The sequence below is a fragment of the Microbacterium sp. TS-1 genome, from assembly GCF_000509385.1.
Taxonomy (GTDB): Bacteria; Actinomycetota; Actinomycetes; order Actinomycetales; family Microbacteriaceae; genus Microbacterium; species Microbacterium arborescens.
The window spans coordinates 736752-794422 of record NZ_BASQ01000001.1; the positions used below are offsets into that span (position 1 = coordinate 736752).

Here is a 57671-nt window from a genome sequence, read left to right on the forward strand (position 1 = left end):
GGGCGAGGGCCGCAGCGTACGCGTCGATGAACTCGCGCGCATTATCGTGCGAGAGCACCTCCTCGCGCACCGCGTCGTCCTCGCCGGTGAGTGCCTTGAGCTCGGGGTTCCAGAAGGGGTTCGGGAGGAAGCGCATGTCGGCCACGAGGTCCGCGTCCGGCGGCAGCCCGTACTTGAACCCGAAGCTCATGACGGTGACCGTGTGCCGCGCCGCGCCGTCGTCGGCGAAGAGATCGGCGATGTAGGTGGCGAGCTGGTGGATGTTGTCGCGAGAGGTGTCGACGATCACGTCCGCACTCTCGCGAATGGGGGCGAGTCGCTCGCGCTCGCGGCGGATGCCGTCGACGAGTGTGCCGTCGCCCTGCAGCGGGTGCGGCCGCCGCACGGACTCGAACCGGCGCACGAGCACCTCGTCGGCGGCATCCAGGAACAGGATCCGCAGAGCGCGGCCGTGTCGCAGCGCGCGGGTGATGTCGGGCAGCGCCGCGAACAGCTCGCCACCGCGCACGTCGACGACCGCCGCGACTCGCGGCAGCGCGTTGCCCGCGAGCTCACTGAGCTCCAGCAGCGGGCGCAGCATCTGCGGCGGAAGGTTGTCGACGACGTACCAGCCGAGGTCTTCGAGGGCGTTGGCGGCCGTCGTGCGTCCGGCCCCGGACATACCCGTGACGATGAGAATCTCGCCCGCCGGAACCTCGTCGGTCACCGTCACCACCCCTGTCTTTTCGCCGGTGTCCAGCCTATCCGTCCGCGAGGTGCCGGTGGATCGCCTCCGCGAGGCGGGGACCGATTCCCGGCAGCTCCTGGATCTCCTCGGGGGTGGCCTGCTTGAGCTTCGACACGGACCCGAAATGGCGCAGCAGCGCCTTGATGCGGGCCGCTCCCAGGCCGGGGACTTCGGAGAGCACCGAGGTGATGTCGCGTTTGCGCCGCTTGCGCTGGTGGACGATCGCGAAGCGATGCGCCTCGTCACGCAGTCGCTGCAGCAGATAGAGCGATTCCGAGGTACGAGGCAGGATGACCGGGTACTCCTCCCCCGGCAGCCAGATCTCCTCGAGCCGCTTGGCGATGCCGCAGAGCGCGATCTCCGTGTGCCCGGCGTCTGCGAGCGCCCGGGCTGCGGCCTCGACCTGAGGCTTGCCGCCGTCGACCACGAGCAGCTGCGGACGGTAGGCGAACCGCGGACGCTTGCGTGCCGTGACGACCTCACCGTCGGCCGTCGCGTCGGGAACCGGCTCGTCCTCCTCGTCGGGCCGGTCGAGGTAGGCGAGACGTCGCGTGAGCACCTGATACATCGAGTCGGTGTCGTCGGTGGTCTCGTTGACGCCGAAGATCCGGTACTGATCCTTGCGCGGCAGGCCGTCCTCGAACACCACCAGCGAAGCGACCACGTTCGTGCCCGACAGATGAGACACGTCGTAGCACTCGATCCGCAGCGGAGCCTCGTCCAGGCCCAGCGCTTCCTGCAGATCCGTCAGCGCTTGACTGCGGGCGACGTAGTCGCTCGTGCGACGCGTCTTGTGGAGCATCAACGCCTGCTGGGCATTGATGCTGGCGGTCTTCATGAGGTCGGCCTTCCGCCCGCGCTGTGCGACCTGGATCGTCACGCGCCTCCCGCGGCGCGTCTGGAGCCACTGCTCCAGCTCCCCGGCGTCGCCCGGGAGGGTCGGGACGAACACATGGCGCGGGATGTCGGCGGCAGCGGCATCCCCGTACGTCCGCTGCAGCACCTGATCGACCAGATCGGCACCCGAGATGTCGATCTCCTTCTCGATGGTCGTCGCCCGGACACCGCGGATGCGGCCGCCACGCACGACGAAGTGCTGGACGGCGGCGGCGAGCTCGTCCTCGGCGATGCCGAAGAGGTCGGCATCCATGTCGTCCTCGAGCACGAGCGCGCTCTTGTTCAGGACGGCATCGATCGCCTGCAGCTTGTCGCGGTAGACGGCGGCCGACTCGTAGTCCATCGCGGCGGCCGACTCGCGCATGCGCGTCGTGAGCTCGCGGGCGAACCGCTGATCGCCGCCCGACATGAAGGCGACGAAATCGTCGACCATCGCGCGGTGCTCTTCGATCGTGACCTTCATCGAGCAGGGACCGCCGCACCGGCCGATCTGACCGGGGAAGCACGGACGCCCCGACGCCATGGCCTTCTTGTACGACGAATCGCTGCAGGTGCGGATCGGGAAGACCTTGATCATCAGGTCGATGGTCTCGTGCACCGCCCAGACCTTGGGGTACGGGCCGAAGTACTTCGCACCGGGGATCCGGCGGTTGCGCGTCACGATCACGCGGGGCGCTTCATCGGCGAGGGTGATCGCCATGAACGGATAGGACTTGTCGTCGCGGTAGCGGACGTTGAACGGCGGATCGAACTCCTTGATCCACATGTACTCCAGCTGGAGCGAGTCGACGTCGGTCGCCACCACCGTCCACTCGACGGATGCCGCTGTCGTGACCATGCGCCGCGTGCGCTCGTGGAGCGTGTGCAGCGGCGCGAAGTAGTTCGACAGGCGCGCCCGCAGGTTCTTCGCCTTGCCGACGTACAGCACCCGCCCCTCCGCGTCGCGGAAGCGGTAGACGCCGGGATCGGTCGGGATCTCGCCCGCTTTGGGCCGGTAGGGAAGGACGTTCGCCACGTCAGCCCGCCTTGCGCGCCGCCGGGGCCCCCAGGATCTCGGCGAGGAACTGGCCGGTGTGACTCTCGGCAACACCCGCGACCTGCTCGGGCGTGCCGGTCGCCACGATCGTGCCGCCGCCGGCTCCACCTTCGGGACCGAGGTCGATGATCCAGTCGGACGCCTTGATCACGTCGAGGTTGTGCTCGATCGTGATGACGGTGTTGCCCTTGTCGACGAGGCCGTTGAGGACCTCGAGGAGCTTGCGGACGTCTTCGAAATGCAGACCGGTCGTGGGCTCGTCGAGCACGTAGATGCTTCGGCCGTTCGAGCGGCGCTGGAGCTCCGTCGCGAGCTTGACACGCTGCGCCTCCCCGCCCGACAGCGTCGTGGCCGACTGACCGAGCCGGACGTAACCGAGCCCGACGTCGACGAGAGTCTTCAGGTAGCGGTGGATCGCCTGGATCGGCTCGAAGAACTCTGCCGCCTCCGAGATGGGCATCTCGAGGACCTCGGCGATGTTCTTGCCCTTGTAATGCACGGCCAGGGTGTCGCGGTTGTAGCGCTTGCCGTGGCACACCTCGCAGTCGACGTAGACGTCGGGCAGGAAGTTCATCTCGATCTTCAGCGTGCCGTCGCCCGAGCACGCCTCGCAGCGGCCCCCCTTGACGTTGAACGAGAAACGGCCGGGCAGGTACCCGCGCACCTTCGCCTCGGGCGTCTCGCTGAACAGGGTGCGGATGCGGTCGAAGACGCCCGTATAGGTGGCCGGGTTCGAGCGCGGTGTCCGGCCGATCGGCGCCTGGTCGACGTGGACGACCTTGTCGAGGTTGTCGAGTCCGGTGACACGCGTGTGCTTGCCCGCGACGCGGCGCGCGCCGTTCAGACGAGTCGCGAGCACTTCGTAGAGGATGCCGTTGACCAGCGTGGACTTGCCCGAGCCGCTCACACCCGTGACGGAGGTCAGCACGCCGAGCGGGAACTCGGCCGTGACGTTCTTCAGGTTGTTGGCACGAGCGCCGACGACGGTCAGCATCCGCTTCTTGTCGATCTTGCGACGCTTGGTCGGCGTCTCGAGCGAGCGCCGCCCCGACAGGTAGTCGCCGGTCATCGAGTTCTCGTCGGCGAGCAGAGCATCATAGGGGCCGGAGTGCACGACGTTGCCGCCCTCGACACCGGCGCGCGGGCCGATGTCGACCACCCAGTCGGCTGCGGCGATCGTCTCTTCGTCGTGCTCGACGACGATGAGCGTATTGCCGAGGTTCTTGAGCTTGACGAGGGTGTCGATCAATCGCCGGTTGTCGCGCTGGTGGAGTCCGATCGACGGCTCATCGAGGACGTAGAGCACCCCGGTGAGGCCCGAACCGATCTGCGTCGCGAGTCGGATGCGCTGCGCCTCGCCGCCCGAGAGCGACCCGGCTGCGCGGCCCAGGCTCAGGTAGTTCAGCCCGACCTCGATGAGGAAGTCGAGGCGAGCGCGGATCTCACGCAGCACCGCTGCGGCGATCTTGGCCTCGCGCTCCGTGAGCTCGAGCTGGTTGAAGTACGTCTGCGCCTCGGCGAGGCTCAGCCGAGCGACGTCGGCGATGGAGCGCTCGTGGACGAGGACGGCGAGCACCTCCGGCTTGAGCCGGTCGCCGTCGCATGCGGGGCACGGGACCTCGCGCAGGTACTCGGCCCAGCGCTGACGCTGCGTGTCGGTCTCGGCCTGAAGATACTGACGCTCGATGTACGGGATGACGCCCTCGAACCCGGAGGCGTAACGCATCTCGCGCCCGTAGCGGTTCTTCCACTTGACGGTGACCTTGTAGTTCTCTCCGCGGAGCACCGCATCCTGCACGTCGCCGGGGAGGTCGCGCCACGGAGTCTTGAGCGAGAACTTCAGGTCGGATGCGAGCCCCTCGAGGAGGCGCTCGTAGTACTGGAAGAGCCCCTTGCCCTGCGTCGTCCACGGCAGCAGGACGCCCTCGGCGATGGAGAGCTCCTCGTCGCCCAGCATGAGCTCCGGGTCGACCGACATCCGGGTGCCGAGACCGGAGCACGTGGGGCACGCACCGAAGGGTGCGTTGAACGAGAACGTGCGCGGCTCGATCTCGGTGAGCTGCAGGGCGTGCCCGTTGGGGCAGGCGAGCTTCTCACTGAAGCTCTGCCACGCGGCGTCGCCCTCTTCGTCGACGAAGTTGATCTTGATGACGCCGCCGGCCAGCGCGAGCGCGGTCTCGACGGAGTCGGTGACGCGTCCGAGCAGGTCGGGGCCGGCCACGAGCCGGTCGACCACCACCGCGATGTCGTGCTTGTAGCTCTTCTTCAGCGTCGGCGGCTCGGCGAGCGAGACGACGTCGCCGTCGACGACGGCGCGGGCGTAGCCCTTTGCGCTCAGCTCCTTGAAGAGGTCGACGAACTCGCCCTTCTTCTGCGTCACCACGGGCGCCACGACCTGGTAACGGGTGCGCTCGGGGAGCTCCATCAGCTGGTCGGCGATCTGCTGGACCGTCTGACGCTGGATCCGCTCACCGCACTCGGGGCAGTGCGGAACGCCGATGCGAGCCCAGAGCAGGCGCATGTAGTCGTGGATCTCGGTGATCGTGCCGACGGTCGACCGGGGGTTGCGGTTCGTCGACTTCTGATCGATCGAGACCGCCGGGCTGAGGCCCTCGATGAAGTCGACGTCGGGACGGTCGACCTGACCGAGGAACTGGCGTGCGTAAGCGCTCAGCGACTCGACGTAGCGGCGCTGACCCTCGGCGAAGATCGTGTCGAAGGCGAGGCTCGACTTTCCCGAGCCGGAGAGGCCGGTGAAGACGACGAGACTGTCGCGCGGAATGTCGAGATCGACGTCCTTGAGGTTGTGGACGCGGGCTCCGCGGACACTGAGTTTCGATGAGGAAGCGACGGGGACGATGGGCACCGCACAAGTCTAGGTGGGGCCTCCGACACTGGCTCCGAGGTTCGCCCTGGGCTCACTCGCGACGGAGAGAAGCGGGCTCTCGAGGGACCCGCCGCCCCGCGAAGGGCCGGAGACCGTCCCGCAGAGCGGTCACGTCGTCGACGGTCATCCCGACCGCCGCCATGACCTGTTCGGGTACGCGCACGGCATCCGCCCGCAGCGCGCGGCCGTCGGCGGTGAGGCCGATCTCGAGCACACGCTCGTCGCCTCTGCGTCGCTCACGCGTGACGAGCCCCTGGGCTTCGAGGCGTTTGACGAGCGGGGACAGCGTCGCCGGCTCCATCGCGAGGTCGGCCGCGAGCTCACCCAACGCCTGCGGAGACGCCTCCCAGAGGGCGAGCATGACGAGGTACTGCGGATGGGTCAGACCGAGGGGCTCGAGGATCGGGCGATAGATGGCCACGACGTTGCGGGCGGCGGTGACCAGCGCGAAGCAGAGCTGGTTGTCGAGCTTCAACATGTCGTCGGCGGAGTCCACACTCGCATCCTATACGTCCTAATCGTTAGTACACTGATGATCATGACCGACCACGACCACCGCCCTCCCCTCCGCACCCGCGTCCGCGAGGCGGGCGGCTGGTACGCCTACGTCAACTCGCGCCTCATCCGCGCGGCCGGCCCCGCGTCGGTCGGCCCCTACGACACCGAACCCGAACCGGAGCGCACCGGACGCGCGTGCCCGCTGTGCGGCCACCCCATGACCGAGCACGATGTCGATCGGACCGGCCCGAAGCCGCTTCTGCACTGCCCCCGCTGAGACCCAGACACGGCCGAGGCGTCAGGCGTGCCCGGCGCGCTCCATCGCGCGCAGTTCTTTCTTCAGATCCTGAACCTCGTCGCGGAGGCGCCCGGCCAGCTCGAACTTGAGTTCCGCTGCGGCGGCGAGCATCTGCTGCGACAGGTCTTCGATCGTCGCCTCGAGCTGCTGAGCCCCTTCTGCGGCGATTCCCTCACGTCGCAGCTGCGGTGTCGGGCTCTTGCCCTTGCCCGACTTGTTGCGAGCAGTCGCCTTGCCGTTCAGCAGATCGCGGGTATCGGACGCCTCGCGAGCGAGCGCATCGGTGATGTCGGCGATCTTCTTGCGCAGCGGCTGCGGATCGATGCCGTTCTCGAGGTTGTAGGCGATCTGCTTCTCACGTCGGCGCTCGGTCTCCTCGATGGCCGCGGCCATCGAGTCGGTGATCTTGTCGGCGTACATGTGCACCTGACCCGAGACGTTTCGTGCCGCACGTCCGATGGTCTGGATCAGCGAGGTTCCTGAGCGCAGGAACCCCTCCTTGTCGGCGTCGAGGATCGCGACGAGGGACACCTCCGGCAGGTCGAGTCCCTCGCGCAGCAGGTTGATGCCGACGAGGACGTCGTAGGCACCCTGGCGCAGCTCGGTCAGGAGCTCGACGCGCCGCAGCGTGTCGACGTCGGAGTGCAGGTAACGCACGCGCACGCCGTGCTCGCCGAGGAAGTCGGTCAGCTCCTCGGCCATCTTCTTCGTGAGCGTTGTGACGAGCACCCGCTCGTCGCGCTCCACCCGGAGTCGGATCTCCTCGAGCAGATCGTCGATCTGACCCTTCGACGGCTTGATGATGATCTCGGGGTCGACGAGGCCCGTCGGACGGATGATCTGCTCGACGACGCCGTCGGCGATGCCCATCTCGTAGCGCCCCGGCGTCGCGGAGAGGTAGACGGTCTGCCCGACGCGCTCCTTGAACTCGTCGAAGCGGAGCGGGCGGTTGTCCATCGCACTCGGCAGACGGAAACCGTGGTCGACGAGGGTGCGCTTACGGGAGGCATCCCCCTCGTACATCGCTCCGATCTGGGGAACGGTCACGTGCGACTCGTCGATCACGAGAAGGAAGTCGTCGGGGAAGAAGTCGAGCAGCGTGTGCGGTGGCTCTCCGGGGGAACGACCGTCGAGATGCCGCGAGTAGTTCTCGATGCCCGAGCAGAACCCGAGCTGCTGCAACATCTCGAGATCGAACGTCGTCCGCATCCGCAGTCGCTGCGCCTCGAGCAGCTTTCCCTGGCTCTCGAACTCCTTCAGGCGCTCAGCCAGCTCGTGCTCGATGGTGCCGATGGCGCGCTGCACCGTATCGGTGCCCGCGACGTAGTGGGAGGCCGGGAACACCGGAACGCTGTCCATCTTCTGCACGATGTCGCCCGTCAGAGGATGCAGCATGTAGAGCGCTTCGATCTCGTCGCCGAAGAGTTCGATGCGGATCGCGTATTCCTCGTACACGGGGATGATCTCGATGGTGTCGCCCCGCACCCGGAAGTTGCCGCGCGAGAAGTCCACGTCGTTGCGGTTGTACTGCATTGCGATGAACTTGCGGATCAGGGCGTCGCGGTCGTAACGCTCCCCCACCTGCAGCGCGACCATGGCGCGCAGGTACTCCTCCGGCGCGCCGAGGCCGTAGATGCACGAGACGGTGCTGACGACGACGACGTCGCGGCGGCTCAGCAGCGAGTTGGTGGTCGAGTGGCGCAACCGCTCGACTTCGGCGTTGATCGAGGAGTCCTTCTCGATGAAGGTGTCGGTCTGCGGGACGTAGGCCTCGGGCTGGTAGTAGTCGTAGTAGCTGACGAAGTACTCGACCGCGTTGTTCGGCATGAGATCGCGGAACTCGTTCGCCAGCTGCGCGGCGAGCGTCTTGTTGTGCGCCATGACGAGCGTCGGCCGTTGCACCTGCTCGATGAGCCACGCCGTCGTCGCGGACTTCCCCGTACCGGTGGCGCCCAGCAGCACGACGTCGGTCTCACCCGCGTTGATCCTGCCCGCGAGCTCGGCGATCGCCTGGGGCTGGTCACCGCTCGGGACGTATTCGCTGATGACCTCGAAGGGCCTCACTGAGCGCGTGGTCTGCATGATTCCAGCGTAGGCGGGGCCACCGACACCGGGCCCGGTCTTCGCTCAGAGCGTGCGCTCGTGCTAGCCGGTGGCCTCCGCCGTCAGCCGGTCCCACAGGGCGTCGACCTGCCGGAGCGTTTCGTCGAGGTCGCCCGCGGTGTCGATGACGACGTCCGCGATCGCGAGGCGCTCGTCATCCGGCACCTGAGCCGCGATCCTGCGGTCGGCCTCCTCGGCCGTCATCCCCCGCAGGTGCTGCAGCCGCTCGCGGCGCACGGGGGCGGGCGCGTGCGCGACGACGATCGCGTCCCACGGGTCGTCGACGCGGGCCTCGACGAGCAGCGGCACGTCGTACACGACGACTCTCCTGCGCTCCTGCCCGAGCGCCTCGTCGAAGCGACGCTGCGATTCCGCGCGCACCGCCGGATGCACGATCTCGTTCAGCGTCGTCCGCGCCTCCGAGTCGGCGAAGACGATGGACGCCAGCGCGGCGCGGTCGAGCTCACCATCCGCCGTGATCACTGCCGGCCCGAACGCCGCGCGAATGGCCTCCAGGACGGGCGAACCCGCTCGCTGGACGTCTCGGACGATCGCATCGGCATCGACGACGACGGCACCGTGCTCCGTCAGTCGCCGTGCGATCGTGCTCTTGCCGGATGCGATCCCGCCGGTCAATGCGATCAGAGGCATACACCCGAGGATGCCATGGGCGCTAGACCCGGCGCGAGGTCGCGCGATCGATACGATGGAACCCTGACAACCCGCAGAAGGTGGGATCACCGTGGAACGTACCGCCGTCATCGTCGAAGACCAGGCCGACATCCGCAGCCTGCTTTCGGCGATCCTCGAGTCGAGCGGGTTCACCGTGCACGCCACCGAGAACGGGCTCGACGCGGTCGAGCTGATCCGAACCGTCGCCCCCGACGTCACGACGCTCGACGTCAACATCCCGGGGATCGACGGGTTCGAGGTCGCGCGCCGCGTCCGCGCGTTCAGCGACACCTACATCATCTTCATCTCGGCGTTCGTCGAGCCCGGCGATGCGGAACGAGGGCGAGCAGCCGGTGGCGACGAGTACCTCGGCAAGCCCTTCCGCCCGCGAGACCTCAAGGCACGCCTCGCCGCGATTCCGTCTCGACGGCGCCGCGAAGAGGCGCCCGTCGACGACATCGTCCCCGCCGGGCTGGCGACGTCCGCGCCGGCCGGGTCCGCTTACGGTGACCTCTCCGTCGACGAAGGCGGATTCCGCGTCGCCGGCGCACCCGTCGACCTCGCGCCCACCGAATCGGCGGTGCTGCGCGACCTGGTCGTCGCGCATGGGCGCACACGGACCAAGCACGAGCTCGCCCTCTCCCTGCGCTCCCGCTCGCGCGCCGATGCCCCCGATGCCGATGAGGTCCGGGCGGTAGAGCGCAGCGTCGAGTCGCTGCGGCAGACGCTCGCCGCCGCGGCCGCCTCCACGCTGATCCTCTCGGACCAGGGCATCGGTTATCGCCTCGCGCCTTCCTGAGCCGACCCGTTCACGCGATCAGGAAGGCTCCGCGAGAAGCACGGCCGACGCCACCCCGGATGACGCGCGGGTCGCCGTCGTCGCGGCGACCTCGATGAGAGCGTCCCCGTCGTAGCCCACGACGTCGCTCAGGGCGACTCCGATCCCGATCGCGGGCAGCACTCCCCCCTCGACCGATGCGAGCGCCTCGAAAAGCGAGCGGTACAGCGCCATGGCCTGTCGCCGCGCGTCGGCCGCCGAGCTCACGACCGTGACGACGCCGATCCGCTCGGAGCCGACCTCGCCGACGACAGCGAGCGTCGGCGCGTTGGTCGTCATGGTGTCGCGCCACGTCTGCACGACCTCGTCGCCGACATCGAGGCCGAAAGCCGTCGCGATGTATTCGAGCCCGTCGAGCTCGATCACCCAGACCGCCATCAGCTCCCGCCGGGCTCGCGCGCGTTGGACGCTCACGGCGACAGCGCGGCGGAAGCCGGCGACCGAGACGATCTCGCCGGGGCCGGTATCCCGCCCCTCCGGCGAATCGGAGCCGCGGACACCGGCCCGGCCGGCACGCAGCACGGACGCACTCACGACTGCCGTGATGGAGAGGACGACGGTGAGGATGCTGGTCGGCACAGAGCCCACCCACAGCTGAAACGTCTCGCCGTAGCCGAACATCGACACGACGACGATGCGCGCGAGATAGAACGCGGCCTGCACACCGAACACGAGACCCAGCGGGAGCGCCGTGCGGGATGCCCCGAGCGCGCCGCGGAAGCACTCCACCGAGGCAGCGGCCGCGGCGGCGCTCAGGGCGGCGAACATCACGAGGGAGCCGGACCAGTCGTCGCCGCCCAGTGCGAACTCGACGGACGCGGCGATCGCGGCGACGATGCCGGCGACCGCCACCAGCACACCGGCCCCGCGTACCGTCCGCCGATTGTAGGCACGGCATCCGAGCCACATGAGCCCCGTGCCCACCACCGAAGCCGTGTTGCCGCACACGACGGCCCACGCGGTCTCAGGAGCGCTGGCCCACACGACATAGAACATCGTCGTCAGCACGGCGCAGAGGAACCCGACCGCCCAGAAGCGGCCGCTCTGCTCGGGACGCCGCACCAGCGTGTCGAAGACGAAGAGCACCGCGCACGCCAAGACCACGATCGCGGTGATCACGGATACGGAGAACTGGTCGATCATGACGGCGCCGCCCCCGGTCGACGGGCCGGAAGCGTCACCGAGAACGTCGACCCCACCCCCAGGACGCTGCTCACCGTGATGTCGCCGCCGTGCCTGCGGACGATGTCGCGGCTGATGGCGAGCCCGAGTCCGTTTCCGGTGACGGCGGAGTCCCGCACAGCGGCTCCACGGTAGTAGCGCTGGAACACCGAACCGAGGTCCTCCTCGTTGAGGCCCACACCCGAGTCCTGGACTGCGATGAGCGCCCACTGATCGCCCACCGAGGTCGCCACTGACACGCGTCCGCGCGGGCGGTTGTACTTCACAGCGTTGGAGAGCAGGTTGTCGAGCACCTGACGGATGCGGACCGGGTCGGCGTACGCGCGGGCGGGTTCGACGCGGGACACATCGATCGTGATCCCGCGCTCGCCCGCGCTGACGAGGATGGACTCCACCGCGGCGTTGACGATCTCGACGAGATCGATGTCGGCCGGAGACACCGTCAGCTGGGCAGCGGACTTGTGCTGGCTCGACGCAGCGAGCACGTCGCCCACGAGACGCAGCAGCTGATCCGCATTCCGGTCGGCCACGCGCAGGTTCTCGAGCGCCGCCTCGGGCACCCCAGGAGTGTCGATCGCGAGTTCGAGGTACCCGAGGATCGAGGTGAGGGGCGTGCGCAGCTCGTGCGACACCGACGAGACCAATGCGTCCCGTTCTCGCAGCGCGTCGGTCTCGGCGGTGACGTCACGCGTGACGACGACGGCTCCGGAGTCGCGTCCGTCCGGCTCGATGATGCGCCGTGCCGACACGCTCAGGACGCGGCGGTCATCGTCGCGTCCGACCTGGATGCGCGCGTCGGTGAACGCCTCGCCGCGCCGCACTCGGGCGAGCGGATGATCCTGCGGGTCGAGGGGCGTCGAGCCGTCCGCCGCATACACGTCGGGCTGTCCGCTCGTGCGGGATCCCCGTTGCAGCCGGGCGTGCGCATCGTTGATGATCGAGGCCGAGCCGTCCGTTTCGATGCGAGCAACGCCGAAGTCCACGCGGTCGAGAGCCTCCGTGAGCACCTGCTCGTGCCGGCGAGCTCGCTCGAGGGATTGCGTCAGCACCGTCGCCTGACGGTCGAGGAGGAGACGCTGAGCAGCGGCCCGCCTGCTGCTGAGATACGTGGAGGTGCTCACCGCGATCAGCAGCAGCGGCAGCAGAAGAAACCCGAACGAGGACGGCGACGCATGGATGACGGCCTCCGTCACTCCGTACGCGGTCAGAGCGAGGACGATGCCCCCGATCCAGCCGACGGTGCCGAACCCGGCGGCGAGCCAGATCACGGGGAACACCCACAGCAGCCCGAATCCCCCGGTCGGTTCGGCGACCCGCATGACCCCGATCGCCGCGACGTCGCCGAGTGGGATCATCGCGAGCCACAGCGGACGGAGGTGACCCCAGGGGACGATGATCGCAGCGCCGGTGAGCATGAACACGGCGGTGACCGCGAGGAAGAAGAGAGCGGTGTCACCGCGGAATCCGATGACGAGACCGGCGATCGCGACGACGAGCACCACGGACGTGGTGACGATCTGACTGAGCATCGCCGATCGCGTGCGGTCGCCGTCGCCGAGGACGGCATCGACCCATCGCGGGGGCGCGGGGAGAACATATGTCGCCCGCGTGCGCTGCGGCGTGTCCGTCTCCATGATCTGAAACTATCGCGTCCCGGAGCAGCCCGGGCACGCGGCGGGCTGATGATCCCGACTGCGCATGAAACGGCGGAAGGGCCGGAGCACGAGGCTCCGACCCTTCCGTCGTGTCAGTGTGAACTCAGCGGCCCGACAGCTTCTCGCGCAGAGCGGCGAGAGCCTCGTCGTCGGCAAGGGTGCCACCGCCGGTGCTCGCGGACTGGACGTCCGACGAGAACGACGAGCCGTTGTCGGCGGGAGCCGCAGCCTCGGCCTCGAGAGCCTTGACGACGGCGGCCTTGTGAGCCTCCCAGCGACCCTGAGCTGCCGCGTACTCGGCCTCCCAGGCAAGACGCTGCTCGTCGAAGCCTTCCTTCCACTGGTTGGTCTCCGGGTCGAAGCCCTCGGGGTACTTGTACTCCCCGTTCTCGTCGTACTCGGTGACCATGCCGTAGAGGGCCGGGTCGAACTCGGTGCCGTAGGGGTCGACCGACTCGTTCGCCTGCTTGAGCGACAGCGAGATGCGGCGACGCTCGAGGTCGATGTCGATGATCTTGACGAAGACCTCTTCGCCGACCGACACGACCTGCTCGGCGAGCTCGACGTGCTTGCCCGACAGCTCGGAGATGTGCACGAGGCCCTCGATGCCGTCTGCGACGCGCACGAACGCACCGAACGGAACGAGCTTGGTGACCTTGCCCGGAGCGACCTGGCCGATCGCGTGGGTGCGGGCGAAGACCTGCCACGGGTCCTCCTGCGTCGCCTTCAGCGACAGCGAGACGCGCTCGCGGTCGAGGTCGACCTCGAGGATCTCGACGGTGACCTCCTGGCCCACCTCGACAACCTCGGAGGCGTGCTCGATGTGCTTCCACGAGAGCTCGGAGACGTGCACGAGGCCGTCCACGCCGCCGAGGTCGACGAACGCACCGAAGTTGACGATCGACGAGACGACGCCCTTGCGGACCTGGCCCTTGTGCAGGTTGTTGAGGAACGTGGTGCGCGACTCGGACTGCGTCTGCTCGAGCAGGGCGCGGCGCGAGAGCACGACGTTGTTGCGGTTCTTGTCGAGCTCGAGGATCTTGGCCTCGATCTCCTGGCCGAGGTACGGCGTGAGGTCGCGGACGCGACGCAGCTCGATGAGCGACGCCGGCAGGAAGCCGCGCAGGCCGATGTCGACGATCAGACCGCCCTTGACGACCTCGATCACGGAGCCGGTGACGACACCGTCGTTCTCCTTGATCTTCTCGACGTCGCCCCAAGCGCGCTCGTACTGCGCACGCTTCTTGGAGAGGATGAGGCGGCCTTCCTTGTCCTCCTTCTGGAGAACGAGGGCTTCGACCTCGTCGCCGACCTTGACGACCTCGTTGGGGTCGACGTCGTGCTTGATGGAAAGCTCGCGCGAGGGAATGACGCCCTCGGTCTTGTAGCCGACGTCGAGGAGGACCTCGTCGCGGTCGATCTTCACCACGGTGCCTTCGATGAGGTCACCGTCGTTGAAGAACTTCAGAGTCTTCTCGACCGCGGCCAGGAAGTCCTCAGCAGATCCGATGTCGTTGATAGCGACCTGCTTGGTGGCCGGGGCGGTCGTTGCGTTAGTCATGTAGTGGGTTGTCCTTGTTGGGTCAGGGTGTCGGGCCGCGGATCCGGGCGTCATCTCGACGATGACGGGCTCGACCGCGGCGGATGGTTGTGGATGATGCGTCGTGAACGCATGGCGACAAGGCCACACGAGTGACGATCCAGAGTATCAGAGCGCGCCCGCGCGATTCCAGTCCCCCAGCGCATCCCCGGCTCCCGGCGACATCCGGCCCGAGGCTCTGGTCGACGGTCAGCGCGAGGGATCGACGACGCCGCCGACGTAGAGCCACCGACCGCGTATCCGCGTGAACCGGCTGACCTCGTGGAGTTCTCCCGAGTCCGTGCCGGAGCGCCACCGCGCCGTGAACTCGACGGTGCCCTCGGTGTCGTCGGGGCCGCCGGCCGCGCGGACGACCGTGAGCCCGGTCCATTGCTCGGGCCCGTCCGACTCGATGTCGTCCGGGCGCGTCACGGGATGCCAGGTGCGCGCCAGGTGGGCGCCGTCGCGGACGGCGAACGCGGTGTAGCGCGAACGCATCAGCTGTTCCGCGGTCTGCGCCGTCCGACCGTCGAGAACGGGGCCGCAGCACGACCCGAACGACCCGCCGCCGCAAGGGCAGGGGTCTGTGGCAGCCGGCCGCCGTCTCAGCGCCGCTTCACCGAACGACATGTCCACCCCGGTTCCGCATGCCTCCAGGCTACGAGACCGCCCCTGTGGACAGTTCGCACGCCCGCCCGGCGGGCCTCGGTACGTTCGGGACATGTTCGTCCGACGCCGCCATGCTGTTGCCGCTCTCGTCGCCGCTTTCCTTCTGACGAGCGGATGCGGCTCCCCCGCGTCACCGCCCGCCTCACCGATGACCACGACGACCGCCTCCCCCGCCGACAGCGACGCCGCCGCTTTCGCCGCCGCCGAGGAGACCTACCGCACCTACGTCGAAGCCCTCAACGCTGTCGACCTCGCCGACCCGTCGACCTTCGAGCCCGTCTACGCCCTCACCACCGGTGAGGTGCAGGAAGCTGATCGGCGGAATCTCGACCGTTACAACGCCGAGAACGTGACCTTGAGCGGCGCTTCGATCATCACCAGCATGAAATATGACGCCGAGTCTCGACTATTGCAGGCATGTTTGGACGTATCGGCGGTCGAGCTCACTGCACCCGATGGCGCCAGCCTCGTAGATCCCGACCGTCGCGCCGTTCAGTCGTTGATAATCAGCTTCGATGACTCGGCCTCTCGGATCGCGCACATCGAAGCGGGCGAGGCCAGCAAATGCTGACGGCGGCCCTCCTGATGGCGAGTCTCGCGACGTTCGGAGGGGGCGACACAGGCGATCCCGTCGGCGGGACCTCCTTCTGGCAGTCAAACACCGACGGCCGCACCGTAGACGTAGGAGGACTCAGGACGACGGGCGGGCGCTTTTCCGGGCCGGCGGCGCACGTGGGGAGCAGCAACAAGCCTGCCCCGCCGCGAGACTGCGGAGCACTCAACCGATGCGACGACTTCACGGTGTCGCTCCTGCCGCAGGCGACGATCGCCGACGTCGCATCCTTCGCTCCGCAACCCGCTGCGCTCAGCAGCCAGCCGGCCGGCTTCGCCGTTGCCGGGCTTCCCGTGGACTTCGAGATCGCGGCACCGCAGCACATCGCCACCGGAACCCTCTTCGAGCTTCCGGTGACCGTTCGCTTCACGGCGGAGGACATCGTCATCGCGCCCGGCGACGGATCGACTCTCAGTGTCACGGGCAACGCTCGGACGCCTGCGAGCCACGTCTACCGCTCGCGCGGCAGCTTCGTCGCGACCGCCACGGTGCGCTATCGAGCGGAGGTCGATCTCGGCCGCGGATGGCGACTGGTCGCGGGTCTCCTCGACATTCCAACCGCGGGGTATCCGATCGAGGTGCTGGAGGCTCGTGGGACGCTCGTCGACCGCGCCTGCAACGAGCCCCCGTCGGGCCCCGGGTGCTGAAGCGGCAGGATGCTGCGAGGCGGGCATCCCGTGCCAGGATGATGCGATGAGCGACCGCCTCATGCTGCTCGACAGCGCATCCCTCTACTTCCGCGCGTTCTACGGCGTGCCCGACACCGTGAAGGATTCCGAGGGCCGGCCCGTCAACGCGGCCCGCGGCTTCCTCGACATGATCGCGAAGCTCGTGGCGGCCTACGAGCCGACCCACCTGATCGCCTGCTGGGACGACGACTGGCGCCCGCAATGGCGGGTCGACCTGATCCCGACCTACAAGACGCATCGCGTCGCGGAGGCGGTCGAGTCCGGCCCCGATGTCGAGGTCGTGCCCGACCCGCTCGAGGCGCAGATCCCCACGATCTGCGAGAGCCTCGGCGTGCTCGGCATCCCGGTCGTGGGCGCGCCTCGCCACGAGGCCGACGATGTCATCGGCACCCTCGCCACGCGGGCGACCATGCCCGCCGACGTCGTCACCGGCGACCGCGACCTCATCCAGCTGGTCGACGACGACCGCGGCGTCCGGGTCGTCTACACCGGACGCGGGATGAGCAACCTCGACGTGCTGACCGGAGAGAGCGTGCTGGCGAAGTACGCCGTGCGCCCCGAACAGTACGCCGACTTCGCGACGATGCGCGGCGACGCCTCCGACGGGCTTCCCGGCGTCGCGGGGGTGGGCGAGAAGACCGCGGCGACCTTGCTGGCCGCTCACGGCGACCTCGCCGGCATCCTGGCAGCTGCCGAAAGGGGTGAGGGTATGACGGCCGGCGTGCGGGCGAAGCTGGCCGCAGCGGCCGACTATCTCGCGGTGGCGCCTCAGGTCGTCCGGGTCGTGCGCGACCTGGACCTCGGCGCTGTCGACGGCCGCATCCGTGCCGCCGATCCCAACGCCGTCGCAGAGGTCGCCGAGCGCCGCGGGCTGGGCGGCTCGCTCGCACGCGCGGCATCCGCGCTGCGCAGCCGCGCCTGACCCCTCCACGCCCCTTCAGGAGCGGGGACGACCGGCCCACTCCCGCAGCCGGTCGAGCGACCAGGTCGTGACGATGCGGTCGGCGGGGACACCCAGCCGCTTCGCGCGCTCGGCCCCGTAGTCGATGAGCGACAGCTGCCCCGGCGCATGCGCATCCGAGTCGATCGAGAAGAGGCAGCCGGCGGCGATCGCCTGCTCGATGAGATCGTCGGGCGGATCCTGCCGCTCCGGCCGGGAGTTGATCTCGACGGCCACGCCATGCTCGGCGCACGCGTCGAAGACGGGCTCGGGATCGAACTCCGATTGCGGCCGCGTGCCGCGCTCCCCTTCGACGAGCCTGCCGGTCACATGACCGAGCACGTCGACGCGAGGATCGGATGCCGCCGCCACCAGCCGCCGGGTCATCGCCCCCCGGGCCATCCGCAGCTTCGAGTGCGCCGAGGCGACGACGATGTCGAGCCGCCGCAGCAGGGCGTCCTCCTGATCGAGGGAGCCGTCGTCGAGGATGTCGACTTCGATGCCGCTGAGCAGCGTGAACCCGTCGCCGCTCATCCCGGCGACGACGTCGAGCTGGTCGCGCAGGCGTTCCGGCGACAGGCCGCGGGCCACGCGCAGGCGAGGCGAGTGATCCGTCAGCGCGAGGTACTCGTGCCCGAGGGCGCGCGCCGCGGCCACCATCTCCGGGATCGGGGTGGAGCCATCGGACCAGTCCGAGTGGCAGTGCAGGTCGCCCCGCAGCCGGCGGCGCAGCTCGCCGGCGACGACGACACCCCGCCGTTCGCGCAGATCCGCGAGGTAGGCCGGCACGCCGCCTGCCCGCGCCTCGACGATGACCGCGAGGGTCCGTTCGCCGATGCCGGGGCGGCGGCGCAGCGCGGTGGTGTCGTCGAGCTGATCATCGGACAGGCTCCGGATCGCGTCGGCCGCAGCTCGGAACGCCTTGGATTTGTACTTCGACGAACGCTCGCGCTCGAGCAGCTCGGCGATCTCGGTCAAGGCGTCGATGGGATCCATGAGCATGTCTGGGGCCCGTGCCGGAGCACGGGCCCTTCGTCCTCCCCGTTCAGCCGGAGGTGACCGCCGCACGGCGGACGACCACCGGGGCCGAGGCCAGGCGGTGTACCGCGAAGCCGAAGATGATCGACAGGATACCGACGCCCATCGCGAAGGCGGCGACGCCGAACGAGACCACGGAGGTGAACAGAGATGCGCGAAGGAACGAGGCGTTCATCATCGTCGCGCGGACGGGGTCGTCCTTGTCCAGCTCGGCATAGGTCTTGCCGCCGGAGGCGTCGAGCGCGTGATGCTGGATGATGTCCGCCTGCACGTAGGCGGTCAACGGCCCGGCGACGGTCTGCCCCTGGAAAGCAGCGGCGTCGTCGGGGACGGTGATGTTCTCGGCGCGCAGCTGCCCCGACACGATCGACCAGACGACGATTCCGCCGATGATCAGGACGACTCCGCCGAGCATCCCCAGGATGCCTAGGAGCTTCACGAGACCGGTACGGCGGACGGGGGCCTCCACCGTATCGGCGGTGGGGGTGGTGTGGGACATCAGTTCCTCCTCGGGTGCGTTGCGCCTCACGCTATTCACCCGGCCTCACGGCGCCGCCCACACGGTGCCGTGAATAAAGGATGTGGTCTGACCTCAGCTCGCGGAGGCCGCGATCCACCGCTCGAGGGTCTTCGACGCATCCCCCGAATCGATGGCCCGCACCGCGGCCTCGGAGGCCTCGGCCAGTCGCTCGAGAATCGGACGCTGCACCTGAGCGGCATCCCGCCACAGCCGGTAGGCCACGATTCCCGCCGCCGCGTTCAGAACGACGATGTCGCGCACCGGGCCACTCTCCCCGTCGAGCACGCGCCGGACGACCGCGGCGTTGTGCTGCGGCTCACCGCCGATCAGATCCTCGATGCGCGCGAGGGGCAGGCCGAGATCGCGCGGGTCCAGATCGTGCTCGTGGATGTCGCCGAGACTGACCTCCCAGATCCGGCTGTGCCCCGTCGTGGTCAGCTCGTCGAGGCCGTCGTCGCCACGGAAGACCAGGGCAGTCGCACCGCGCGTTCGGAAGACGCCCGTGATGAGCGGCACCCGGTCGAGGTGCGCGACGCCCACGGCGTTCGCCTCAGCGCGAGCCGGGTTGCAGAGCGGCCCGAGGAAGTTGAAGACGGTGGGGATGCCGAGCTCCGCGCGCGCCGCCCCGGCGTGACGGAAGCCGGGGTGGAAGGCCGACGCGAAGGCGAAGGTGATCCCCGCCTCCTCCAGCACGCGTGCGACATGGTCGGGGTCGAGCGACAGGTCGATGCCGAGCGCGCCGAGCACGTCCGACGAGCCGGACTTCGAGCTCGCGGCTTTGTTGCCGTGCTTGACGACGGGCACGCCGGTGGCCGCCGCGACGATCGACGCCATCGTCGAGACGTTCACCGTGCCGAAGCGGTCGCCTCCGGTGCCGACGATGTCGAGCGCGTCGGTGGGGACCGCGAGCGGCAGGGCGGCCTCGAGGATCGCATCGCGGAACCCCACGATCTCGTCGACCGTCTCGCCCTTCGCGCGCAGCGCCACCAGGAAGCCTCCGAGCTGAGCGTCGGATGCCCGGCCGGCCATCACCTCGCGCATGGCCCACGTCGCCGCCGACACGCTGAGATCCCGCTTCTCGAGAAGATCGGTCAGGATGTCGCGCCACGCGTGCTGAGCCATGACACACGATCCTATCGGCCACTTGCCGGGCGACTTTGAGCTCATTCTTAGGTACCCCTAACCGCGACGCGATCCGATCAGACCTTCAGCGATGCAGAAACCACCCTGCAGATCGGCCATAATGGATGCCGTGACGACCACTCCAGCGACGTATTCCCAGGCCCTGCGCTCGGTCAAGCGGCCGGACCCGGTCGCTGTGGGCACCATCGTGTGGCTCGGCAGCGAGGTGATGTTCTTCGCGGGCCTCTTCGCGATCTACTTCACTCTGCGCAACACCTCTCCCGAGCTGTGGGCCGACCGCACCGAACTGCTGAACATCCCGTTCGCCGCGGTCAACACCCTCATCCTCGTGTTGTCGTCGGTGACGGCGCAGATCGGTGTCCACAACGCCGAACACTTCCGCCCCTACCGCTCGGGCTCCATCTGGAACCTCCGCAAGTGGGGAATGGTGGAGTGGTTCTTCCTGACCTTCCTCATGGGCGCGATCTTCGTCTCCGGCCAGGTGTGGGAGTACGCCACCCTCGTCGCGGAGGGCATGCCCATCCAGGCCGACTCCTACGCGTCAGCCTTCTACATCACCACCGGCTTCCACGCCCTCCACGTCACCGGTGGTCTCGTGGCGTTCCTCCTCGTCATCGGGCGCGCCTTCGCCGTCAAGAACTTCGGCCGGAAAGAGATGACGTCCGCCATCGTCGTGTCGTACTACTGGCACTTCGTCGACGTGGTGTGGCTCGTCCTGTTCGCCGTCATCTACTTCCTGAAGTAACCCGGAGCTGATTCACCCATGGCATCCAAGAACCCGCGCCGCAACGGCGGACGTCGCAGCAAGTGGGCTGCCGCCGCACTGATCGGCATCGGACTGCTCGTCACCGGCGGAGGCTACGCCGGCGCCACCGCCGCGATGGCCGCGGGAGACACGACGCAGACGACATCCACGCTCACGGTCGAGGACGGCAAGAAGCTGTTCCAGGCCAACTGCGCCACCTGCCACGGCCTCGACCTGCAGGGCACGAACGACGGCCCCTCGCTCTACGGCGTGGGCGAGCTGTCGGTCGAGTTCCAGGTCGCCACCGGCCGCATGCCGCTTCAGATGCAGGGCCCCCAGGCTCCGCAGAAGCCCGTGCAGTTCACGCAGGAGCAGATCGAGGCGATGGCCGCCTGGGTGCAGTCCGAGGCCCCCGGCCCGACCTACCCCGAGTCCGAGGTGCTCGACGGCGAAGGCGACGTCTCGCACGGTGCCGAGCTCTTCCGCATCAACTGCGCGATGTGCCACAACGTCGCCGGCGCCGGCGGCGCGCTCACGGAGGGCAAGTACGCCCCGCCGCTGACGACCACCTCGCCGCTGCACATGTACGCCGCCATGGTCACGGGCCCGCAGAACATGCCCGTCTTCAACGACATGACCCTCACCACCGAGGAGAAGCGCGACATCATCAGCTACCTGATGATGCGCCCGACCGAGAACTCGCCCGGCGGATTCTCGCTCGGTTCGCTCGGCCCCGTCTCGGAGGGTCTGTTCATCTGGATCTTCGGCATCGGCTCGCTCGTCGCTATCTCGGTGTGGATCACCGCGAAGTCGAACTGAGAACCGTGACGATCGAAGCAACGCACAAGGAGCAAAATGGCTGACGAGAAGGCGCCCGAGCAGGTTCCTGCTTCCCCGGTGCCCTCATCGGGGCTCGCCGTAGCGGTGTCCGACCCGGTGCACAACCCCGGGCTCGCACCTCACCGCAAGCGCATGACCGACAAGGACCCCGCGGCCATGACGCGCGCGGTCCGCACCGTGTACACCCTCTTCTACCTGTCCGCCGCGGCGAGCATCTGGGCCATCGCGGCGTACCTGCTCTTCCCGATCGAGAGCGGGCTGATCAGCGACATCCGCCGGAACAACCTGTTCATCGGTCTCGGCATCGCCACGGCTCTCCTCGCCATCGGTATCGGCGCGATCCACTGGTCGAAGGCCGTGATGAACGACACCGAGTTCATCGAGGAGCGTCACTCGACGCGCGGCAGTGAGAAGACCCGTGCCGCAGCAGTGCAGGTGTTCGCCGACGCGAACAACGAGTCCGGCTTCGGCCGCCGCACGATGGTGCGCAACTCGCTCTTCGTCGCACTCGCGGCATCCGTCCTGCCCGGCATCACGCTGTTCCGCGGCCTCGCGCCGCACAGCTCGCCCGAGCACCCGCACGCGGGTGACCCGGTGCACCTGCTCAAGCACACGATGTGGGAAGAGGGCATGCGCCTGGCGCACGACCCGACCGGCAAGCCCATCCGTGCCGCCGACCTCACGCTCGGCTCCGCCGTGCACGTCATCCCCGAGTCCCTCGCGACGCTCGCGCACCACGACGGCTACCTCGAGGAGAAGGCCAAGGCCATCGTCCTCCTCATGCGTCTGCTCCCCGAGCAGCTGAACGAGGCGGATGACCGCAAGGACTGGTCGTACGACGGCATCGTCGCGTACTCCAAGGTGTGCACGCACGTCGGATGCCCCGTCGCCCTCTACGAGCAGCAGACCCACCACCTGCTGTGCCCGTGCCACCAGTCGCAGTTCGACGTCACCAACGCGGCCGCCGTCATCTTCGGCCCCGCAGCACGTCCGCTGCCCCAGCTCCCGATCACCGTCGACGACGAGGGCTACCTGATCGCACGCAGCGACTTCACCGAACCCGTCGGCCCGAGCTTCTGGGAGCGTCATTGAGCACCTCCACCCACCCCACGGAGAACGTCACGACCGCGCCCGCGGTTCACGCTGACGGCCCTGCGCGTCCCTCGGACAAGCCGCTCGGCGGCAAGTTCGTCGGCGGCGTCGCGAACTACCTCGACGAGCGCACGAGCATCTCGGGCCTCGTCAAGGAGCTGGGCCGGAAGATCTTCCCCGACCACTGGTCGTTCATGCTCGGCGAGATCGCGCTGTGGTCGTTCGTCGTCGTCCTGCTCTCGGGAACGTTCCTGACGTTCTTCTTCGAGGCGTCGATGGCTGAGACGCACTACTACGGCGCCTACGCGCCGATGCGCGGCCTCGAGATGTCGGCCGCCATGGCGTCGACCCTCGAGATCTCGTTCGACATCCGCGGCGGCCTGCTCGTGCGCCAGCTCCACCACTGGGCCGCGCTCGTGTTCGTCGCCGGAATCGGCGTGCACATGCTGCGCGTGTTCTTCACCGGCGCGTTCCGCAAGCCGCGCGAGCTCAACTGGGTGATCGGCTTCATCCTCTTCATCCTCGCGATGGCGGAGGGCTTCACCGGCTACTCGCTCCCCGACGACGTTCTGTCGGGCAACGGTCTGCGCATCATCGACGGCATGATCAAGGGCATCCCGCTGATCGGCACCTGGACGTCGTTCCTGCTGTTCGGCGGAGAGTTCCCGGGCACCGAGATCGTCGGGCGCCTGTACGCGCTGCACATCCTGCTGCTGCCGGCGATCCTGGTCGCGCTCCTCGCCCTGCACCTCATGCTCATGATCGTGAACAAGCACACGCAGTTCGCCGGGCCCGCCCGGACGAACAACAACGTCGTGGGCTACCCGATGATGCCGGTCTACATGTCGAAGATGGGTGGCTTCTTCTTCATCACCTTCGGCGTCCTCGTGCTCATCGCCGCGCTGTTCACGATCAACCCGATCTGGAACTACGGCCCGTACGACCCCTCCCCCGTGTCGGCTGGTACGCAGCCCGACTGGTACATCGGCTTCGCCGACGGCGCGCTGCGCCTCGTCCCGCCGCACTGGGAGTTTGTCCTGTTCGACCGCACCTGGTCGTTCAACATCCTGGTTCCGCTGGTCGGACTCGGTCTGTTCATCGTCATCGTCATGCTCTACCCCTTCATCGAGGCGTGGGTCACCGGCGACAAGCGTGAGCACCACATCGCGGAGCGTCCTCGCAACGCGGCCACGCGCACCGCGATCGGTGCCGCCGGTGTGACCTTCTACGCCGTGCTGTGGGCTGCTGCTTCGTCCGACATCATCGCGACCCACTTCCATCTGACGATGGAGGGCGTGATCCACACGCTGCAGGCGCTTCTGATCCTCGGGCCGGTCATCGCGTACTTCGTCACGAAGCGCATCTGCATCGCGCTCCAGAAGAAGGACCGCGAGATCGCGCTGCACGGTTACGAGTCGGGTCGCATCGTGCGCCTGCCCGGTGGCGAGTACATCGAGGTGCACCAGCCTGTCGACGAGTACGAGCTCGTCAAGCTGGTCGACTACACCACGAACGCTCCCCTGGTTGTGCGTCCGAACGACAAGGGCCAGATCCCGTGGCACGAGAACCTGCGGGCCGGGCTCTCACGCTGGTTCTTCGAGGACCGCCTCGCACCGCTCACGCAGGCCGAGATCGAGGCTGCCCGGGCACACGCCCACCACGACCTCGAGCACATCGCTGAGGAAGAGGACGCCGAGATCCAGGGCGCCCACGAGCGCGCCGGCGTGCCGAACGCTCCGCACCAGCCGATCGACGAAGGCAAGGGTGTAGAGACGGCCAACCGCCCCTCGAACATCATCGTCCCCGACGAGGATGCCGAGGGCGGAGAGTCGCCCAAGAAGAGCTGACAACGGACCTGTCCGGATTACGGCGGGGTGTGACCGATCGGTCGCACCCCGCCGTTGTTCTGTCTGCGTAGCGTGATCACCATGACAGACGCGCTCTCCTATTTCACCGCCAAACTCGAGCATGAGACGGATGCCTCCGACGTGTACGCAGCGCAGCGAGGGGGCGACCGCTTCGTTCTCGTCGACGTCCGTAGCGATGAGGCGTGGGCTCAAGGCCACGCGGTCGGCGCCATACACCTCCCCCACCAGGAGATCACCGCGCGCGCGGCCGCCGAGCTCGATCGAGACGTCGACGTCGTCGTCTACTGCTGGAGTCCCGGATGCAACGGCGGAACCCGCGCCGCCATCGAGTTCGCCAAGCTCGGCTACCGCGTCCGGGAGATGATCGGCGGGTTCGAGTACTGGGCGCGCGAGGGCTACCCGGTGGAAAACGCTCACGGTCCCCTCACCCGCACCTACGACCCCCTGGTCGCCGTCGTACGCTCCTAAGGCTTCCTTGCGGCACCTGCCGACCTCCGCGCTGGGGGCCTGCTGGTCCGCCGCCGCAGCTGCGTGTACCGCGATGCAATGGATCGGAACAGACACCCCGCTCTGACTGTGCCCGACGTGGGGTGTCTGTCGTATTCCATTGCATCCCGGCGCTCCGGCCCGCAGAACCTGGAGCGAGAGGTTCGTACCAGGCGCAGCCCGCCCGCTCGTGATGCGGGGCCGCAATGCAAGAGATCAGCGGCCACGCGCCGAGCCCCGGAGCTCAGAGGCGGCGTGTTGCTGCAGAGACCTTGCATCCCGGCCCAATGATGAGCACCAGACGTCAATTGCACGGTTCGCCCGGACACGCGGGTCGACGGACAAGGCGCGCGGAACGCCTGCCTGGCGCACCGCCAGTGCCTCAACCGCCTCGCGTGCCCCGAAAGGCATTGATGTGCCCAGCCGTCAGGAGCACGCACAGTCCTCGGCCGACGCTACGGAGGCCTCAAGGGGCGGGTGCACATGACAGCGCGACCCACGGGCGGGCGCAGGGGGCGCACGAAGGATGCCGCCGCGACGGCGTCAACGACGACGGCCACCGCACCGGAGTGCGATGGCCGTCGTAGACGCTCGGGGTCAGCGCGCGAAGTAACCGCGGTAGTACTCGTACACCCATCCGACGATGGCGACGATGAAGATCGCGAATCCGATCGGCAGAAGGAACTGGCCGACCGCGAGTCCGATGATGAACACCGACGCCGCGAACGCCAGCACGAGCGGCCACCAAGACCACGGGCTGAACTCGCCGACCTCGGGGTCGCCGTCGTCGATATCAGCGGTGAGCGAGTCCTCGGGCAGCACGCCGCCCTGAGCCTTGTGCACGCGCGAGACGTAGAACGCGATCATCGCGCCCATGAAGCCGGTGAACAGGAGGGCGGTCGAGCCGACCCACTCGATACGGTGCCACCAGACACCCTGATCGGTGTGGGCGACGAGGTTCCACACGGTGTACGTGATGAACACCGCGAAGAAGAACCACGTGAGCACCCACCACAGGTTGATGTTGGTCTTCACGGCTTACTTCACCTCTCCATCAGCGACATCCACAACCGGTGCATCGGGCGCGTCCTTCGCGGGACCCACGCCGACCGGGATGGCGGCCTCGGGGTGGTTCAGGTCGAACGCCGGACGCTCGCTGCGGATGCGCGGGATCGACGTGAAGTTGTGCCGCGGCGGCGGGCAGCTCGTCGCCCACTCGAGCGACGCGCCGTAGCCCCACGGGTCGTTGACCGTGACCTTGGGAGCCGTGCGCGAAGTGATCCAGACGTTCAGGAAGAACGGGATCATAGACGCGCCCAGGATGATCGCACCGATTGTCGAGACCTGGTTCTGCCAGGTCCAGCCGTCCGCAGCCGAGTAGTCGGCGTAGCGACGCACCATGCCGTCGACGCCCAGCCAGTGCTGGATGAGGAAGGTCATGTGGAAGCCGATGAACAGCATCCAGAAGTGCACCATGCCGAGGCGCTCGTTGAGCATCCGTCCGGTCCACTTCGGCCACCAGAAGTAGAAGCCCGCGAACATCGCGAACACGACCGTGCCGAACACGACGTAGTGGAAGTGAGCAACCACGAAGTACGAGTCGGACAGGTGGAAGTCGAGCGGCGGCGACGCGAGGATCACACCGGTGAGACCACCGAAGACGAACGACACGAGGAAGCCGAGGGTGAAGACCATGGGCGTCTCGAACGTGACGGAACCCCGCCACATCGTGCCGATCCAGTTGAAGATCTTCACACCCGTCGGAACCGCGATGAGCATCGTCATCAACGCGAAGAAGGGCAGGAGCACTGCGCCCGTGACGTACATGTGGTGCGCCCAGACGGCCACCGAGAGCGCGGCGATCGCGATGGTCGCGTAGATCAGCGTCTTGTATCCGAAGATCGGCTTGCGGCTGAACACCGGAAGGATCTCCGAGACGATGCCGAAGAACGGCAGCGCGATGATGTACACCTCGGGGTGGCCGAAGAACCAGAACAGGTGCTGCCAGAGCAGCACTCCGCCGTTCGCCGGGTCGTAGATGTGCGAGCCGAGAACGCGGTCGGATGCCGCCGCGAAGATCGCCGCCGCGAGCACCGGGAACGCCATCAGGATCAGGATGCTCGTGACCAGCGTGTTCCACGAGAAGATCGACATCCGCCACATCGTGAGGCCGGGCGCACGCATCGTGATGATCGTGGTGATGAAGTTCACGGCGCCGAGAATGGTGCCGAAACCGCTCATGCCGAGGCCGAGCATCCAGAGGTTTCCGCCGGCACCCGGCGAGAATGTCGCGTTGGCCAACGGCTGATACGCGAACCATCCGAACGAGGCGGCACCCTGCGGGGTGAGGAAGCCCGAGATCGCGATGATCGATCCGAACAGGAACAGCCAGAAGGCGAACGCGTTCAGACGCGGGAAGGCGACGTCGGGCGCACCCAGCTGCAGGGGCAGGATCGCGTTGGCGAAGCCGGCGAACAGCGGCGTCGCGAACATCAGCAGCATGATCGTGCCGTGCATGGTGAAGAGCTGGTTGTACTGCTCCTTCGTCGGCACGATCTGCATGCCGGGCTCGAAGAGCTCAGCACGGATGATGAGCGCCATCACGCCGCCGAGGAGGAAGAACATCACCGAGGCGATGAGGTACATGTACCCGATCGTCTTGTGGTCGGTGGAGGTGATCCACTTGACGATGATGTTGCCCTTCTGCTCGACGCGAGATGCGCTGAGCAGTGCCGCCTGGCGCGGCGGCAGGGTCGTGGGGCGGCCTGCGGGCTGTTCGCCCTGGAGCGGAAGTGTCGTGGCCATCAGTGGCTTCCCTCGCCGGAGTCGTCGGTGACCGCGCCCGTTCCCGGAGCGTTCTGGAGGCGGTCGTATGCCTTGTTGATGTCACCGGTCTGGCCGCTGACGCGCAGCGACTCGAGGTAGTCCTCGTACTCCTGCTCGGAGACGACCTTGACGTTGAACAACATCATCGAGTGGTACTCACCGCACAGCTCGGCGCACTTGCCGGCGTACGTTCCCTCGCGGGTGGGGACGAAGGACCACGAGTTGGTGTCGCGGTGCGGGTACATGTCCTTCTTGTAGAGGAAGTCGATGACCCAGAACGAGTGGATGACGTCGCGCGACTGGAGGTTGATCTTGACCTCCTTGTTCACCGGCAGCACGAGCGTCGGCAGCGCTGCCTGGTCGACGTTGCCCTCGGCGTCGGGCTGCGCCTGCACGCCCATCGTCCAGACGGCGTCGGCGTTGTCGGAATCCTCGCCGTTGTACTGGAAGTCCCACGCCCACTGCTTGCCGATCGCGGTGATCGACACGTCGGGGTCGTCGTACTGCGTCTCGAGGATCGACTGGTCGCGCGCCGTGAAGGCGAAGAAGCCGATCACGAGGATCAGCGGCACGATCGTGTAGAAGATCTCGATCGGCATGTTGTAGCGCAGCTGGACCGGCAGGCCCGTCTGGCCGCGACGGCGGCGGTACGCGATGGCGGCGAAGGCCATGAGGCCCCACGTCAGAACACCGACGGCGAGGAGGACGATCCAGGAGTTCACCCAGAGCCCCGACACCATCTCGGTGCGGTTGGTCGCCTGCGTACCGTCATCGGTGAAGCCGGGAAGGTAGCCGTTCAGCTCCGTCGGTGTACAAGCTGCGAGGGAGACTGCCGTGACGATCCCGAGCGGGATCACGGCCCAGCGGAGGCGGCGTTTGAAGCGCACAGTGCACCTTTCCGGGACGAATGGTTCGACCTTCAGTCTAGGGCAAGCTTTCACCCTATTCAGGCCATCCATTCAGGATGTCGGAGACGGGGAGTGTCGCGGGCAGGGCTCAGTGGAAGCTGTCGCCGCACGCGCACGAGCCCGCCGCGTTGGGGTTGTCGATCGTGAAGCCCTGCTCCGAGATCGTGTCCTTGAAGTCGATCGTGGCTCCGTCGAGGTAGGGCACCGACATGTCGTCGACGATGACCTCGACCCCGTCGAAGTCGACGGCCTTGTCACCGTCGAGAAAGCGCTCGTCGAAGTAGAGCTGGTAGATCAGTCCGCTGCATCCGCCGGGCTGAACGGCGACGCGCAGTCGCAGGTCGTCGCGGTTCTCCTGCGAGAGGAGGCTCTTCACCTTGAGCGCCGCCTCATCGGTCAGCGAGACGCCGTGGGCACGGACGGTGTCGGACGTGGCGATGTCGGTCATGATTCTCCCGAGGTCTCGGGCCGCAGGACATGCGGCCGGTGCCACGATTCTACGCGTGAGCACCGGCCGCGGGTCGGCCCGAGACGACGTCGTGATCGTCAGCGCGAACCGGCATCCAACCGTTCGAGCAGCAGGGCCTCGGAGACGAGGGCGTGCCGGAAGGTGTCGAGGTGGAGCGATTCGTTCGGGCTGTGCGCACGCGCGTGCGGGTCCTCGACCCCGGTGACGAGGATCTGCGCCGCCGGGAACTCGCGCACCAGGTCGGCGATGAAAGGGATCGATCCGCCGACGCCGATGTCCACCGGATCGACGCCGTACCCCTCCGCGAGAGCTGCCCGCGCGTGCGCGACCGCCTCGCCCGTGGTGTCGACGAGGAAGGGATTGCCGGTCTCGATGTCTCGGAAGGTCAGTTCCGCGCCGAACGGCGCGTGGGCTCGCAGATGCGCCTCGATGGCCCGGTACGCGTCCTCAGCGGACTGTCCCGGCGCCACACGCGCAGAGAGGACGACCGAGACCTCGGGGCTGAGCGTGTTCGACGCGTTGCGAACGCTCGGGGCATCGATGCCCGTCACGGTGATGGAGGGCTTGTTCCAGATGCGCGAGAGGATCGTCCCCGATCCGATCGGCGAGACCCCGGACGGGAGACCGGCCTCGGAACGGAGCGTCTCCTCCGAGTACTCCGGCGTCTCCGCGTCGCGCGCGGTCAGACCCTCGACGGCGACGCCGCCCTCATCGTCCCAGAGCGTCGCGAGCAGCTTCACGGTCGCCAGCATGGCGTCGGGGACCGCTCCCCCGAACATGCCCGAGTGCGACGCGTGCTCGAGTGTGCGGACCGTCATGGTGAAGCGGGCGTTTCCACGCAGCGACACGGTGAGCGCGGGCGTCTTCGCATCCCAGTTGCCCGAGTCGGCCACGACGATGACGTCAGCGCGCAGCGCGTCGGCGTTCTGGGACAGGAACGCGGCGAAGGATGCCGAGCCGGCCTCCTCTTCGCCCTCGATGAAGAGGTTCACCCCGAGATCGAAGTCCTGGCCTGCCGCCTCGACGAGCGCGCGCAGGGCACCGATGTGCGCCATGACCCCGGCCTTGTCGTCGGCGGCACCGCGCCCGTAGAGCCGACCGTCTCGGACGGTGGGCTCGAAGGGAGCGGACTCCCACAGGGCCTCGTCGCCGACCGGCTGGACGTCATGGTGGGCGTAGAGCAGGATCGTCGGCCGTCCGTTCCGAGCGGCTCGGGTCGCCAGCACCGCCGGCATCCCCTCTTCGCCCGTCTCGGGCACCGTCGCGGTCGCGACCTCGACTCGATCGAAGATGCCGAGCCCGCGCGCCAGCTCGGCGACGGCCTCGGCGCTGCGCTCGACCTCGGCCCGGTCGAACCCGGGGAAGGCGACCGACGGGATCCGCACGAGGGCGCCGAGATCGGCGAGGGCGGCGGGGACGGCGGACAGGGCGGCGTCGCGCACAGCGGCGGACCGAGGAGATTCGGAGGTCATGCGGGTAATCTTAAGAGGCACGTTCGTCGCAGAACCCGAGGATCCCCGTGGCCAAAACTCCCGCTGCCCCCGCTCCGGACGACGCCGACCAGGCGTCGACGGGCACCGGCAAGAACCGTCCCACTCCCAGCCGCGCCGCCCAGGAGGCGGCTCGCAAGCGCCCGCTGGTGCCCGACACCAAGGAGGCGAAGGCGCGTGCCCGTGCCGAGCTCGCCGAGCGCCGCGACAAGGCGCGGATCGGCATGGCCAACGGCGACGAGCGGTACCTCCCGGTGCGCGACAAGGGTCCGCAGCGGCGATTCGTCCGCGACTACATCGATGCGGGCTGGCACCTCGGAGAGCTCGTGATGGGCGCGATGGTGCTGGTCATCATCGTCACTTTCCTCGGGTCGAACGCCGTGACCTTCTACGCGTTCATCGCGCTGTGGGCATTCATCCTGCTCGTCATCGGCGACATGGTCATCACCAGCATCCGGGTGAAGAAGGCCGCCCGCGCGAAGTTCGGTGCCGAGCGGATGGAGAAGGGGCTCGGCTGGTACGGCGCGATGCGTTCCATCCAGATGCGCTTCATGCGGCTTCCGAAGCCTCAGGTCAAGCGCGGTCAGCGCCCCGCCTGAGCTCGACGAGCCCGCGGTTGATCTGCCGCGCCCACAGCGGGCCGCGGTAGATGAACGCGGTGTACCCCTGAACCAAGTCGGCACCCGCCGCCAGCCGTTCCTGCACGTCGGCGGCGGTCTCGACTCCCCCGGCTGCGATGACGCAGAACTCCCGCGGCACCGCCGAACGCACCAGACGCAGGACCTCGAGAGCGCGGCGACGCAGCGGCGCACCCGAGAGCCCGCCGGCGCCGATCCGCTCGATCGTCGCCTCGTCGGCGAGGAGTCCGTCGCGCGAGATCGTCGTGTTCGTGGCGATGAGACCGGCCAGGCCGGCATCCACAGCCATCTCGGCGATGGCGGTCACTTCGTCGTCGGCCAGGTCGGGCGCGATCTTCACCAGCAGCGGCGTCGCTCCCGCCGCGTCGCGCACGGCCTCGAGCAGGGGACGCAGCGTCTCGACCGCCTGCAGCCCGCGCAGGCCGGGAGTGTTGGGTGACGAGACGTTGACCACGAGGTAGTCGGCCTCCGGCGCGACCAGCCGTGTGCTCTCGACGTAGTCGGCGGTCGCGTTCTCGACGTCGACGACGCGGCTCTTGCCGATGTTCGCGCCGACGACGGCGTGAGTGTTTCCGCGTCGAAGACGCCGCAGACGGGATGCCGCCGCGCTCGCGCCCCGGTTGTTGAAGCCCATCCGGTTGATGAGCGCGCGGTCCTGGATCAGACGGAACAGGCGGGGGCGGGGGTTGCCGTCCTGCGGCTTCGCGGTTACCGTGCCGACTTCGACGTGGCCGAAACCGAGCGCTCCGAGGCCGCGCACCATGACTGCGTTCTTGTCGAATCCGGCTGCGACACCGAACGGCGAGTCGAACACGAGACCGAGGGCTTCGGTGCGCAGAGACGGGTCAGGGCGGGTGAGCGCCCGGGCCACGATCGAGAACGGCGGGATGCCCAGCAGACGGATGACCGGCACCACGAGGTGGTGCGCGGTCTCGGGCTCCATGCGCGAGAAGACGGTGCGGAAGATGAACGGATACATCGCCGTCCAGCCTAGAGCGAGGTCGAGCCCTCCGATGTCCGCGCGGCGACGTGGTCGGCGCGCAGCTGTTCGATCGCGGCCTCGAAGTCCTCGAGGGTGTCGAACGCCTGGTAGACGCTCGCGAACCGCAGGTAGGCGATCTCGTCGAGGTTGCGGAGAGGTCCGAGGATCGCGAGGCCGATCTCGTTCGTGTCGATCTGCGACGAACCGGTCTGACGCACGGCCTCTTCGACCGCCTGTGCGAGCACGGCGAGGTCGGCCTCGGTCACCGGCCTGCCCTGGCAGGCCTTGCGTACGCCAGACATCACCTTCTCGCGGCTGAACGGCTCGATGACGCCCGACCGCTTGATGACGTTGAGGCTCGCCGTCTCGATCGTGGAGAAACGGCCGCCGCACTTCGGGCACTGACGCCGGCGGCGGATGCTGAGACCGTCATCACTCGTGCGGGAGTCGATGACGCGGGAATCGGGATTGCGGCAGAAAGGGCAATGCATGACGAGCCCAGATTACGCGTCGAACCGCGCCGACACGGCTTCGCCGTGCGCGGGAAGCTGCTCGGAGTCGGACAGGGCGAGGATGCCGTCGTGCACGGCACGCAGGGCTTCCCGGTCGTAGGAGATGACCTGCTGCGATCGTAGGAAGGTCGCCGCGCTCAGCCCTGCGGCATAACGCGCCTGTCCCCCGGTCGGCAGGACATGGTTGCTGCCGGCCAGGTAGTCGCCGAGACTCACCGGCGTGTGCGGGCCGACGAACACCGCACCCGCGTTGACGTACTCATCGGGGCGCGGGTCACGCAGGTGCAGCTCGAGGTGCTCGGGCGCGTAAGCGTTCGAGAACGCCGCTGCGGCCGGGATGTCGTCGACGAGGACGATGGCGGACTGCGGACCTTCCAGAGCGATCGCGACACGCTCGGCGTGGCGGGTCGCGGCTGCGCGGGCTGCGACCCGCTCCGCGACGGCCTCGGCCAGGCCGGGCGAGTCGGTGACCAGGACGGCGGCAGCCTGCTCGTCGTGCTCGGCCTGGCTGACGAGATCAGCGGCTACGAGGTCGGCGTCCGCCTCCCCGTCGGCGACGATGAGGATCTCAGTGGCACCCGCCTCCGAGTCGGTGCCGACCACACCGGCGACGACGCGTTTCGCGAGCGCTACGAAGTTGTTCCCCGGTCCCGAGATGACATCGACGGGGTCGAGCCCGAGCGAGCCGACGCCGTACGCGAAGGCGCCGATCGCCCCCGCGCCTCCCATCGCGTAGACCTCCGAGATGCCGAGAAGGCGCGCGGCCGCGAGGATCACGGGGTGGATGCGTCCGTCGTGGTCGCGCTGCGGTGGAGATGCCAGCGCGACCGTCTGCACGCCCGCGACCTGCGCGGGGACGACGTTCATCACGACACTGGAGGGATAGACCGCCTTGCCCCCGGGGACGTAGACCCCGACGCGACGCACGGGACGCCACCGCTGCTCGACCCGCGCCCCCGGACCGAGCTCGGTCACGCGGTCCGGCGGGATCTGGGCAGCGGAGGCCAGCCGCACGCGGCGGATGGACTCCTCGATCGCAGCCCTGACCGCCGGCGAGATGGCCGCCAGCGCCTCATCCAGGTGCTCGGCGGGAACCCGCACGGAGTGACCTTCCACACCGTCGAAGCGTGCCGCCTGCTCACGGAGCGATGCTTCTCCGCGAGCGGCGACGTCATGGACGATCTCGGCTGCGGTGGCCAGGGCGAGCCCACGGGCGGCCTCTGCCCGGGGAACGGCGGCGAGCAACTCGGCGGGCGTCAGACGACGGCCGCGAAGATCGATGGTGCGCATCGTTCCAGGCTAGCGCGCGGTCACGGCGGACTCAGCCGCGCGTGACATCGCTGGTGTCGTGGAGATAGCCGACGCGACCGTCCTCGTGACGGACCACGAAGACCTCGCCGCGGTCCTCGATGACGAGGGCCCACGCCGTCGGACCGATCCGGAAGAGCGGCGAACCCATCTCGTCGAGGACATCGCGCTCGTCCGGGGCGAGCGCCCAGAACGCCTGGGGTGCGGCGACGGGCTCGATGACCGTCGTCGCACCGGTGTCGAACGGCTCCGCGGCGTCGGCCGGTGCCGACTCGGACACACCGGAAGACACCGGAGCCTCTGCCGCAACGGCGTTGCCGGCCGGAGCGGCGTAGCCGGTGTACGCGGGGTTGCCGGCGCCAGCTGCATACGCCGATCCGCCGTGCGACGCACCGGTGTGCGGGGCGGGCCGGGCGGATGCCGGCCGGGCGACGACCGGACGCGTCGCGCGCGCCACCCGGTGCGCAGGCGATTCGGGCCGGTGCGCGAAATCGTCGCCGAGGACGGGAAGGTGGGGCGCGACGACGGTGAGCACGACACCCGCCAGAGCCAGGATCACCTCGACCCACACGACCCAGCTCGCGAGGAACACGCCCGACTGAGCGAGACCCGCGAACGAGCTCCAGATGATCCCGAGCCACACGGTGGCGGAGACCGAGAACGCGACCGACGCGAACTGGTCGATGCCGAGAGAGCCGACACGGCGGATGCCCTGCGGGGAGAAGCGGCGCAGCAGCACCAGGAAGACCGCGACCGTGGGCACGCCGATCGTGAGGATCCAGTCGATCCCCGCACCCCACACCGACACCCCGGCTCCGAACCGGCCGTACACGGGGAAGAACGAGCAGATGAACGCGACGGCCCAGACGCCGGCGAGGGCGACCTCGCGGATCGAGAGCGGACCCACCCCGTACTGCGGCGGCGCCTCCCCCGACGTGCCCGCGGCGGACTGCGCGCTGCGCTCGTCCGATCCGGGAGCAGCCGTGGTGTGTCCGGGCGCGGCGGAGGCGTGCTCGGACGATGCCGGCGTCTCCGCTGCGCCGTCGGCGGCAGCGTGCTCGGCAGGAGCGTCCTCCGCGGCGGTGTGCTCCGCGGCGGCGTGCTCGGCGGACTCGTCGATCACGACGGGCTCGACGGCGGACTCGTCGATCACGACCACCGCATCCGGTGCGGGCGCGAACGCGTCCGAAGCGGCGTCGGTCTGCGTGCCGTCGACCTCGTCGGCGGCCGTGGTCTCGTGTGCCGACTCGGCAGCGCCGGGCGCTGCGTCCTCGGGACGGCCGTCGTCGGAGTGGATGTTCTTCTCGTCGGTCACGATGTTCCCTTCGTCGCGGCGGTTGCGCTGCGGTGGAATCCTACCCGGCTCAACCCAGACACTGAGGTCCCAGAAGTCCCTTGAGTTCACCGTAGAGATCGGGGGTGACGCGCACCGGATGCGGTACCTCGAAGACCTTCGCGGTACCGGCTCTGTGAAGCTTGAGCGAGACCTCGGTCTCGCCACTGTGGCGCCGCAGGACGGCCGCCAGCTCGCCGATCGTCGATTCCGTCGCCCGCTGCTCCGGAAGCAGCAGCACGAGCGGCCCCGCGGCATCGAACGAACCGAGGTCGGGAGAGAAGGCCGACTGACCGTGGAGGTTCAGCCCATCGTCGCGACGCGACACCCGTCCTCGGACGACGAGGATCGAGTCGGCCACCAGCATGCTCTGGAACTCCGTGTAGGTCTTTCCCATGAACATCACGGTCACCTCACCGTCGAAGTCCTCGACGGTGATCATGCCGTAGGGATTGCCGCTCTGCTTCGCCACGCGATGCTGCACGCTCGTCACGAGCCCGGCGACGGTGACCTGATCGCCGTCCTGGACGTCTTCCGAAGCGAGCAGGTCGTGGATCGACGTCGACGCGTGCTTGGCCAGCGGTATCTCGAGTCCGGCCAACGGGTGGTCGGACACGTAGAGCCCGAGCATCTCGCGCTCGAAGGCGAGTTTGTCCTTCTTCGTCCACTCGGGGCGTTCGGGCACCTTGGCCGGCATCACCTCTTCGGCCTCGTCGTACAGGCTGTCGAAGTCGAATCCGATCGCACCGGTGGCGGCCTTGCGCTTGGCGTCGACCGCCGCTTCGACCGCATCCTCGTGGATCTCCATGAGTGCGCGGCGGGTCGATCCGAGCGAGTCGAAGGCCCCAGCCTTGATGAGGGACTCGACGGTGCGCTTGTTGGCGACGTGGAGCGGGACCTTCGTGAGGAAGTCGTGGAAGCTGACGTAGTTGTCGTCGGCGCGCGAGGCGATGATGCCGTCGACGACGTTCGCACCGACGTTGCGGACCGCGCCCAGGCCGAATCGGATGTCTTCACCGACGGCGGCGAAGTATCGGATCGACTCGCCGACGTCGGGCGGCAGTACCTTGATGCCCATGCGGCGGCACTCGTTCAGGTACACCGCCATCTTGTCTTTCGAGTCGCCGACGCTCGTGAGCAGGGCGGCCATGTACTCGGCGGGATAGTGAGCCTTGAGGTAGGCCGTCCAATACGAGACGAGCCCATAGGCGGCCGAGTGCGCTTTGTTGAAGGCGTAGTCGGAGAACGGGAGCAGGATGTCCCAGAGCGCCTGGATCGCGCCCTCGCCGAAGCCGCGCTCCTTCATACCGCCCGAGAAGCCCTCGTACTGCTTGTCGAGCTCGGACTTCTTCTTCTTACCCATCGCGCGGCGGAGGATGTCTGCTTGTCCGAGCGAGAAGCCAGCGACCTTCTGAGCGATCGCCATGACCTGCTCCTGGTAGATGATCAGGCCGTAGGTCGTGTCGAGGATGTCGCGCAGCGGCTCTTCGAGCTCGGGGTGGATCGGCGTGATCGGCTGCAGGCCGTTCTTCCGCAGCGCGTAGTTCGTGTGCGAGTTCGCGCCCATGGGTCCCGGGCGGTACAGCGCGATGACAGCCGAGATGTCCTCGAAGTTGTCGGGCTTCATCAGGCGGAGCAGCGATCGCATCGGCCCGCCATCGAGCTGGAACACCCCGAGCGTGTCGCCGCGGGTGAGCAGATCGTAGGCCGGGCGGTCGTCGAGGGCGAGATGCTCGAGGTCGAGCTCCTCACCCCGGTTCATGCGGATGTTGTCGAGCGCATCCGAGATGATCGTGAGGTTACGCAGCCCCAGGAAGTCCATCTTGATCAGACCGAGCGTCTCGCACGACGGGTAGTCGAACTGCGTGACGATCTGACCGTCCTGCTCGCGACGCATGATCGGGATGATGTCGAGGAGCGGTTCCGACGACATGATGACGCCGGCCGCATGCACGCCCCACTGCCGCTTCAGGCCTTCGAGCCCGAGAGCGCGGTCGAACACGGTCTTCGCCTCGGGATCGGTGTCGATCAGGGCGCGGAACTCGCTGGCCTCCTTGAACCGTGGGTGGTCCTTGTTGAACATGCCGTCGAGCGGCATGTCCTTGCCCATCACGGCCGGCGGCATCGCCTTGGTGAGCTTCTCGCCCATGCTGAAGGGGAAACCGAGCACGCGCCCGGCATCCTTCAGCGCCTGCTTCGACTTGATCGTGCCGTAGGTGACGATCTGCGCGACACGCTCGGAGCCGTACTTCTCGGTCACGTACTCGATGACCTCGCCGCGACGACGGTCGTCGAAGTCGACGTCGAAGTCGGGCATGCTGACGCGGTCGGGATTGAGGAATCGCTCGAAGATGAGACCGTGCTCGAGCGGATCGAGGTCGGTGATGCGCATCGCGTACGCCACCATCGAGCCGGCGCCCGACCCGCGCCCGGGGCCGACGCGGATGCCGTTGTCCTTCGCCCAGTTGATGAAGTCGGCGACGACGAGGAAGTAGCCCGGGAAGCCCATCTGCAGGATGATGCCCGTCTCGTACTCGGCCTGCTTGCGCACCTTGTCGGGGATGCCGCCGGGGTATCGGTAGTGCAGCCCGGCCTCGACCTCTTTGACGAGCCAGCTGTCTTCGGTCTCGCCGTCGGGCACCGGGAACCGCGGCATGTAGTTGGCCGAGGTGTTGAACTCGACCTCGCAACGCTCGGCGATGAGCAGGGTGTTGTCGCACGCCTCGGGGTGGTCGCGGAAGAGCTGCCGCATCTCCTGCGCGGTCTTGATGTAATAGCCGTCGCCGTCGAACTTGAAGCGGTTCGGGTCGTCGAGCGTCGATCCGGACTGCACGCAGAGCAGCGCGGCGTGAGCATCGGCCTCGTGCTGATGCGTGTAGTGGGAGTCGTTGGTCGCGACCAGCGGGATGTCGAGGTCTTTCGCCAGCCGCAGCAGGTCGGTCATCACCCGACGCTCGATCGACAGGCCGTGGTCCATGATCTCGGCGAAGTAGTTCTCCTTGCCGAAAATGTCCTGGAACTCCGCCGCCGCGGCGCGAGCGGCGTCGTACTGGCCGAGACGGAGCCGGGTCTGCACCTCCCCCGAGGGACATCCCGTCGTCGCGATGAGCCCCTTGCCATAGGTCTGCAGCAGCTCGCGGTCCATGCGCGGCTTGAAGTAGTAGCCCTCCATGCTCGACAGCGAGCTCAGCCGGAAGAGGTTGTGCATGCCCTCGGTGCTCTGGCTCCACATCGTCATGTGGGTGTAGGCGCCGGAACCCGACACATCGTCGCTCTTCTGCTCGGGCGACCCCCAGGCCACGCGCGACTTGTCGCTGCGGTGCGTTCCCGGAGTCACGTACGCCTCGAGACCGATGATCGGTTTGACCCCCGCCGCCTGGGCGGCGCGGTAGAACTCGAAGGCGGCGAACGTGTTGCCGTGGTCGGTCACCGCGATCGCCGGCATGCCGTAGTCGGCCGCCGCCTGGGTCATGGCCGCGATCTTGGCTGCACCGTCGAGCATCGAGTACTCGCTGTGCACGTGCAGATGAACAAAGGAGTCGGATGCCACCAGACGAGTCTACGTTCGGGCTCGGACACCGGTCCTAGGCTGGGCCCATGGCCACTCCCGACTTCGTCCTCGATCTGCGCGAGAAGATCGGCACCGCTCCGCTGCCGCTCGTAGGGGTGACCGCCGTGGTGTTCCGCGACGAGAAGGTGCTCTTGGGCAAGCGAGCCGACAACGGCAGCTGGCAACCCGTGTCGGGCATCGTCGATCCCGGCGAGGAGCCCGCCGACGCGGCGGTGCGTGAATGCCTCGAAGAGGCCGGGGTCGTCGTCCGCGCGGAACGGCTCGCGCTCGTGCACCAGGTCCCCCGCATCGTCTATGCCAACGGCGACCAGGTCGACTACCTCGACCTGGTGTTCCGCTGCTCATGGGTCTCGGGCGACCCGCATCCCGCCGACGGCGAGCTGACCGAGGTCGGGTTCTACGACCTCGGGCAGATGACCGACGTGGCGCCCGAGCACGTCCGTAAGATCGCCCTGGCGGTCGCGGAGGACGACCCGGCGACTTTCCGGGGCGGGCGGTGACCTCGCGCGTCGCCCTGGGCGACCTGCTCGACGCCCTCGCGCGCGATCAGGGCGATCCGGGCGGTGGCGCCGCCAGCGGCGTCATCACCGCCGTCGCGGCCGCGCTCGCGCAGATGGTCAGCCGCTACAGCTCCGCAGAACCCGCCGCCGCCGGTATCGACGCGCGGCTCGCCCGCCTTCGCGACGCGGCCGTCGCCGCAGCGGAACGCGACGGGCGGGCGTCGGGTGCCCTCGGCGCCGCGCTCCGTCCGGTCTCGGGTGACGACCGCGGCAACCGCGACCGGCGCATCGTCGAGGCGGCGGCCGGCGCCATCGAGACGTCCGCTGCTCTCGGCGAGATCGCTCTGGGCGTCTGGGCGGAGGTGCGCCTCCTCGCCGACGTGGGCAATCGCCACCTCATGTCGGATGTCGCGGTCGCCGCCGACGCCGTTGCGGCCGGACTCGGCGGCGCGGCGACGAACCTGATCGGCGGCCTCGCCCTCGTCGCGGCGCACGGCGACCCGGGACCCGTCGAAGCCGCTCACGGCGATCTGCGCGATCGGCTCCTCGCGGCACGCCGTGAGGCCCGCGGCCTCGCCGACCGCCTCGCCGAGGAGTGACCGCACGAGGGCCGGCGCACGCCAGCCGGCGGGTCAGTCGCCCCTGAGCGTCTCGAGAGCCCGCGCGAGGTCGGCCGGGTAAGGCGACGTGAAGCTCGACCACTCCCCCGACACCGGATGGTCGAAGGCGAGCCGATGCGCGTGCAGCCACTGGCGGGTCAGTCCGAGGCGAGCCGACAGCGTCGGGTCGCCTCCGTAGAGCGGGTCCCCGACGCACGGATGCCGGTGCGCGGCCATATGCACGCGGATCTGATGCGTACGTCCCGTCTCGAGGTGGATCTCGAGCAGCGAGGCACCCGGGAACGCTTCGAGCGTCTCGTAATGGGTGACCGAGTCCTTGCCCGCCGGGGTGACGGCGAACTTCCACGAGTGCGAGGGATGGCGTCCGATCGGAGCGTCGATCGTGCCGGCGAGCGGGTCGGGGTGCCCCTGGACCACGGCGTGGTAGATCTTCTCGACCTCGCGCTCCTTGAATGCGCGCTTGAGGGCGATGTAGGCCCGCTCGCTCTTCGCGACCACCATGAGCCCGCTCGTGCCGACATCGAGCCGGTGAACGACGCCCTGGCGCTCGGCGGCGCCGGTGGTGGCGATGCGGTAGCCGGCGGCGGCAAGCGCCCCGAGCACGGTCGGCCCGTCCCACCCCAGCGAGGGGTGTGCAGCGACACCGGCGGGCTTGTCGACGACGACGATGTCGTCATCGTCGTACACGATGCCGAGGTCCGGTACAGCGACCGGGACGATCTGCGCCTCGGCACGCTCTTCCCAGAACACATCGAGCCATGCGCCTGCGACGAGCTTGTCGGATTTCGCGAGCGTGCGTCCGTCGAGTGTCACCCCGCCCGCGGTCGCCACCTCTGCGGCGAAGGTGCGCGAGAATCCGAGCAGCTTGGCCAGTGCGGCGTCGACACGGACACCGTCGAGTCCATCGGGAACGGGCAGTGCGCGCTGGGGCATCTCAGCGATCCGTGACCGTGGCAGTCGGCTCGTCCGCCGCGTCGTCGGCGTTTCGGCGCTCGCGCGAACCGTCGAAGCGGATGCCGACGACGACGAGTACGGCGACGGAGATCATCATCGTCACGATGAACATGTCGGCGACGTTGTAGATCGCCGAGGGGAACCACAGCCACATCCACGGGGTATGGATGAAGTCGATGACGTGCCCGACGAGGAATCCGGGTTCACGCAGCAGGCGGTCGGTGAGGTTCCCGAGCACGCCTCCCAGGAGCAGACCGAGGACGATGGCCCACGACCGCGCACGGACCCGGCGGACCGTGAGCACGATCACGACGACGGCGACGGCCGCGAGCGCGAGCGTGAAGAGCCAGGTCACGCCTGTGCCGAGCGAGAACGCGGCGCCGGGGTTCTTCGTCAGATAGAGCTGGAAGAACTCGCCGAGGACGGGAACCTCCCGCTGATACGGCAGGTTCTCAAGGGCGAGGTACTTCGTGAACTGGTCGGCGGCCAGCACCACTGCCGCGAGAATCGCGACGAGGGCACCGGCCGCCGGACCGTTCAGACGCTTGCGCGACGCCAAGGATTACGCGCCGGCCGAGACGCCGGTCGTGTCGAGGTCGCGGAGCTTGCTCTCGATGAAGCCCCGGAGCTGACCACGGTAGTCCTTCTCGAACTGCTGCAGCTCGGAGATGCGACCCTCGAGCGACACGCGCTCGGCCTCGAGGCGCGCCACCTCATCGCGGCCACGGGCCTCTGCCTCGGAGATGATCGATGCGGCCTGGGCCTGCGCGTCGGCGATGAGCTTGTCGCGCTGGGCCTTGCCCTCGGCGACGTGCTCGTCGTGCAGGCGCTGCGCCAGCTCGATGATGCCGGCGGATGCGGCGGCCGGGGCCATGTCGCCGGCCGGGGCAGGCTGCTCGACGGCCGGAACCGGCGCGGGCACCTCCTCGACGACGGCGTCGTCGGTGGAAGCGGCGGCGGGGGTCTCACCCGACTCGTAAGCGGCGAGCTTCGCCTTGAGCTCTTCGTTCTCGGCGATCGTCTTGCGCCATTCCACGACGATCTCGTCGAGGAAGTCGTCGACCTCGTCGGGGTCGAATCCTTCCTTGAAACGCACGTGCTGGAACTGCTTGGTGACGACGTCTTCAGGGGTCAAAGCCATGGTGTTGTCCTCTTTCAGGGCTCACGACGCGGGCCGGTCAGCCGGCACCCGCCGCAGCGGGCCGTACCCACCCAGCATAGTCCGACGCCTTCGCGGCCGCGACGATCCCGCCGCGACCGCCTCAGGCGAAGGCGATCACGCGGGTGATCGACAGCAGGATGAAGCACGCCAGCATGGTGAGCGGGAATGCCAGATCGATTGCGATGACGCCGAGTCTGATCGGAGGGATGACGCGGCGCAGTGTCTTGATCGGGGGGTCCGTGATCGTGTAGACGACCTCGGCGAGCACGAGGGTGAATCCCCTCGGGCGCCACTCCCGGTTGAACAGGGGGATGTACTCCAGGATCAGTCGGACGAACAGAACGAGGATGTACAGCAGGAGAGCGAAGTAGACGAGTGCGGCGAGCAGCCGTACGACATCCACGTCAGGTCACTGCGCGAACGGCGCCGCCTCAGGCTCAGCCTGAGCCACAGCGCCGTCGCCGGAGACGGCGATGTTCTCGGGCGAGAGCAGGAACACCTTGCTCGTCACGCGCTCGATGCGGCCGTAGAGGCCGAGGGACAGACCGCTCGCGAAGTCGATGAGCCGGCGCGCGTCGGCGTCGCTCATCTGCGAGAGGTTGATGATCACCGGCACACCCTCGCGGAAGTTCTCGGCGATGACCTGCGCGTCGCGGTACTGCTTGGGGTGGACGGTCAGGATCTCACTGACGGTGCCCGTGGTGGGCTGACGCACGACCGCCGGCCGGTGCAGGGGGGTCACCGGCGCGGCCGGCTTCTCGACAGGCTTGTCACGGCGGGCCTGCTGCTCGGCCTGCGGCTCTTCGTACATTTCTTCCTCATCTGCGAGGCCCAGGTAAACCATGGTCTTCTTCAGCGGGTTCGACATCGCATCCTCCGTTTGCTCGTCTGTTCCGAGGCTATCCGCGGTCCGGGCGCGGTCCCGTGATTGCCGATCCGATCCGCAGGTGTGTCGCACCGGCGGAGATCGCTTCGACGAAATCGCCGGTCATCCCGGCGGAGATCCAGGTCGCGTCGGGCGCGACGGAGCGCAAGACGTCCGACGCCTGCGCGAGACGGGCGAAGGCCGATGCGGGCTCCTCGCCGAGCGGGGCGACGGCCATGACGCCGCGAACGCGCAGGCTCGGGCAGTGCTCCACGATGTGCGCTGTCAGGGACTCGACACCGGCAGGCGCGACGCCGCCACGACCGGGGTCGTCGGTCAGGTTCACCTGCACCAGCACGTCGAGCGGCTCCCCCTCGGGATCGGCGCTGTGCAGCGCGTCCGCGATGCGTGAGCGATCGACGGAATGGACGGCATCCGCCGCCGCTCGCACCGCGCGCGCCTTGTTGGTCTGCGCCTGACCGATGAAGTGCCAGCGCATCCCATCGAGCGCCGGAAGCGCTGCGCGCTTGGCGCTGAGCTCCTGCTGCCGGTTCTCCCCTACGTCGCGCACGCCGAGGTCATGGAGCTGAGAGATGAGCTCCGGCGGGTGGAACTTGGTCACGACAATGCGGGTCACCTCGTCGGGCGCGCGACCCGACGCCCGCATCGCAGCGGCGATGCGGGCGTCGACGTCGGCGAGCCGTTCGGCCAGGTCCGGCATGGGGCGATCGGCCTACTTCAGGAAGTCGGGGATGTCGAGGTCGTCATCGCCGAAGACCGAGTCGTATGACTCGCTCTTGGCCGACACCGGCACCGTCTCCTTGGCCTCGCGGCGCTCGGAGGGCTCGGATGCCGCGGCCTCCTCAGCCGGGATCTCGGGGAGGACCGGCGGCGCCGACGGACGCGCGGCCGCGATCGGCTCGATGCGAGCCTGCGGCTCGCCGCCGTCGAACCCTGCCGCGATGACCGTCACGCGCACCTCGTCGCCGAGCGTGTCGTCGATGACCGTACCGAAGATGATGTTCGCCTCGGGGTGCGCGGCCTCCTTGACGAGCTGAGCCGCATCGTTGATCTCGAAGATCCCGAGGTTCGAGCCACCCTGGATCGAGAGCAGCACACCGTGGGCTCCCTCGATCGAGGCTTCGAGCAGAGGCGATTCGACGGCGAGCTCGGCGGCCTTGATCGCGCGATCGGCGCCGCGGGCGGAGCCGATGCCCATGAGCGCCGAACCGGCTCCCTGCATGACCGACTTGACGTCGGCGAAGTCGAGGTTGATGAGACCCGGGGTCGTGATGAGGTCGGTGATGCCCTGGACACCGGCGAGGAGCACCTGGTCGGCGGTCGCGAAGGCCTCGACCATCGAGATGCCGCGATCGCTGATCTCGAGCAGGCGGTCGTTCGGGACGACGATGAGGGTGTCGACTTCTTCCTTGAGCTTCGACACGCCGGCCTCGGCCTGGCTCTGGCGCCGACGACCCTCGAAGGAGAAGGGCTTCGTGACGACACCGATCGTCAGCGCGCCGATCGACTTCGCGATGCGCGCCACGACGGGCGCGCCACCGGTGCCGGTTCCACCACCCTCGCCGGCGGTGACGAACACCATGTCGGCACCCGCGAGCGCCTCCTCGATCTCTTCGGCGTGGTCTTCAGCCGCGCGACGTCCGACCTCGGGGTCGGCGCCGGCACCGAGCCCGCGCGTCAGCTCACGGCCGACGTCGAGCTTGACGTCTGCGTCGCTCATGAGGAGCGCCTGCGCGTCGGTGTTCACCGCGATGAACTCGACACCCCGCAGCCCCAGCTCGATCATCCGGTTGACGGCATTGACGCCGCCACCGCCCACACCGACGACCTTGATCACCGCGAGGTAGTTCTGGTTCTGGCTCATGCCGGCCTCCATCTCGTCCCGAACCCTGCTCGTAAACCTTCAACCTCACGTAGAGGTTTAAAGAATTGCCGGGTATGCAATTCCTGAGTTGAAGCTACGCACTCATGGACTCACCCGGCGGACGTGAGCGGCGTGTCGCGACATCCCGCGTTTCTCGGCTTCGAACAAGGGCGCGCAGACCGTCGTGGCGCCTGGCCCGCGCGGAGCCGATCGGCGGCGGCTCAGCGGACGACGGCCGCCTGCGGCGACGAGACGTCGTAGCCGGAGGCATCCGCTCGCGCGTTCATCAGCGCTTCGAGTGCCTGGACCTTCTTGCCGGAATCAGACGGCCCGCCCCAGACGACCGAACGGCCGTCGGCGAGCGTCAGGGTCACGTCGTTGGGCGTTGTCGCCGACAGGACGGTCACCTGGGACCGCAGCGAATCCGGCAGGGATCGGAACACCTGGCCTGCAGCGGCGAAGGTGCTGGAGGACAGACCGCCCTCGACCTCGAGGAGCGGCTGTCCCGCGGGCGGCTCGGGGGTCGTCGAGAGGGCGACCCCGGCCGCGTCGACGAGCGTGTAGCCGGCCTCGCCCTGCACGGCGCCCACCGGCGTCCGCTCGACGATGCGCACCACCAGCTCATGCGGGGGCCTGGCCTCGAGACTGTAGGACTCGACCAACGGGAACGAGACCAGCGCCGCCTTGACGGCGCTCTCGTCGACGAGGGGCATCGGCGTGCCCACCTGACCCGCCAGCGCCGTCTCCACGGCCGCCGCATCGAGCTGCGAGGTGCCGACGATCGTGATGCGCTCGACGGCGAACAACGGGCTGTAGGCGGCACCGATCGACCCGAGGACGAGCGCGACCAGCACGCCCGCGGAGACCAGCCAGATGCGTCTGCGCCGGCGTTGGCGTGCCGTGAAGCGCCGCACCTCGCGGCGGAGCGCACGCCGACGCGCACGCGCGGCGCCCCAGAGGTCGCGCGCCGTGAGCGGGCGATCCGCGGCGTCGGCGTCCGCGGCATCCGGAGGCGGCGTCGTGGGCTCCGCTCGCGCCGGAGGGTCGAACGGGATGATCGGGGCGATTCCGTAGTCGCGGCCGCGCTGGTGCCACAGTTCCTCGACGGGCTCGGTCCGCGTCGAGTCCGGTGAGGCGACCGCGGTCCCGTCGCCCGCGTCCTGCCCCGCAGGGGCGCGACGCTTCGCGGATGCGCCTGCGCCGTCCTGACCGCCGACGGGCCGTGACGAGGGCGGCAGCGGACTCGGGCGGCGCACCGACTAGTCCTCCGCCCGGGCGAGCGCGTCGAGCACCTGCGGGATGATCAGGTTCACGTTCCCGCAGCCCAGAGTGACGATGAAGTCGCCGTCGCGCGCGACACCGGCCGTGTAGTCCGCCGCTTCCTGCCAGTCGGCGACGAAGTGCACGCGGCCGGCGTCGGCGAACGCGCCGCTGACGAGCTCGCCGGTGACGCCGGGAACCGGGTCTTCGCGGGCCCCGTAGACGTCGAGGACGACGGTGTGGTCGGCATGCGTCTCGAGGACGTCGGCGAACTCGCGGAACATCTCCTGGGTCCGCGAGTAGGTGTGCGGCTGGTGAAGGGCGATGATGCGCCCGTCCCCCACGACCGTCCGTGCTGCGGAGAGCGCCGCCGCCACCTCGGTCGGGTGATGGGCGTAGTCGTCGTACACACTGACACCGCGCGTGACCCCGTGGAGCTCGAAGCGCCGCGCCGTGCCCCCGAAGCCCTCGACAGCGCGCAGCGCGCGCTCGAGCTCGTACCCGAGGGCGGTCAGCACCGCCACGGCTCCCGCGGCGTTGATCGCGTTGTGGGCGCCCGGCACCGAGAGGCGCCCGTGGACCGTCTCGTCGCCTCCGGTGAGCGAGAACGACACCGGACCGTCGGTCACGATGTCCGAGACCCGCACGTCCGCGTCGGCAGCCTCCCCGAACGTGATGACCCGCCGGTGCGTGAGTGCCGCCGCGACGCGGCCCGCACCGGGGTCGTCGGCCGAGATGACGACGGCTTCGCGGGCACCGTCGGCGAAGCGGACGAACCCGTCGTAGAACGCGTCGCGCGTCTGCCAGTGGTCCAGGTGATCCGGATCGACGTTGGTGATGAGCGCGATCGAGGTGTCGTAGAGCAGGAAGGTGCCGTCGGACTCGTCCGCTTCGATCACGAAGACATCGTCGTCGCCGGTCGCGCTCGAGACGCCCAGATCAGCGATGACGCCGCCGTTGACGAAGGTCGGACGGGTGCCGAGACCGCGCAGCGCCGTGACGATCATGCCGGTGGAGGTCGTCTTGCCGTGTGCTCCGGCCACCGAGACGAGCCGGCGGCCGCCGATGAGCCAGTGCAGCGCCTGCGAACGGTGGATGACGTGCAGCCCGCGCTCCTTGGCGAGGAGAAACTCCGGGTTCTCGGGCCAAATCGCTCCCGTGTGGACGACCGTGTCGGCGTCGTCGGGCAGGTGTGCCGCGTCGTGTCCGACGTGGACATCGGCTCCGCGGGCCGCGAGCGCGCGCATCGCGGGGCTGTCGGCACGGTCGGAGCCCGAGACGCGGATGCCGCGGTCGAGGAACATCCCGGCGAGGCCGGACATGCCCGATCCACCGATGCCGATGAAGTGCGCGGCGGTGATGTCGGCGGGGATCGGGAGGCTCAAGTCGGGTCTGATCATGACCCGTCAAGTCTAGGTCGCCCGGCTGAGAGGACCGCCCGCCACGCCCTCAGCGTCGCTGCGCCGCGTCGAGGAGTTCCACGACGTTGGCCGCCCCGTCGCGTATGCCGATCGACGCGGCAGCGCGCCGCATCCGGTCGAGCTCGTCACGGTCTCTCAGCAGGGGAACGACCTCCGAGCGCACGCGGTCGGGCGTGAAGTCGGCGTCGTCGATGGTGCGCGCAGCACCGGCTCGAACCGCTCCCGCGGCGTTCAGCGCCTGCTCGCCGTTGCCCACGGCATAGGGGACGTAAACCGCCGGTATGCCGAGCGCGCTGACCTCGCTCACGGTCGCCGCCCCCGAACGCGAGACCACGACGTCCGCGAGAGCGAACGCGAGATCCATCCGATCGAGGTACGGGACGACCCGGTAGTCGGGCGACGGCGCCTCGGACACCTCGTTGCGCTCCCCCGCGGCGTGCAGCACCTGCCAGCCGGCATCGACGATGTCCCGCCACGAACCCGTGAGCGCCTCGTTGAGCCGGCGTGCCCCCAGCGAGCCGCCGAAGACCAGGACGACCGGGCGCGCCGGGTCGAGACCGAAGGCGGCCGCGGCTTCGTCGCGCCGCGCTGAGCGATCGAGGTCGACGATCTCGCGGCGGAGCGGCATCCCGACCACCTGAGCACCGCGAAGCGGCGTCCCTTCGAACACGCTGCCGGTCGCGGCGGCCTTCCGCGCTCCGAGGACGTTGGCGAGGCCGGGACGCGCGTTCGCCTCGTGGACGACGTAGGGAACGCCCTCCCGGCGTGCGGCGACGTAGGCCGGGGCGGCCGCGTAGCCGCCGAATCCCGCGACGACATCGACGCCGCGTTCGCGGATGTAGGTGCGGACCTGCGCGACCGCCCGCAGCCAGCGAGCGGGGAACCGGACCGCGGCACCGTTCGGACGACGCGGGAACGGCACCTTATCGACGATGAGGAGTTCGTACCCGCGCTCGGGGACCAGACGCGACTCGAGGCCCTCGCGCGTACCCAGCACGAGAACGGTGTCGTCGGGACGTCGGGCGCGGAGTTCGTCGGCGACGGAGAGCAACGGGTTCACGTGTCCCGCTGTTCCGCCGCCCGCCAGAAGGTAGGTGGTCACCGGAACGAGCCTACCGGCGGGCGGACCCGGCCCGAGCGGGCACCGGCCGCGCCGGGCGCGCCCCCGAGGCCACGTCGAGCGCGGGCACGCGCACCGGCAGCGTTCGCGCGAACGACAGCAGCACTCCCGTGGCGAGCAGTCCGGAGACGAGCGAGGTGCCGCCCTGAGACATGAACGGCAGCGGGACGCCGAGGACCGGGAAGACGCGCAGCACGACGCCGATGTTGATGAGAGCCTGGCCCACGATCCAGATCGTGATGCCGCCCGCGACGATGCGCACGAACGGGTCGTTGGTCTTTCGGATGATGTGGAAGGCGCCGACGGCGTAGAGGGCGAACAGACCGAGCACGACGGCGCAGCCGATGAGCCCGAGCTCCTCCCCCACGATCGCGAAGATGTAGTCGTTCGCCGCGGCCGGCAGCCACTGGTACTTCTCGCGGGAGTTGCCCAGACCGAGCCCGAAGATCCCACCGCTCGCGAGGGCCCAGACGCCGTGGAGCGGCTGGTAGCACGAGCCCGCGTCGGCGAAGTAGCAGTCGGTCGAATCGACGTTGAGGAAGCTCATGATTCGAGCCATGCGGTTGGGGCTCGTCACCGCGAACACCGCGGCGGCCGCCACGACGAGGATCAGGGGGATCACGAACAGGCGCAGCTTGACGCCGGAGAAGAAGAGGCAGCCGAGAAGTATCGCCATGAGGATCATCGCCGTCCCCAGGTCGTGTCCGCCCATGACGGTGCCGATCACGAGCGTGCCGACGGGCACCACCGGTATGAACACGTGCTGCCACTTCGACAGGAGCGTCTGCTTGCGGTACAGCACGAACCCCAGCCAGATCGCGAGCGCGAGCTTGAGGAACTCCGACGGCTGCGCCTGGAACCCGAACAGGGAGATCCAGTTCGTGTTCCCGTCGTTGTGGACGCCCAGACCCGGGACGAAGACGAGCAGCTGCAGCGCGATGCCGAGGCCGAGCGCCGGCCACGCGATGCGCTTCCAGAACCGCAGCGGCATCCGGCCCGCGATGAACATGAGCGGGATGCCGAGGAGCGCGAAAACCGCCTGCTTGAGAACCGTCTCGAACGGACTCGCGTTCGCCGTCGCCATCGTGGCCGAGAGGACCATCACGAGACCGAAGCCGGTCAGGATGAGAGCGGTCGACGCGAGCAGCAGGAACTCGCTGGGTACCGGGGCGAAGACGCGCCCCAGTGACACGCGTGCGGCGAACCCGCTGCGCGCCGGGCCGTCGTCAGCGAGGTTCGTCGGTGGCGGCGTCGGGCGGCTCGGCGTCGTGGTCACCGTCTCCCCTTCCGATCCGTTCGCGCACGGCGTCCGCGAAGCGGCGACCGCGGTCTGCGTAGGAGGCGAACTGATCGAACGAGGCGGCTGCGGGAGCGAGGAGGACGACGTCTCCGGCACCCGCGACCTCGGCCGCCAGTTCGACGACCCGTGCCATGACATCCTCAGTCTGAGTCGCCTCGACCTCGATCACCGGAACCGCCGGGGCGTGTCGCGCGAACGCGGCGAGCACGGCCGTGCGGTCCTCACCGATGACGATGGCGGCCTTCGTCGCCGCGCCGCGCCCGGCGACGAGCGCGGAGATGTCGACACCCTTGAGAAGGCCGCCCACGACCCAGATCGCGCCCGGGAAGGCGGCAAGCGACGACGCCGCGGCGTGCGGGTTGGTCGCCTTGGAGTCGTCGACCCAGGTCACGCCCGCCACCCGGGCGACGACTTCGATCCGGTGGGGATCGAGGCGGAACGCCAGGACGGCGGCGCGGATGGCGGCCGGCTCGACGTCCAGGGATCGTGCGAGCGCGGCAGCGGCCAGGATGTTCGCGACGATGTGCGGAGCCGCGAGGTCTCGCGCCGCGAGCTCGGCGACCGTCGTCAGTTCGAGAGCCGAAGCGCGCCGATCCTCGTGGAAGGCGCGATCGACGAGGATGCCGTCGACGACGCCGAGATCGCTCGGGCCGGGCACGCCCAGGTCGAAGCCGATGGCGCGGCAGCCCTCGACGACCTCGGCCTCCTCGACCATCTCACGCGTGGCGACATCCGCCTTGTTGTAGACGCAGGCGACGCGGGTGTTCTCGTACACCACGGCCTTGGCGTCGCGATAGGCGGCGAACGAGCCGTGCCACTCGAGGTGGTCGTCCGCCAGGTTCAGGCAGACGCTCGCGTGCGGCGAGAGCCGATCGGGGCCTTCGGCCAGTCCCAGGTACCAGAGCTGGTGACTCGACACCTCGACGACCAGGACGTCGAAACCTCCCGGATCGCGGACCGCGTCGAGCACCGGCACGCCGATGTTGCCGCAGGGCGCGGCACGCAGTCCCCCGGCGGCGAGCATCGCGGCCGTGAGCTGCGTCGTGGTGGTCTTGCCGTTCGTGCCCGTGATGAGCACCCAGTCGGCTGGGCGTCCGTCGGGGCGGACGACCTTGTCGCGCACGCGCCATGCCAGTTCGATGTCGCCCCACACGGCGATGCCGCTCTCGCGCGCCCATCGGATGACGGGATGATGCGGCGGGAACCCGGGCGAGGCGACGATGACGTCGGGAGCGTGAGCCGCCACGGCGTCGGGGACGCTCTGCAGCGAGCCGTCATGCAGCGCGACGCCGATGACCGGCAGGAGCCGCACGTATTCGGCATCCGCTCCCTCTGTGGCCACGAGGACGTCAGCGCCGAGTTCGGCGAGGGTGTCGGCCACCGAGAAACCAGTGACCGAGAGTCCGAGGACCACGACGCGGAGGCCGCGCCAGTCGGCGTTCCAGCTCGTCAGGTCGTGCAGGCGCGCGGTCATACCGCCGCCAGCCAGGCCACGTAGAAGAGACCGACGCCGCCGACGGCGAGCATCCCGGCGATGATCCACATCCGCACGACGATCGTCACCTCGGGCCACCCGCGCATCTCGAGATGGTGGTGGAACGGGCTCATGAGGAAGAGGCGCTTACCGCCGGTCGCCTTGAAGTAGTACCGCTGGAGGATCACCGAGCCGGGGGCGATGATGAAGACGCCGGCGATGATGACCGCGAGCAGCTCGGTGCGCGAGAGCACGGCCATGGCGACGATGACGCCGCCGATTGCCATCGATCCGACGTCGCCCATGAAGATCTTGGCCTTCGGCGCGTTCCACCAGAGGAACCCGACGAGCGCGCCCACGAAGGACGCAGAGATGATCGTGAGGTCCATCGGATCGTTCGTCGTGTAGCACGCGGCCTCGTATGCCGGCACGAGCGCGCCGCTGGCGCACCGCTGCTGGAACTGCCAGAACGTCACGAGGCTGTACGCGGACACCGTGAAGATGCCCGCGCCGGTCGCGAGCCCGTCGAGACCATCGGTCAAGTTGGTGGCGTTGGACCACGCGACGGCTTGGAAGGAGATCCATGCGAGGTACAGGAGCCAGCCGGCGACACCGCCCAGCGCCATGAACGACAGCCAGTCGATGTCGCGGAACAGCGAGATGAAGGGGCGCCCGACCGGCTCACCGCCGTCGTTGGGCACGAGCAGGGCGAGGACTCCGAACGAGACGGCCACGATGACCTGTCCGGCGACCTTCCGCCATCCGGAGAGCCCGAGGCTTCGCTGCGAGCGGACCTTCATGTAGTCGTCGATGAATCCGACGATTCCCAGCCCGACCATCATCCAGATGACGAGCAGACCCGACATCGACGGCGGCGCGCCACCGGTCAGCGTGCCGACGAGGTAGCCGACGATCGTGCCGATGATGAAGATGATGCCGCCCATCGTGGGCGTCCCGCGCTTGGCGTGGTGGCTCGGGTTGGTCGCGTCGTCGGGCGTGCGGATGACCTGACCCCAGCCCAGCTTCTCGAAGAGCCGGATGAACAGGGGGGTCAGGAAGAGTGTGAACGCGAGGGAGATCGTCGCGGCCGTCAGCAGGGATCTCACGAGAAGAATTCTCCCAGACGATCACCGAGGTGCCGCAGTCCGGCGGAGTTCGACGACTTCACGAGCACGCGGTCACCGGCGCGCAGCTCCTCGATCAGGTAGTCGTAGGCGGCGTCGGCGTCCGCGAAGAACACCGCCTCGCCGTCCCAAGACCCCTCGCCGACGGCGGCGAGGTAGAGCCGACGCGCTTCGGCGCCGACGACGACGATCCGCTCGATCCGCAGACGGACCGCCTGCAGGCCGACCCGGTCGTGCTCATCGCCCGCGAACTCGCCGAGCTCGCTCATCGCGCCCAGCACCGCGACCTTGCGCTCGCCCGGCTGCGTGATCTGCGCGAGGGTGCGCAGCGCTGCGGCCATCGAGTCGGGGCTCGCGTTGTAGGCGTCGTTGATGATCCGCACCGAGTCCGACCCGAGCGGCTGCATCCGCCAGCGTTCGGCGATCTCGACGGTCTCGAGTCGCTCGACGGCATCCTCGAGCGCGACACCCAGCTCGAGAGCGGCGGTGATGGCAGCCAGCGCGTTCATGACGTGGTGCTCGCCGAGCACCCGGAGCCGCAACGGCATGCGCTGATCTCCGACGACGACGACGCAGGTCGTCCCCGACGCGTCCACCTCGACGTCGTCCGCTCGCACCTCGGCTGCGGCGCCCCGTCCGAACCAGCGGACGCGCACGCCGCGCGCTTCGGCGACTGCCGCCATCGTCGCGACGCGCGCGTCGTCGGCGTTGAGGACGGCCACGCCGCCGGGGCGGACCGCCTCGACCAGCTCGGTCTTGGCCTTCAGCGTCGCCTCGACGCCGCCGAAGCCGCCGGCGTGGGCCATGCCGACCATGAGCACCACTCCGACGTCCGGGGTCACGAGGCCCGCAAGACGCCTGATCTGACCCGAACCGTCGGCACCGAACTCGCTGACGAGGTAGCGGGTGTCGTCGGCGACGCGGAGCATGGTCAAGGGAGCACCCACGGAGTTGTTGAACGATGCCCGCGGCGCGACCGTCGGTCCCTCGCTCTCGAGGATGCGCGCGAGGAGGTTCTTCGTCGTGGTCTTGCCGTTGGAGCCGGTGATCCCCACGACACGGAGATCACCCGTCGCGCGCACGCGTCCGACCACCTCCCGAGCGAGGTCGGCCAGTGCCGTCACCGCGTCGGCGACGACGATCTGCGTGATGTCGGCATCGACGAGGTGCTCGACGATCGCGAGCGCGGCTCCGGCTTCGGCGGCCGCCGGCACGAAGAGGTGGCCGTCGGTGGCCTCGCCCGGCTTGGCCACGAAGAGGTCGCCCGGGCCGATGTTCCGCGAGTCCGTGTCGACCGTCCCCCCGACTCGGGTGTCGGGATAGTCGCCGCCGGCGACGTGGAGGGTGCCGGAGAGCACCCGGGCGATATCGGACAACGGAAGGGAGATCATGTTCAATCCTCGGACGCGCTCACGCGCATCACTGGGTCACGGGGAGCAGTGGCGTCTGCGAGTCGGACGGCATGATCCGGTAGTGCTTGAGCACCTGGGTCATGGCCTTCTGGAACGCCGGCCGGTTGGCTGCCGACAGACGCAGGGTCTTCGGCTCGTCGAATGCCGTCAGGACAACATACTTCGGATCGTCGGCGGGTGCGTAGCCGACCAGCGACGTGTAGTACAGGTTGTCCTTATATGCACCGGTGTTCGGGTCGACCTTCTGAGCGGTACCGGTCTTGCCCGCCATCCGGTATCCGGGGATCGCGATGTCATCGGCGAGCGTGCCCTGAGCGAAGACGTTCTCGAGCATCTCGCTGACCTGGGTCGCGGTGCTCTCTTTGATGACACGCACCGGCTCCGGCAGATCGGGCTTGGTGACCGTGCCGTCGGACGCCGTGCAGGACTCGACGAGGCTCAGCGGCTCACGCACACCGCCGTTGGCGATCGTCTGGTAGACCGATGCCACCTGCGGAGCCGTGACGGTGAACGCCTGACCGAACGTCGTCGTGTAGTAGGTCTGGTTGTCCCACTGGTCGGTCGGGATGTAGGTGCCCTTCGGCTCCCCCGACCAGTTGAGCGCCGTTCCCTCACCGACACCGAACTTCTTCAGGTACTCGAGCCGGGTCTCCGGGTCGACCTGCGAGCCGAACTGCGACAGAGCGACGTTCGACGAGGTGACGAGTCCCCCGGTGAGGGTCAGGTTCTGGGCCTCGTGGTGCTCCGAGTCGTTGACGACGGCGCCGTTGGGGAACTCCATCCGGTCGGGTGACCATGCGGTGGAGAGCGGCGTCAGGCCGGCCGCCTCGATCGCGGTCGCCGCCGTGACTGGCTTGAACGTCGAGCCCGGCTCGTACGAGTCGCGGAAGAGGCGGCTGCCCCGGTCCGCGGGATCGGATGCCGCGATGTCGTTGAGGTCGACGCTGGGATATTCGGCGGCGGCGCGGATCTTGCCGGTTGCGACCTCCACGACGAGGATCGACCCGCTCTCCGCCCCGAGGTTCTGGGTCTGCTCGGCGATCAGCTGCTGCATGTACCACTGCAGGTCGCGATCGATCGTGAGCTGCAGCGTCCCGCCGTTGACCGGTGCCGGGTCCTCGACCTCGGTGCCGGGGATGACGACGCCGTCGAGACCCCGCATGTAGCGGATCTTTCCGTCGCTGCTCTGCAGACACGAGTTCTGCAGGGCTTCCATCCCCTCGAGAGGCGTCTCGTCCGAGCCGACGAAGCCGATGACATTGCCCGCGACGGCACCGTCGGGGTAGGTGCGGTGCGGGTGAGGGTCGAAGCCGACGAAGGGCAGCTTGAGGTCGGCGAGGGCACGATACTGCTCGGTGGAGATCCCCCGCTCGAGGTAGGCGAAACGCGAGTCCGGGTCGGCGGCGACAGCGGTCGTGACGATGCTCTCGACCTCGGCGGCGTCCTGCCCGGTGACAGCGGCGATCTCGGCTGCCAGCTCGGGCCACGTGACCGTGATGGTCTGTCCGTCGTCGCTCTTGCGCTTGATTCCCTCGACCGCCAGCTTCGGGTCGATCTTCGCGTCGTAGACGGAGGTCGTCGTGGCCAGCGTCGCGCCGTTGGCGTCGGTGATGTCGCCGCGCGTGCCGAACAGGTCGGTCCCGGCCTCCATCGCGAGGTTGCGTGCGTCCGCCTCGTGCTCGTCGGCATTCACGACCTGGATGTCGACGAGCCGGACGATGAACGAGACGACGACGATCAGGACGACGAGGAGTGCGACGACCGTACGGCGGCGCGGACTGCGGGTGGCTCGTGTCGTCATGGTTCTCAGTGTGTGCTCGGGGCGGGCAATCCGTCTGCGATGGGCGGGGGTGTCGCATGATCGGCGCCCACCAGCTCGTCCGTGCTCGTGCCGCTCTCGAGGCTCGCGGCGGGGTCGGTCACCAGCGGAACCCCGGCGACGAGCGAGTTCGCCACGGCGGCGCGACCGAGGGCGTCGACGTTCGAGTGCGATCCGGCCGCACTCGCCGAGCCCAACACGGCGCCGTCGCTGAGCCGCAAGTAGCTCGGCGATTCGGCGATGACCATACCCAGTGCCGTCGCATTCGCCGCGAGGTACTGGGGCGAGGCGAGCCCGGCGAGGTCATCCTGGATGATCTGCTTCTGCCAGGTGAGCTGACGCTGCTGCTGCGAGAGCGCCGAGATCTCGTATGAGGTCTGCGTGGTGAGGATCGACAGCCCCATCTGGACTGCACCGATGAGAACGGCACCCGACACGGCGATGATGCCGTAGAGCATGCGGGGGCGGCGGCGGCGCGCGGCGCCGGTGACCAGCCGCAGATCGCGCTGGCGTTCGCGCTCACCCTCGCGCGGGAGCCGGCCGGGGACGCTCGCGAAGAAGTCGTCGCCGAGCGGTGAGGGGATGCGGGCGGTGTTGTCGGCGGTCACGAGGCCTCCCTCATCCGTTCCGCCGCGCGCAGCCGAACCGGCGTCGCGCGGGGATTGCGTTCACGTTCTTCCTCGGATGCCAGCTCCGCGCCTCGGACCAGCAGTCGGAACCGCGGCGCGTGCTCGGGCAGCTCGACCGGCAGACCGCTGGGCGCGGTCGAGGACGATGCCTCGGCCAGCACGCGCTTGACCGCGCGGTCCTCGAGCGACTGGTAGGACATCACGACGATGCGTCCGCCCACGGCGAGGGCCTCGAGCGCGGCGGGAAGCGCGCGCTCGAGCACCGCCAGCTCGGCGTTCACCTCGATGCGCAGCGCCTGGAACACGCGCTTGGCGGGGTGTCCCGCACGATCGCGCTGCACGGCGACCGGCGTCGCGGCGATGAGCACGTCGACGAGCTCGCCGGAACGGGTGAGCGGAGCACGGCCGCGGGCTTCGATGATCGCTCGCGCGTACCGCCCGGCCAGCTTCTCCTCGCCGTAGCGCTCGAAGATGCGACGCAGGTTGCCCTCGCTGTATGTCGCGAGGATGTCGGCTGCGGTCGTTCCCGCGGTCTGATCCATCCGCATGTCGAGGGGCGCGTCCTGCGCGTACGCGAATCCGCGGTCCGCTTCGTCGAGCTGCAGCGATGACACGCCCAGGTCGAACAGGATGCCGTCGACGCGGCGGATGCCGAGGGAGTCGAGCGCCTCGCGGATGCCGTCGTACACGGTGTGCACGAGGGCGACGCGGTCGCCGAACCGGGCGAGGCGCTCCCCCGCGATGCGGAGTGCGTCGGTGTCGCGGTCGAGCCCGACCAGCCGCACGCCCGGGAACCTCTCGAGAAGCGCCTCGGAGTGACCGCCCATGCCCTCGGTGGCATCGACGACGACGGCGCCCTCGCGCTGCAGGGCGGGGGCGAGCAGCTCGACGCAGCGGTCGAGCAGGACGGGGGTGTGGATGTCGTCGTTCGTCATGATCGTGGCGGGACGGCCCCGGAGCCCTGATCCCCCTCCGCTGCGACCTGACACCGGGGAAGTGCGTCAGGGCCAGCGGCTGAGGATCACGGCCACGGGTCAGAAGAGTCCGGGGATCACCTCCTGCTCCATGTCGGAG

The 57671-nt window shown here is 68.6% G+C and carries 54 protein-coding genes (2 of these 54 cut by a window edge); 13 read left to right on the forward strand and 41 right to left on the reverse strand.

Annotated features, from left to right (window positions below; all coding sequences use genetic code 11):
• The 4 genes in view from rapZ to MTS1_RS03505 are tightly spaced (at most 52 nt apart) and all read right to left on the reverse strand, a layout consistent with a single transcriptional unit that may run on beyond the window.
• On the reverse strand, positions 1–706 hold the 5' portion of the coding sequence (rapZ, locus tag MTS1_RS03490) for an RNase adapter RapZ (protein WP_036304946.1). The gene continues 170 nt to the left of window position 1, outside the view; only the first 706 of its 876 coding nucleotides appear in the window; it begins with the start codon at positions 704–706; its stop codon lies off the left edge, out of view.
• Positions 707–740: 34 nt separating this feature from the next.
• A complete protein-coding gene (gene uvrC / locus MTS1_RS03495; RefSeq protein ID WP_023951478.1) occupies positions 741–2639 on the reverse strand; it encodes an excinuclease ABC subunit UvrC in 1899 nt (632 codons plus the stop codon).
• Between the two features lies 1 nt (position 2640).
• Positions 2641–5526 (reverse strand): excinuclease ABC subunit UvrA, encoded by a 2886-nt coding sequence (uvrA, locus tag MTS1_RS03500; protein ID WP_023951480.1) that lies wholly within the window; start codon positions 5524–5526, stop codon positions 2641–2643.
• A 52-nt stretch (positions 5527–5578) separates the two neighbouring features.
• Positions 5579–6025: a MarR family winged helix-turn-helix transcriptional regulator gene (locus MTS1_RS03505; protein WP_036304948.1), complete on the reverse strand. Its 447-nt coding sequence runs from the start codon at positions 6023–6025 to the stop codon at positions 5579–5581.
• Positions 6026–6085: 60 nt separating this feature from the next.
• Between MTS1_RS03505 and MTS1_RS03510 the strand changes: the two genes are divergently transcribed.
• Positions 6086–6322: a hypothetical protein gene (locus MTS1_RS03510; RefSeq protein ID WP_370576207.1), complete on the forward strand. Its 237-nt coding sequence runs from the start codon at positions 6086–6088 to the stop codon at positions 6320–6322.
• A gap of 21 nt (positions 6323–6343) precedes the next feature.
• On the opposite strand, the gene uvrB is transcribed toward MTS1_RS03510, so the two are convergent.
• Both uvrB and coaE read right to left on the reverse strand, forming a co-directional pair.
• Entirely contained in the window at positions 6344–8425 is a 2082-nt protein-coding gene (gene uvrB / locus MTS1_RS03515; RefSeq protein WP_023951483.1) for an excinuclease ABC subunit UvrB, read from the reverse strand.
• Positions 8426–8488: 63 nt separating this feature from the next.
• Entirely contained in the window at positions 8489–9097 is a 609-nt protein-coding gene (gene coaE / locus MTS1_RS03520) for a dephospho-CoA kinase (protein WP_023951484.1), read from the reverse strand.
• Between the two features lie 91 nt (positions 9098–9188).
• On the opposite strand from coaE, the gene MTS1_RS03525 reads away from it, so the two are divergent.
• Entirely contained in the window at positions 9189–9917 is a 729-nt protein-coding gene (locus MTS1_RS03525) for a response regulator transcription factor (protein ID WP_023951485.1), read from the forward strand.
• Positions 9918–9935: 18 nt separating this feature from the next.
• On the opposite strand, the gene MTS1_RS03530 is transcribed toward MTS1_RS03525, so the two are convergent.
• The 4 genes from MTS1_RS03530 to MTS1_RS03545 form a co-directional block, all read right to left on the reverse strand.
• The gene (locus tag MTS1_RS03530) at positions 9936–11099 is read right to left on the reverse strand and encodes a diguanylate cyclase domain-containing protein (RefSeq protein WP_023951486.1); all 1164 of its coding nucleotides are present in this window, start codon (positions 11097–11099) and stop codon (positions 9936–9938) included.
• Positions 11096–12772 carry a cell wall metabolism sensor histidine kinase WalK gene (locus tag MTS1_RS03535; protein WP_023951488.1) on the reverse strand — a complete coding sequence of 559 codons (1677 nt, stop codon included), beginning with the start codon at positions 12770–12772 and terminating at the stop codon, positions 11096–11098. Before MTS1_RS03535 ends, MTS1_RS03530 begins: the two co-directional genes overlap by 4 nt.
• 124 nt (positions 12773–12896) lie before the next feature.
• Positions 12897–14354, reverse strand: coding sequence for a 30S ribosomal protein S1 (rpsA, locus tag MTS1_RS03540; RefSeq protein ID WP_023951490.1), 1458 nt, complete (start codon positions 14352–14354; stop codon positions 12897–12899).
• A gap of 228 nt (positions 14355–14582) precedes the next feature.
• Positions 14583–15095 (reverse strand): YchJ family protein, encoded by a 513-nt coding sequence (locus tag MTS1_RS03545; protein WP_370576208.1) that lies wholly within the window; start codon positions 15093–15095, stop codon positions 14583–14585.
• On the opposite strand from MTS1_RS03545, the gene MTS1_RS15985 reads away from it, so the two are divergent.
• The 3 genes from MTS1_RS15985 to MTS1_RS03560 all read left to right on the forward strand — a co-directional run bounded on the left by MTS1_RS15985 (position 15094) and on the right by MTS1_RS03560 (position 17265).
• The gene (locus MTS1_RS15985; protein ID WP_144083362.1) at positions 15094–15612 is read left to right on the forward strand and encodes a hypothetical protein; all 519 of its coding nucleotides are present in this window, start codon (positions 15094–15096) and stop codon (positions 15610–15612) included. The two genes, MTS1_RS03545 and MTS1_RS15985, sit on opposite strands and share 2 nt — an antisense overlap.
• 230 nt (positions 15613–15842) lie before the next feature.
• On the forward strand, positions 15843–16301 hold the full coding sequence (locus MTS1_RS03555) for a hypothetical protein (RefSeq protein WP_052007569.1): 459 nt from the start codon (positions 15843–15845) through the stop codon (positions 16299–16301).
• Positions 16302–16347: 46 nt separating this feature from the next.
• Complete coding sequence (locus MTS1_RS03560) at positions 16348–17265, forward strand: 5'-3' exonuclease (protein WP_023951498.1); 918 nt, start codon at positions 16348–16350, stop codon at positions 17263–17265.
• Positions 17266–17280: 15 nt separating this feature from the next.
• On the opposite strand, the gene MTS1_RS03565 is transcribed toward MTS1_RS03560, so the two are convergent.
• The 3 genes from MTS1_RS03565 to trpD form a co-directional block, all read right to left on the reverse strand.
• Positions 17281–18279 (reverse strand): PHP domain-containing protein, encoded by a 999-nt coding sequence (locus MTS1_RS03565; protein WP_199484992.1) that lies wholly within the window; start codon positions 18277–18279, stop codon positions 17281–17283.
• 49 nt (positions 18280–18328) lie between these two features.
• Positions 18329–18820, reverse strand: a complete 492-nt coding sequence (locus MTS1_RS03570; protein ID WP_023951501.1) for a hypothetical protein — start codon at positions 18818–18820, stop codon at positions 18329–18331.
• Positions 18821–18913: 93 nt separating this feature from the next.
• Positions 18914–19963 (reverse strand): anthranilate phosphoribosyltransferase, encoded by a 1050-nt coding sequence (gene trpD / locus MTS1_RS03575; protein ID WP_023951503.1) that lies wholly within the window; start codon positions 19961–19963, stop codon positions 18914–18916.
• A 121-nt stretch (positions 19964–20084) separates the two neighbouring features.
• On the opposite strand from trpD, the gene MTS1_RS03580 reads away from it, so the two are divergent.
• The 5 genes from MTS1_RS03580 (at position 20085) to MTS1_RS03600 (ending at position 24997) form a co-directional block, all read left to right on the forward strand.
• On the forward strand, positions 20085–20729 hold the full coding sequence (locus MTS1_RS03580) for a heme-copper oxidase subunit III (RefSeq protein WP_023951505.1): 645 nt from the start codon (positions 20085–20087) through the stop codon (positions 20727–20729).
• 18 nt (positions 20730–20747) lie between these two features.
• Complete coding sequence (locus MTS1_RS03585) at positions 20748–21548, forward strand: c-type cytochrome (protein WP_023951507.1); 801 nt, start codon at positions 20748–20750, stop codon at positions 21546–21548.
• A 36-nt stretch (positions 21549–21584) separates the two neighbouring features.
• Positions 21585–22661, forward strand: coding sequence for a ubiquinol-cytochrome c reductase iron-sulfur subunit (locus MTS1_RS03590; protein ID WP_023951508.1), 1077 nt, complete (start codon positions 21585–21587; stop codon positions 22659–22661).
• Positions 22658–24508: a ubiquinol-cytochrome c reductase cytochrome b subunit gene (locus tag MTS1_RS03595; RefSeq protein WP_023951510.1), complete on the forward strand. Its 1851-nt coding sequence runs from the start codon at positions 22658–22660 to the stop codon at positions 24506–24508. Before MTS1_RS03590 ends, MTS1_RS03595 begins: the two co-directional genes overlap by 4 nt.
• 81 nt (positions 24509–24589) lie before the next feature.
• Positions 24590–24997 carry a rhodanese-like domain-containing protein gene (locus MTS1_RS03600; RefSeq protein WP_023951512.1) on the forward strand — a complete coding sequence of 136 codons (408 nt, stop codon included), beginning with the start codon at positions 24590–24592 and terminating at the stop codon, positions 24995–24997.
• Positions 24998–25612: 615 nt separating this feature from the next.
• On the opposite strand, the gene MTS1_RS03605 is transcribed toward MTS1_RS03600, so the two are convergent.
• The 5 genes from MTS1_RS03605 to MTS1_RS03625 all read right to left on the reverse strand — a co-directional run bounded on the left by MTS1_RS03605 (position 25613) and on the right by MTS1_RS03625 (position 30690).
• A complete protein-coding gene (locus MTS1_RS03605) occupies positions 25613–26050 on the reverse strand; it encodes a cytochrome c oxidase subunit 4 (protein WP_023951514.1) in 438 nt (145 codons plus the stop codon).
• A gap of 3 nt (positions 26051–26053) precedes the next feature.
• Positions 26054–27820: a cytochrome c oxidase subunit I gene (ctaD, locus tag MTS1_RS03610; RefSeq protein WP_023951516.1), complete on the reverse strand. Its 1767-nt coding sequence runs from the start codon at positions 27818–27820 to the stop codon at positions 26054–26056.
• Positions 27820–28728, reverse strand: a complete 909-nt coding sequence (coxB, locus tag MTS1_RS03615) for a cytochrome c oxidase subunit II (RefSeq protein WP_023951517.1) — start codon at positions 28726–28728, stop codon at positions 27820–27822. The genes ctaD and coxB overlap by 1 nt, the downstream gene beginning before the upstream one ends.
• 109 nt (positions 28729–28837) lie before the next feature.
• The gene (gene erpA, locus MTS1_RS03620) at positions 28838–29197 is read right to left on the reverse strand and encodes an iron-sulfur cluster insertion protein ErpA (RefSeq protein WP_023951519.1); all 360 of its coding nucleotides are present in this window, start codon (positions 29195–29197) and stop codon (positions 28838–28840) included.
• A 98-nt stretch (positions 29198–29295) separates the two neighbouring features.
• Positions 29296–30690: a dipeptidase gene (locus MTS1_RS03625; protein ID WP_023951520.1), complete on the reverse strand. Its 1395-nt coding sequence runs from the start codon at positions 30688–30690 to the stop codon at positions 29296–29298.
• Positions 30691–30737: 47 nt separating this feature from the next.
• Between MTS1_RS03625 and MTS1_RS03630 the strand changes: the two genes are divergently transcribed.
• Positions 30738–31307 carry a DUF3043 domain-containing protein gene (locus MTS1_RS03630; RefSeq protein ID WP_023951522.1) on the forward strand — a complete coding sequence of 190 codons (570 nt, stop codon included), beginning with the start codon at positions 30738–30740 and terminating at the stop codon, positions 31305–31307.
• On the opposite strand, the gene MTS1_RS03635 is transcribed toward MTS1_RS03630, so the two are convergent.
• Genes MTS1_RS03635 through dnaE form a run of 5 tightly spaced genes read right to left on the reverse strand, consistent with a single transcriptional unit; the run spans position 31282 to position 39031 of the window.
• Positions 31282–32325 carry a quinone-dependent dihydroorotate dehydrogenase gene (locus MTS1_RS03635; RefSeq protein ID WP_023951524.1) on the reverse strand — a complete coding sequence of 348 codons (1044 nt, stop codon included), beginning with the start codon at positions 32323–32325 and terminating at the stop codon, positions 31282–31284. The genes MTS1_RS03630 and MTS1_RS03635 overlap by 26 nt on opposite strands.
• Before the next feature lie 11 nt (positions 32326–32336).
• Positions 32337–32819 carry a transcriptional regulator NrdR gene (nrdR, locus tag MTS1_RS03640; protein WP_023951526.1) on the reverse strand — a complete coding sequence of 161 codons (483 nt, stop codon included), beginning with the start codon at positions 32817–32819 and terminating at the stop codon, positions 32337–32339.
• A gap of 12 nt (positions 32820–32831) precedes the next feature.
• The gene (gene hisD / locus MTS1_RS03645; RefSeq protein WP_023951528.1) at positions 32832–34130 is read right to left on the reverse strand and encodes a histidinol dehydrogenase; all 1299 of its coding nucleotides are present in this window, start codon (positions 34128–34130) and stop codon (positions 32832–32834) included.
• Positions 34131–34161: 31 nt separating this feature from the next.
• Positions 34162–35463 carry a hypothetical protein gene (locus tag MTS1_RS03650; RefSeq protein WP_023951530.1) on the reverse strand — a complete coding sequence of 434 codons (1302 nt, stop codon included), beginning with the start codon at positions 35461–35463 and terminating at the stop codon, positions 34162–34164.
• A gap of 49 nt (positions 35464–35512) precedes the next feature.
• Positions 35513–39031: a DNA polymerase III subunit alpha gene (gene dnaE, locus MTS1_RS03655; protein ID WP_023951532.1), complete on the reverse strand. Its 3519-nt coding sequence runs from the start codon at positions 39029–39031 to the stop codon at positions 35513–35515.
• Between the two features lie 47 nt (positions 39032–39078).
• On the opposite strand from dnaE, the gene MTS1_RS03660 reads away from it, so the two are divergent.
• Positions 39079–39552, forward strand: coding sequence for an NUDIX domain-containing protein (locus tag MTS1_RS03660; protein WP_023951534.1), 474 nt, complete (start codon positions 39079–39081; stop codon positions 39550–39552).
• A complete protein-coding gene (locus MTS1_RS03665) occupies positions 39549–40151 on the forward strand; it encodes a cyclodeaminase/cyclohydrolase family protein (RefSeq protein ID WP_023951536.1) in 603 nt (200 codons plus the stop codon). The genes MTS1_RS03660 and MTS1_RS03665 overlap by 4 nt, the downstream gene beginning before the upstream one ends.
• 33 nt (positions 40152–40184) lie before the next feature.
• Here MTS1_RS03665 and MTS1_RS03670 read toward each other — a convergent pair whose 3' ends face one another.
• From MTS1_RS03670 to mraZ, 18 genes are all read right to left on the reverse strand, one after another.
• Positions 40185–41105: an RluA family pseudouridine synthase gene (locus tag MTS1_RS03670; RefSeq protein WP_023951537.1), complete on the reverse strand. Its 921-nt coding sequence runs from the start codon at positions 41103–41105 to the stop codon at positions 40185–40187.
• Between the two features lies 1 nt (position 41106).
• A complete protein-coding gene (gene lspA / locus MTS1_RS03675) occupies positions 41107–41685 on the reverse strand; it encodes a signal peptidase II (protein WP_023951539.1) in 579 nt (192 codons plus the stop codon).
• Positions 41686–41688: 3 nt separating this feature from the next.
• Entirely contained in the window at positions 41689–42267 is a 579-nt protein-coding gene (locus MTS1_RS03680; protein ID WP_023951541.1) for a DivIVA domain-containing protein, read from the reverse strand.
• A 121-nt stretch (positions 42268–42388) separates the two neighbouring features.
• Positions 42389–42691, reverse strand: coding sequence for a YggT family protein (locus MTS1_RS03685; RefSeq protein ID WP_023951543.1), 303 nt, complete (start codon positions 42689–42691; stop codon positions 42389–42391).
• A gap of 6 nt (positions 42692–42697) precedes the next feature.
• Positions 42698–43156: a cell division protein SepF gene (locus MTS1_RS03690; RefSeq protein WP_023951545.1), complete on the reverse strand. Its 459-nt coding sequence runs from the start codon at positions 43154–43156 to the stop codon at positions 42698–42700.
• A gap of 31 nt (positions 43157–43187) precedes the next feature.
• On the reverse strand, positions 43188–43874 hold the full coding sequence (locus tag MTS1_RS03695) for a YggS family pyridoxal phosphate-dependent enzyme (protein WP_023951547.1): 687 nt from the start codon (positions 43872–43874) through the stop codon (positions 43188–43190).
• A gap of 12 nt (positions 43875–43886) precedes the next feature.
• The gene (gene ftsZ, locus MTS1_RS03700; protein ID WP_036304959.1) at positions 43887–45038 is read right to left on the reverse strand and encodes a cell division protein FtsZ; all 1152 of its coding nucleotides are present in this window, start codon (positions 45036–45038) and stop codon (positions 43887–43889) included.
• A 221-nt stretch (positions 45039–45259) separates the two neighbouring features.
• Positions 45260–46294: an FtsQ-type POTRA domain-containing protein gene (locus MTS1_RS03705; RefSeq protein WP_023951551.1), complete on the reverse strand. Its 1035-nt coding sequence runs from the start codon at positions 46292–46294 to the stop codon at positions 45260–45262.
• Positions 46295–46297: 3 nt separating this feature from the next.
• On the reverse strand, positions 46298–47698 hold the full coding sequence (murC, locus tag MTS1_RS03710; RefSeq protein ID WP_036304613.1) for a UDP-N-acetylmuramate--L-alanine ligase: 1401 nt from the start codon (positions 47696–47698) through the stop codon (positions 46298–46300).
• 49 nt (positions 47699–47747) lie between these two features.
• On the reverse strand, positions 47748–48821 hold the full coding sequence (locus MTS1_RS03715) for a glycosyltransferase (protein ID WP_023951556.1): 1074 nt from the start codon (positions 48819–48821) through the stop codon (positions 47748–47750).
• Positions 48822–48831: 10 nt separating this feature from the next.
• Positions 48832–50115, reverse strand: coding sequence for a putative lipid II flippase FtsW (ftsW, locus tag MTS1_RS03720; protein ID WP_023951558.1), 1284 nt, complete (start codon positions 50113–50115; stop codon positions 48832–48834).
• Positions 50066–51613, reverse strand: coding sequence for a UDP-N-acetylmuramoyl-L-alanine--D-glutamate ligase (murD, locus tag MTS1_RS03725; RefSeq protein WP_023951560.1), 1548 nt, complete (start codon positions 51611–51613; stop codon positions 50066–50068). The genes ftsW and murD overlap by 50 nt, the downstream gene beginning before the upstream one ends.
• Positions 51610–52719, reverse strand: a complete 1110-nt coding sequence (gene mraY, locus MTS1_RS03730; protein WP_023951562.1) for a phospho-N-acetylmuramoyl-pentapeptide-transferase — start codon at positions 52717–52719, stop codon at positions 51610–51612. The genes murD and mraY overlap by 4 nt, the downstream gene beginning before the upstream one ends.
• A complete protein-coding gene (gene murF, locus MTS1_RS03735) occupies positions 52716–54128 on the reverse strand; it encodes a UDP-N-acetylmuramoyl-tripeptide--D-alanyl-D-alanine ligase (RefSeq protein ID WP_023951564.1) in 1413 nt (470 codons plus the stop codon). Before murF ends, mraY begins: the two co-directional genes overlap by 4 nt.
• A gap of 28 nt (positions 54129–54156) precedes the next feature.
• Complete coding sequence (locus tag MTS1_RS03740) at positions 54157–55950, reverse strand: penicillin-binding protein 2 (RefSeq protein WP_023951566.1); 1794 nt, start codon at positions 55948–55950, stop codon at positions 54157–54159.
• Positions 55951–55955: 5 nt separating this feature from the next.
• Complete coding sequence (locus MTS1_RS03745) at positions 55956–56576, reverse strand: hypothetical protein (RefSeq protein ID WP_023951568.1); 621 nt, start codon at positions 56574–56576, stop codon at positions 55956–55958.
• Positions 56573–57532 carry a 16S rRNA (cytosine(1402)-N(4))-methyltransferase RsmH gene (rsmH, locus tag MTS1_RS03750; RefSeq protein WP_023951569.1) on the reverse strand — a complete coding sequence of 320 codons (960 nt, stop codon included), beginning with the start codon at positions 57530–57532 and terminating at the stop codon, positions 56573–56575. Before rsmH ends, MTS1_RS03745 begins: the two co-directional genes overlap by 4 nt.
• A 99-nt stretch (positions 57533–57631) precedes the next feature.
• Positions 57632–57671: the final stretch of a division/cell wall cluster transcriptional repressor MraZ gene (mraZ, locus tag MTS1_RS03755; RefSeq protein ID WP_023951570.1), read on the reverse strand. Its footprint extends 392 nt past the window's final position; only the last 40 of its 432 coding nucleotides appear in the window; the start codon falls outside the window, past its right edge; it ends in the stop codon at positions 57632–57634.

Coding starts and splice junctions, on each gene's coding strand:
- MTS1_RS03505 (WP_036304948.1), bottom strand. CDS start 6,025: ATGTTGAAGCTCGACAACCAGCTCTGCTTCGCGCTGGTCACCGCCGCC.
- MTS1_RS03510 (WP_370576207.1), top strand. CDS start 6,086: ATGACCGACCACGACCACCGCCCTCCCCTCCGCACCCGCGTCCGCGAG.
- uvrB (WP_023951483.1), bottom strand. CDS start 8,425: ATGCAGACCACGCGCTCAGTGAGGCCCTTCGAGGTCATCAGCGAATAC.
- coaE (WP_023951484.1), bottom strand. CDS start 9,097: ATGCCTCTGATCGCATTGACCGGCGGGATCGCATCCGGCAAGAGCACG.
- MTS1_RS03530 (WP_023951486.1), bottom strand. CDS start 11,099: ATGATCGACCAGTTCTCCGTATCCGTGATCACCGCGATCGTGGTCTTG.
- MTS1_RS03535 (WP_023951488.1), bottom strand. CDS start 12,772: ATGGAGACGGACACGCCGCAGCGCACGCGGGCGACATATGTTCTCCCC.
- rpsA (WP_023951490.1), bottom strand. CDS start 14,354: ATGACTAACGCAACGACCGCCCCGGCCACCAAGCAGGTCGCTATCAAC.
- MTS1_RS15985 (WP_144083362.1), top strand. CDS start 15,094: ATGTTCGTCCGACGCCGCCATGCTGTTGCCGCTCTCGTCGCCGCTTTC.
- MTS1_RS03545 (WP_370576208.1), bottom strand. CDS start 15,095: ATGTCCCGAACGTACCGAGGCCCGCCGGGCGGGCGTGCGAACTGTCCA.
- MTS1_RS03560 (WP_023951498.1), top strand. CDS start 16,348: ATGAGCGACCGCCTCATGCTGCTCGACAGCGCATCCCTCTACTTCCGC.
- MTS1_RS03565 (WP_199484992.1), bottom strand. CDS start 18,279: ATGGATCCCATCGACGCCTTGACCGAGATCGCCGAGCTGCTCGAGCGC.
- MTS1_RS03570 (WP_023951501.1), bottom strand. CDS start 18,820: ATGTCCCACACCACCCCCACCGCCGATACGGTGGAGGCCCCCGTCCGC.
- trpD (WP_023951503.1), bottom strand. CDS start 19,963: ATGGCTCAGCACGCGTGGCGCGACATCCTGACCGATCTTCTCGAGAAG.
- MTS1_RS03580 (WP_023951505.1), top strand. CDS start 20,085: ATGGATGCCGTGACGACCACTCCAGCGACGTATTCCCAGGCCCTGCGC.
- MTS1_RS03585 (WP_023951507.1), top strand. CDS start 20,748: ATGGCATCCAAGAACCCGCGCCGCAACGGCGGACGTCGCAGCAAGTGG.
- MTS1_RS03590 (WP_023951508.1), top strand. CDS start 21,585: ATGGCTGACGAGAAGGCGCCCGAGCAGGTTCCTGCTTCCCCGGTGCCC.
- MTS1_RS03600 (WP_023951512.1), top strand. CDS start 24,590: ATGACAGACGCGCTCTCCTATTTCACCGCCAAACTCGAGCATGAGACG.
- ctaD (WP_023951516.1), bottom strand. CDS start 27,820: ATGGCCACGACACTTCCGCTCCAGGGCGAACAGCCCGCAGGCCGCCCC.
- erpA (WP_023951519.1), bottom strand. CDS start 29,197: ATGACCGACATCGCCACGTCCGACACCGTCCGTGCCCACGGCGTCTCG.
- MTS1_RS03625 (WP_023951520.1), bottom strand. CDS start 30,690: ATGACCTCCGAATCTCCTCGGTCCGCCGCTGTGCGCGACGCCGCCCTG.
- MTS1_RS03635 (WP_023951524.1), bottom strand. CDS start 32,325: ATGTATCCGTTCATCTTCCGCACCGTCTTCTCGCGCATGGAGCCCGAG.
- nrdR (WP_023951526.1), bottom strand. CDS start 32,819: ATGCATTGCCCTTTCTGCCGCAATCCCGATTCCCGCGTCATCGACTCC.
- hisD (WP_023951528.1), bottom strand. CDS start 34,130: ATGCGCACCATCGATCTTCGCGGCCGTCGTCTGACGCCCGCCGAGTTG.
- MTS1_RS03660 (WP_023951534.1), top strand. CDS start 39,079: ATGGCCACTCCCGACTTCGTCCTCGATCTGCGCGAGAAGATCGGCACC.
- MTS1_RS03670 (WP_023951537.1), bottom strand. CDS start 41,105: ATGCCCCAGCGCGCACTGCCCGTTCCCGATGGACTCGACGGTGTCCGT.
- MTS1_RS03680 (WP_023951541.1), bottom strand. CDS start 42,267: ATGGCTTTGACCCCTGAAGACGTCGTCACCAAGCAGTTCCAGCACGTG.
- MTS1_RS03690 (WP_023951545.1), bottom strand. CDS start 43,156: ATGTCGAACCCGCTGAAGAAGACCATGGTTTACCTGGGCCTCGCAGAT.
- MTS1_RS03695 (WP_023951547.1), bottom strand. CDS start 43,874: ATGCCGGACCTGGCCGAACGGCTCGCCGACGTCGACGCCCGCATCGCC.
- ftsZ (WP_036304959.1), bottom strand. CDS start 45,038: ATGAGCCAGAACCAGAACTACCTCGCGGTGATCAAGGTCGTCGGTGTG.
- murC (WP_036304613.1), bottom strand. CDS start 47,698: ATGATCAGACCCGACTTGAGCCTCCCGATCCCCGCCGACATCACCGCC.
- murD (WP_023951560.1), bottom strand. CDS start 51,613: ATGACCGCGCGCCTGCACGACCTGACGAGCTGGAACGCCGACTGGCGC.
- murF (WP_023951564.1), bottom strand. CDS start 54,128: ATGATCTCCCTTCCGTTGTCCGATATCGCCCGGGTGCTCTCCGGCACC.
- MTS1_RS03740 (WP_023951566.1), bottom strand. CDS start 55,950: ATGACGACACGAGCCACCCGCAGTCCGCGCCGCCGTACGGTCGTCGCA.
- rsmH (WP_023951569.1), bottom strand. CDS start 57,532: ATGACGAACGACGACATCCACACCCCCGTCCTGCTCGACCGCTGCGTC.